This is a genomic window from Bacillus sp. NTK034 (genome assembly GCF_017303275.1).
Lineage (GTDB): Bacteria > Bacillota > Bacilli > Bacillales > Cytobacillaceae > Cytobacillus.
Genome location: NZ_JAFKOJ010000005.1, coordinates 288,357 through 346,027, shown reverse-complemented (window position 1 = coordinate 346,027; position 57,671 = coordinate 288,357). Strand labels below are relative to the sequence as shown.

The window sequence follows — 57,671 nt, the reverse complement described above, 5'->3', positions numbered from 1 at the left end:
GTGCTGATCACCGATACAGGATATGTCAGCGACCGCATGAAAGGCCTGATTTCGAATGCGGAGGCTTATGTATTTGAAAGCAATCATGATGTCCAGATGCTTCGCATGGGCCGCTACCCGTGGAATATAAAAAGAAGGATCTTAAGCGATGTCGGACATGTATCCAATGAGGATGCAGCCCTTGCGATGAGCGAAGTGGCCGGCGACCGGACGAAGAGCTTTTATCTGGCCCATTTAAGCCAGGATAACAATATTAAGGATCTGGCGAGAATGTCCGTATCACAGACACTTGAAAGCCGCGGGATCATTGTCGGTGAACAATTCGACCTTTATGATACCGATCCGAAGGTCCCAACGATTTTAACAGCCGTTTAAATATAACCAGAAGAGGAATACACAGAGAGACAGCCGTTTCCGTGTGTTCCTCTTTTCTTTTTTTGAAAAAATATAAAAAAAGTATGAACAAAGTCGTAAGATTGCTGCAGCAAGTGCGTTTTTATTAGATTTTTAAAAACAGGAGAGTATAATATTGGGTATAAAGGAAGACTAAATTTTAGCATTTATTTTTTAAAAAGAGCTTTTTTAACAGCGGTTTTTTGCAAATGAAAGAAAGGATGGGTGCAGTTTGGGCTATTATGATCAAGATCATCAGAACCGTTATAAAGGGCAAAAAGGCAACAAGGGCGGATATTTTCTGGCCAGCCTTGTTGGAGTCATATTAGGGGCCATCCTGGTCGTGGTTGCGGTGCCAAAGCTATCTGACTACAACGTGCTCCCTTATACGGTTGAACCGGATGAAAAGCTGCAGGATGAAGCAGCAGAAAATAACAATAACGCCAATGTTCAGAATGTCTCACTTGATGTGACAACAGATGTAACTAAAGCGGTCGACAAAGCTGGGGATGCGGTCGTAAGCATTACGAACATCCAGACTGCCGGCTTTTGGTCGAATGAAGGAAACGGCAGTGCCGGCCAGCCCGCCGGAACAGGTTCCGGAGTTATTTATAAGAAGGAAGGAAATACAGCCTTCATCGTGACAAACCACCATGTGGTAGAAGGCGCTCAGGAGCTGGAGGTAAGTCTGCAGGATGGCACCAAGCTCCCCGCGAGACTGGTTGGCAGCGACATTTGGACGGATCTTGCAGTGCTTGAAGTAGAAGGAAAGGAAATTAAAACAGTTGCCGAATTCGGCGATTCAGACAAACTGAAGCCAGGCGAGCCTGTCATTGCCATCGGGAACCCTCTTGGCCAGTTCTCCGGATCTGTCACACAGGGAATTATTTCTGGCCTGGAGCGTGCCATACCGGTTGATATCGATCAAAATGGAACAGTTGACTGGCAGGCTGAGGTGCTGCAGACAGACGCCGCCATCAACCCGGGTAACAGCGGCGGAGCGCTGGTTAATATCAGCGGCCAGCTCATCGGCATCAACTCCATGAAAATTGCGGAGAGTGCAGTAGAAGGAATTGGATTGGCGATTCCGATTAACTATGCACGCCCAGTTATTGATGACCTTGAAAAGTTCGGAGAAGTAAAACGTCCGTATATGGGCGTACAATTGGCATCGGTCAATGAAATTCCTGGCTACTACCAGCAGGAAGCGCTGAAACTGCCTAAGGATGTTAAAGCAGGTGTGGCCATCACTTCCGTTGAACCGAACTCTCCAGCTGCACAGGCAGGACTGAAGGAAATGGATGTGATCGTCGAGATGGATGGACAAGAAATCAAAGACATCATCGAATTGCGTCAGCATCTGTATACGAAGAAATCAGTGGGTGACCAGATGAAAATTAAGTTTTACCGTGACGGCAAAACTCAGGAAGTAACGATGAAGCTGAGCGGCGAGACATTTTAATGGAAAGACTAAATGGGAAAGCGGGAATCGCTTTCCTGTTTTTTGTTGTTTTGTTAAGATGAGATGTGGATAACTTATATACATAGAAGAAATTAAAAATTATCCACAGATCGGATAAAAAAACAGGCTGCCAGCCTAAAAAGGAGCATGCTGAAAATGATTTACTGCTGTGACGAACACGTTGATCTGGCAATAGATATAGTAGTTGATGAGTACGAAACATTCCCGCAATTAACAAAACTTGAAGAGGATAAAAAGTTATCAACAACCTGTGAATATTGTCAAAATAACGCAATATATGTTGTAGCGAACGAATGATCCCATACAAGATGTGGATGAAAAATGTGGACATGTGGATAACTTCTGTGGATATCTTGTTTGTAAAGTGAGGACATGCTGTGAATATCTCTATTATTACGGTCGGAAAGCTAAAAGAAAAATACTTGAAGCAGGGAATAGACGAATACCTGAAAAGACTGTCGGCCTATGCTAAACTGGACATCATTGAGGTTCCAGACGAAAAAGCCCCTGAAGAACTAAGTGAAACGGAAATGATTCAGGTGAAGCAAAAAGAGGGTGAGCGGATCCTGGCGAAGATCCATCCGGATGCCCATGTTATTGCTTTGGCAATAGACGGGAAGATGAAATCTTCGGAAGAGCTTGCTGATAATCTGGATAAACTGGCTACATATGGGAAGAGCAAGATTGCATTTGTCATTGGCGGGTCTCTTGGATTGAGCCAGGAGGTTTTGCAGCGGGCGGATGATAAGCTGTCATTTTCGAAGATGACGTTTCCGCATCAGTTGATGAAGCTGATCTTGTTGGAGCAGGTTTATAGGGCTTTTCGGATTAATCGGGGGGAACCGTATCACAAATAGTGGTAAAACAAAAAGTTAAACTTGTCCTAGATAAAAACTTATATATAGACGTTTATAAAAATAAGGATACCGTTATTACGGTATCCTCAATAAAATTCAATTCATAGAAGAATTTTTAATAAGTTGTGCTAAATAAACCAGCCCTTCTTCTAGTTGATCCATTGAAGCATATGAATAGGAAATACGAAGGTGCTGATCATCATTATTATCATACACACTACCCGGGTTTAATAAAATTCCTTCTCGAAGGGCAGCGTTAAATAGCTTTCGGGTGGAAACACTTGTTAGTAATTTAAGCCAGATATAAAATCCACCTTTTGGGATGCTCCATGTTGCTATCTCAGAAAAATGTTTCTTTAAAATTTGAATAGTGAAATCCCTTCTGAGTTTTAATTCCTCTTTTGTTTCCTTTAAGAAATCCTCATACATACCACTACGAAGCCATTTGTCTACAGCATATTGTGATAAGGAACTTGACCCGTAATCTGTTTGCATCTTTATATCTGCCAAACGTTCAATAACAGATTCGGGTCCCACAATCCAGCCGATTCGTAAACCTGGGCTCAATGTTTTGGACATGCTTCCTATATACAGGACATTTCCTTGTGTGTCATTAGCTTTCAAAGGCTTTGGCGGAGGGGTTTCAAACCATAAATCACCATAAACATCATCCTCGATTATAGGTAATGACTCCCTTTGACAAACCTTTATTAATTCAAGCCTCCTTTTTTCAGACATTAATGTGCCTGTTGGATTATGAAAAGTGGGTATCGTATAGAGTAAAGCCGCATGATGTTGTCGCTTCATACGTCCAATTGAGTCACTTTTAATTCCTTCTTTTTCAAGGGGAATACCCAATAAATTCATTCCAGCCGACTGGAATACGTGTACTGAGTTCAAATAGGATGGTGATTCATGAAGTATTGTTGATCCTCTTTTTAATAATCCAATTGATATCAATTGCAATGCTTGGAGTCCTCCAGAAACAATTAAAATTGATTCTGGTGACGCTTTGATTCCTTTTGTTCTTAAATATGCACTTACCGTTTTACGTAAAGATAGACTTCCTTTAGGCTCCATGTATCCAAGAGATAAAGCCTGATCATTATCCATTTGCAGTATTTGCCCCATTTTTTTATTGGGTAACAAGTCTGGTGAAAGTTCTCCTGTTCCAAGCCTAATCATATTAGGGTCTGCTTCGGATTTATTAATTTCTTGGATGATCGTTATATTTGGTTTATGGATACCGGATTTTACATAACTGATCCAATCTGGAGGAGGAGTGGAAGCAAGCAGGCTCCAAGTATTGTTAATCACCCTAGTACCGCTTCCAACCTTAGACTCAATTAATCCATTGGCAGCCAGTTCTTCAAGTGCAGTTACAATGGTACTGCGATTTACTTGAAATCGTTTTGCTAAATTTCTTTGTGGTGGTATTTTAGTGCCTATTGTCCATTCACCGTTCATTATTTTGTTTTTCACAAAATCATATATTTGCTGATGTAAAGGAACGGATGAATTTTTTTCTGGCTTCCAATCTAATTCAGACATAGGCTATCTCCAATCACTTTTTTAAAATTATACCAAATGGTTGGATAGAATCCCATCCAATTGGTTGGAGACATATGACTCGTCCTTAGCTATTCTAGATAAGAATAGGGGGAATCATAATGGAACCATTATTTCATGGAATGATATTGGCATTTGGACTAATTTTACCTTTAGGAGTTCAAAATGTATTTGTATTTAATCAAGGAGCGACACACAACAAATTCACCAATGCTTTACCTGCAATTATTACAGCAGGGGTTTGTGATACAATACTGATTTATTTAGCTGTGGCCGGGGTATCCATTATTGTTTTTAGTTTTGAATGGTTAAAGATTTTGTTATTTTTAGTAGGATTCTTTTTCTTAGCCTATATGGGTTGGATTATGTGGAAAAATACACCCGAAATAAACGCTAATCAAGAACAAAACCGTTTTTCTGCACGTCGTCAGGTTACTTTTGCTGCTTCTGTCTCATTACTTAATCCGCATGCTATTATGGATACTATTGGAGTTATAGGAACTAGTTCATTGGCTTATACAGGATTTGAGAAATGGGTGTTTACCGTGGCTTGTATTATGATTTCTTGGATCTGGTTCTTTTTCTTAGCGATTTCTGGAAGGAAGATTGGTCAATTTGATAAAAATGGTAAGTTCTTAAAATATATGAATCAAGTTTCCACTCTTATTATATGGGCTATGGCTATTTATATGGGATATCAACTGTATTCATTATTAAGTTAGCATGAACTTTAGGAAGCTTTACCATAAATGCAAAGTGAACCGTATCATAAGCCGCTTTTAAATCCGATTAGTTACATGGTGGTCTTCCTTGATGTTTCATAACAGTTAGAACAAGATTATACTAATTTGTAATATGCTATATAAAAAGGGGGTCATAAAGTGAGGCAACTTTATATAAAGCAGAAGGTGTTTAGTCTTAGTGGCAAATTTACAGTAAAGGACCAGCAGGAGAACGATGTATATTATGTAGAGGGAAGTTTTATGCAAATTCCAAAGACATTCTCCATTATGAATACAGCAAGAGATGAAATAGCCCTCATTACGAAAAAGGTGTTTAGCTTTTTACCGAAATTTTTTGTTGAGGTAAATGGTCGAGAGGTGCTGACGATTAAGAAGGAGTTATCCTTCTTTAAAGCACGCTATACGATTGATTCGGCAGGCATTGAAGTACAAGGTAATTGGTGGGATATGGATTTTCAGGTATTACAGCATGGCGAAGTTGCAGGGAAAGTGAGCAAGGAGTGGTTTACTTGGGGCGACAGCTACAAGGTTCAAATTATAGATGAAGAGATGGAAGCCATCATGATTGCACTCGTTGTTGCAATTGATTGTGTGAAGGCCGACCAGGCAGCTGCTTCCTCCGCAGCGACACCGTAACGTGGGAATAAATAATAAAAGGCAGAAGAATTTAAAAAGAATCCGGTGAACCTTACAGAAGTAATAACAATAAAAAAAGTGCCCAACCCAGATGTTATAAAGGGAAAAGGCACTTTTCCTACTTTTTTATTTCTCTTTCTAATAAACCTCCCAATCCTCAGCCACTTTCAATACTCTTCCAGGAGAAACATCATTATTAGTTCTTGTTCGCTGAAACCGTTCTTCAAAGTAAGCATTCCACTAAGGGTCAGTACAAATTTTTGTCCTCTGGTCATAAGAGTCCGGTAAGTATTGCGTATAATTTGATCAGCTGCTGCTTGTGCTTTCTCAGAGTCCTTTTTGCTAGAGTTTTAATGCCACTTAAAGATTGATCTGTCTTGGCATGCGGATTACCTTGCCACTCAATTTGTTAAGTCGGAATCAATGATGACACAGCATATTTAAACAATTCCTAAGGAACTTTTTACACTATTTCATGCCTAAATTCCTATTCAACTAATTGCCCGAGTCCTTTAAGAAGAAAATGGAATTTTTAATACGGAGCTGATTCTGTTGAAAGTTCTTGAAGTAGATTCCTTGCTTGCAGGAATCCACGAAACCAGCAATCAATTATCGATTCTTAAGGAGCAGGTAAATCAAGTCCAGTTTTCCATCCAGGAACTAATCTCTCTTGATGATGCGTTCAAAGGCCAGGGCGGCCAGGCTATACGCGCTTTTTTTCAGGAATGCCACCAGCCATTTTTGCAATTCCTTGAATCCTGGATTGACGAGTATCGATCCTACTTAAAAAGTTTCATAGGTTCATTGAGTAATCTTGAACCCTACCCTTCAGGCTTTATCCGTCAGGAATTTCTGGAGGCATGAGCTCCAACAGGGGCTAAGAAACACTCTTCAAATCACTGCTGAGCTGACACAGGAAGCAAATGAAATCATGAAGTCCGTAAGCGATATTGTTGCGTTTCCACAGCTGGAGGATGGCCGTTTTATCCAGGCATTAAAGCGAGCCGAGGATTCAAGTCGCAAAACAGTTCAAAAATTGGAGGAGTTTGACCATCGGGAAACGGCTGCACTGGACCATTATAGGGTTCTGCCGCAAGACTAATGAGATGTAAGGAGCAGAAGGTTGTTGGAGTCATCGAGGGTGCATCCAAAGTTGTAGAAGATACATGGAAGGACTGAAGACAACCTACGAGCTGGGACGGACCATCATGGGATGGAAATTTTACATTATAGAATTCTAAATAATGACCAAGTAAGAAGTATATACGGAAATATACTATCTAAAGTAGATATCAAGACAAAAGAAACAATAATAAACTTATTGAATGATATAAAAAAGGAAGATCCAAACATCTTTGGCAATTCTGTAGATGAAGTATTAAAAGAAATATGGTTATAACCACAGCCTCAAGTAATAAAGATTTATCTTCTGTTTTTCGAAGCAGCTGCTATATTGTGGCTGCTTTTTAATTTGCAGTAGTTTTCACCTATATGGTTTCAATAAAATGGTATAATTTACAGTGAGATTATAATTTTAATATAAAGAATCTGCAACAATTTTTAAATAGAGAAACAGGAGTGGTTTAATTGAATTCAATGCTGCAAATGGGGGGAAATACAGTTTTAAGTTCCCCAAATGGTTATGTCACTGTTAGCTACGATATGTCTCATTTGATCGATATTTCCTTAACTGCTTTCCTTTTAACAGATTCAGATAAGGTACAAGGAGACAGCGGGATTATTTTTTATAACCAGCCAGAGAGCCCTTCTGGTGCAGCAGCTCTATTGCCGGCTGAAAATAAAGGGAATAGGAAAGTACATATTATTCAATTTGATATGAGTAAAGTCCCTGCAGGCATTCATAAAATAGCGATTACTCTGACAGAAGATAGCCACATGGGGTTCTCGAATGTAAAGAATTTAAAAGCAGATATATGTACGGGTCATACGACCATCGAGTTATCTCCATCGAGTTTTACAAAGGAAAATGGGATTGTGGTTTTAGAATTATATGTAAGGAATGGTCAGATAAAGGCAAAATCAATCTGGCGCGGATTTGAATCCGGGCTTGAAGGGTTATGTAAAAATTACGGTGTGGAAGTTGATTCCACTGAGGAAAATAAGCCTGCTGAAAATAAGACCGTTCAGTCTCTTCCTGTTGCTGCCGAAAACAAAAATTTCCAAAACACGATCACTCTTGAAAAGGTGAAGGGCACAATCAGTCTCGACAAAGGTCAAAAGCCGGTGATCATTGAAAAAACTCCAACGATTACAGCCACGGTATCTTGGAAAACTGGAACAGATTATGATATCTATGCTCTGGTTTATACAAAGAATGGCAGGCAGATCGATGTCGCAATGTTTGGTGCAAGCGGCACACCTCCACTTAAAAGTTTTGCAAACGGAGCAGTTGAACATATGGGGGATGTTAGAAGAGATTACAGTTCAACGAAGACAGAAGTAATTAAATTGAGGCTGAATAATGATATCCTGGCAGTTGTGCCTGTCGTTTACTCTGCCCAGTCTAATGGAACGGGTTCTTTCTACAGATACAAAGTGTCCATGAGTATAGATAATCATAGCGGCACCTCCGTTACGATATCAGCCAAAAATGCCAACAATGATGACCGCATTTATACCTGCGTGCCCGGAATCCTCCATAATACGCCAGATGGAGTAATCATAAGTCCATTGGAGCTGTACAGTTTACCGGATTCTGAGTATAGACCTAAACTCAGAATGGGGCCTTCCAATATGGTAGAGGTTGTAATGGATGCAGGTCCTAGAAATGATTACAAATAAAAGAAGAAATATGATAAATAAAAATACTTAAACCCGGATTAAAATATATACTAGGGAGGATAACTAATTATGGAAAATATATTAATTATGAATGCTTTTTTATCAGTATAATAATCATTTTTTACTTTATAAGAATAAAAGCAAACATATTAATATATCCATTATGGTTGTATTACTTATCCTCCTTTCCGGTATATTTTCTGGAACAGCATATATTATAAAATCTAACTATTCAATAATGTTATACACTCTGTACTTTACGAAAAAGTAACAGCACCCCTAATATAATGGAGAGGTGCTGTTTTGTAATTGCCTACATGTATTGTCTGTATCATTGTTTCATTGTCCTTAGAGTTGAATAATTTCTAACCCTAATACTCCCCTCTTATAACAAAAAACGATCCCCGAATAACCCCCGCCAATTTAGACTTCCGCCTGGCAAACTTAAATTTCCCGTCTAACTCCTTTGGTACTTCCATCCCCTCAGAAAGCTTGAAGCCAACGGCACGTTTCTTAGGATCATCAACCGAATACATAACGTTGACACTGAGGCCATCCTCATAAAAGACATAGGTCCATTTGATATTTTCGACTTGAAATTGCGACGTTTCTAAAGGTTTGGCTGCAAACTCTATATCCCGTTCTTTTTTCAAGATATTGTTTACATATTCAAGGGTTTCCTGGCTTTCGCTGGCAGGTACAACTGTAAATTCATGCTTATATTTGGTCATGAAGTAACGGGCTTCATTCGAGCGCAAACCAGCAAGGGCTTCTACTGCCGGTGAAGACTCTAAACCAATCTCAGACACGTTTTTAAAATCAACCATATAGGACATTGCCATCCCGCCTTTATTTCTTATTTCCTAACAACAGGAATCCACATTTCACCAAATACTAAGCCGTTTCGCTGGCCCATCTCAACCGCTGTATTTGGCCCGCCAACATAGGCAACATTCGTTGCTTCCGGCAAGACTTGACCAAAGGCCATGCCCGTAAGCATATTACTCAACATTTCAGATGTCTCGGCTTCCCCTTTAACAACGATGTATTCCCCTTTAGGGAATTGGATCAGTCTGGATGCTTCTGGAAGCGACTCATCTGTCATGACGCCTGCATAATGCATCATCTTGTTATTTACGGCTTCGTTTACGGTAAAAATGTAATCATTTGTGGCTACAGCTTTTAATTTATCGAGCCTGCCATCCTGTTTAACCGCCTGCCAAAAGTCCGCCTTTTCCTTATTGATGCCGGCATAGTCAGTGTAATCGCTCTTCAATTCAGTTCCGATGCCTAAAACGGTAAAGCTTTCTTTTTCTTCCAGAGTATAATTTGCCATTTTCAAACCCATCCTTTTTTAATCATTTCAAATGATTTGCCCATTTGATAAGTTTATAATAACGTTAAATCATGTCAAAAAATGATACTGTTTAGGAGAAGCCGATGAAAAAAGTTAAACGGATCAATGTGATGATGCGGTATATCAATAACCGCGCCCATTTTACTATTTCTGAAATCATGCGGGAATTTAACATCTCCCGTTCAACGGCTATTAGAGATATTCGGGAAATTGAAGCCATGGGGATGCCGCTTGTCGCTGAAGTTGGAAGAGATGGTGGTTATTTTGTTATGAATAATTCTGTCCTGCCCACTGTCCGCTTTACCGATAATGAAATCAAAGCACTGTTCATTGCCTTTATGGCTACAAGAAATCAGCAGCTACCCTATCTAAAGAGCCGTCAGTCTTTGGCTGAAAAACTGCTCGGCCTCATCTCAGAAAACCAGCAGGAAGACCTGGTTCTATTAAATCAAATCCTGCTGTTTGAAGGGACTAACCCCAATAATCCCGACCTGCTTGAACTGTCGGATCTCCCTCATCCGATGCTGGAAAAACTCATCCAAACCCTTCTTTTGGATAGCTATTTATTGATCACCATCAATGAAGAGAAGGGAATCAGGTCTTATCCAATTTATCTCTTGCACCTTTATCGTGAAAAAAGCATCTGGCTGATTGAAGGCTTTGACTTAAAGGAAGAAAAGAAACAAATTTTCCCCGCGGACAATCTCACCAATGTCGAACCATATCCTGTGAGCAAAAGAGCAAGCAGAAAAAACATTTTAGAAAAAATAAGCAAGCAGGAGGAAGTAATCAATATTGTCCTAGAACTCGGCCCACAGGCCATTGCCCAGTTCAAAAAATACCATCCTTTAAAAGTATCCATTTCTTATACAAATCCTTACCAAACAACAGCCGTTCTAAAGACATTTATTAATGTCAATAATTCAGAAGAGCTGACCGAAATGACCAATTGGCTGCTTTTCCTCGGAGGGGATATCAAGGTCAGGGAGATGCCGGAAGAAATCTTAGAAGGTTTGCAAGAAAGATTAAGTTTATTCTGTCCATAAGAAGAGTAAGATAAAACCTGCCAATTTACCAGATCTTATAGAATTACAAGGCACAATACGAAAATTAGACATATCATTCAGGTGCCCATTAAGAGTCTCATTGTCTGTTTGGCACTTTGAATGGCATACCTCAACATAGTCATGGCTGGAAGGATTTCTATGTGGAAGCAGCGAATCTATAACATGGTGTCTGACTCGAACTCTTTAAAGTATGGGGAGGCACCAAGGGACCAGAAAATTGCTTTCAGGGGGATCACATGATTGAATTCAGAGAAATAGACAGGCATAATTTCCTCGATGTCATAGATTTGCGTGTAGCAGAAGAACAGAAGTCGTTTGTCGCGCCAAATGTGTTTTCGCTTGCACAGGCAAAAGCCTTTCCGGAATGTATTTGCTTAGCGATTTATTATTTTGATGTGTTAGTGGGCTTTACGATGTACTGCATGGATTACGATGATAAGGAATATTGGATTTACCGCCTGATGATTGATGCAAAGCATCAGTCAAAAGGATACGGGAAAGCGGCCATGGAGAAGCTGATTGAGCGGATTAAGCAGGATCAGGAGCATAAGGTGATCTATTTAAGCTTTGAGCCTGAAAACAATCTGGCGAAGGGGTTGTATGAAAAACTGGGCTTTGAAGCAGATGGCAGGGTAATTGATGGGGAAATCGTTTATAAACTAACGTATTAATCAAAAGAGCTCCTGCTGAGGAGCTCTTATTCATGGAGGTGGACAAATTGTTGAAAAAAAATAAAACATGGATTATATTCTTCATAATTTTTATTTTGCTGATTGCGGGCCTGCTAGATCTTAAGTATCAAGGTCTGTTCTTTCAGCTGCTGCCAGAATCCCTTCAATCGAAAATTACAGGTGCCTAATCCGGGGATCAGGCACTTTTCATTCATAATTCCACTTATTTCGGTAAAGGCCAGTCCCCAGTTCAGATCACCAGCTGTCTGGTTTCCGTCCCTTTATTCTTCCCTTCCAATCTCCGGTAAACGAACGCAAGCAGCGCCGCTGGTATCGTACAAACCACCATCCCGATAAACGCGTATCTTGGTTCCATTTCATATAAATACCCGCCAAAAATCGTGAAGATGGCTGTGCTCCAGCTAAGTGCCAGGGCAGAGTATACCCCTTGTGTAATTGGCACCTGTTCATGCGGAACGTATTTAATTAAATATTTCATAAAGGCGTAATGTGCCATGGCAAATGAAAAGGCATGCAGTGTCTGGGCAACCGCAAACATCATCACATGCGGAAAGGCAAATACGAGTATCCAGCGTGAGGTTGAGCCCAATGCTGCCAATGCCAGTAATGAGCCGATTGAAAATTTGCGGAAAGTCCGGTCGGCAATGAAAAAGAATAGAATTTCTGCAATCACGGCAATGTTAATGATCAGGCCGATTAAATATTTGGGAGCGTGAATTTCCTGCAAATAAATATAGCCATAGTTGTAATAAGAAGCATGTGCTGCCTGCAGTAAAATGACTATGACGAGCACCAGGCCGAATTGTTTGATGCTGAATAATTTCATTATGGCCCCTTTTGCCTGGCCGGCATTTGGCTTTTCAGATAAAACTGCAGGCGTATTCATGAAACCGAGTCTTAAAAATACCAGAACGCCGAGCAGAAGTGCCCAGAATATGGCTTCGTCCCCAAGTGCCCCTGTGAAGAATGTCAGAATCATGCCGGATACGACGAATCCGATCGACCCCCAGGAGCGGCTCCTTCCGTAATCTCTTAATTGCTTACTCTGTACGAGAATGCCCGCAGCACTATCCAATGCAGGCATCAAAGCAGGGTAAAAGAAATGTAAAAACAGCGTTACCAATAGCAGGCTTGAAAAAGAATTGGCCGGGATATAGCAGAGAATGGCGATCAGTGTGCCGATTCCCATCCCGTTAAGCAGGGTTTTACTGCTGAATTTTCCTGATAAATAGGGAAAGGCAAAGAGTGTAGAAAGTCCCCGTATAGCCAAACCTAGACTCATGATCAAACTCGCCTGTGAAACGGTCATTCCTTTTATATGAATCAGCCACCCTGTCCAATAGGGCAGAAAAACGCCCCATGTCATAAAGAAACTGAAAAACTGTCTGCCCATCCAGCTCTGTGTATTCATTAAGTATCCCTCCGATATTTGCATGATATCAGGAAGATTCGTACAATAATATGAGATATCTCATATTCTGAGGTGGAGAATGGAAATTTATAAACAGGAAAAAAGGCAGCAATACCTGGAGAAACACTCCATTTCGCATTTATTTTCTTCTCCGATTGAGGAGTTTATGGAAGTACGCGAATATAAGCGGGATGAGTGGATTATTCGCGAAGGCATGAGGCCGGATTACTTGTATTATGTCATCGAGGGAAAAGCTAAAATTTACGTTACGTATCAAAATGGAAAGGTTTCCTTGATCAATATCATTAATGTCCATGATTATATCGGGGAAATGGAACTATTACATGAAGTGTACTATACAAAGGGGATTCAAGCCTCAACGAAGACGATCTGTTTTGCGATTCCTTTGCATCCCTACCGCTCAAGGCTGCTTGAAGATACGACCTTTCTGCGCGAGCTCACCAAGTTTTTAAGTGTGAAAGCCACAAAAATGGCCGAAAAGTATTCACAGAGTCTTTCCTTTCCGCTTGAAAACCGGCTGGCGGATTTCATTCTGCAAACGGCTGATGGGGATGTTTATAAAGAGAAACATGTAACCGTCTGTGACTATTTAGGGGTATCTTATCGCCACTTATTGCATGTTCTTGTGCAGTTTTGTGATAAAGGGTACCTGCAGAAGGAAGGGCGCCATTACCATATTCAGCAGACAGACGCTCTGCACAGGCTTGCTGATGTGCTGAAGAATGAGTGATTTTTATTCAGAAAATCAATAGAACAGAGAATTACGGGCAGGATAAGGCATTTATACAGAAACTATGATCGGGACAAACTGGATGAATCCCGGGAGAAATTATTAAATAATGATAAGTGCCAGCCCCTGTTTATGCTGCAGCTTATAGGGAACAGTGCTTTTATAAAAAGTTTGAGCAAAGACTTGCACGAAATCAAAAATATTGATATATTTTTATTGTGAAGTATTTCACAAATAATTATATCAATTATTTTTTGTGATTAAATGTGAACTAATTCACAATTAGAAAAAAACGAAATTAGAATGAGTGCAATTTTTTTTACGAAATCATGTGAAGTATTTCACAAATAGATATTGGGGGAAATCAAAATGAATATAACATTGGGAAACAAAATAGTACTAGTAGGTAATGGAGCCGTTGGATCAAGTTATGCGTATGCGTTATTAAATCAAGGCTTATGTGATGAATTAATCATTGTCGATTTAAATGAAGAGAAAGCAAAAGGAGATGTCATGGATCTAAACCACGGCATTACCTATGCCCCATCAGCTATGACGATTAGATATGGTTCTTATGAGGATTGTAAGGATGCCGCTCTCGTAGTAATTTGTGCAGGGGCGGCACAAAAACCCGGAGAAACCCGCCTGGATCTCGTAAATAAAAACGTTAAAATTTTCAAATCCATTATAGAGAGCATTATGGAATCAGGATTTAATGGCATTTTCTTAGTGGCAGCAAATCCAGTCGATATCTTATCTTATGCAACCTGGAAATTCTCCGGCCTGCCTAAAGAAAGAGTTATTGGGTCTGGAACTATCCTGGATTCTGCTAGATTCCGTTATTTATTGGGCAAGGAATTTGATACAGCAGCCGTTAGTGTTCATGCGTATATTATCGGTGAACATGGCGACTCTCAATTTCCGGTATGGAGCTTCGCAAATATTGCCGGAACCCCAGTGGCTGAGAGGTTAACAGAAGAAAGAAAAGAAGAAATCGCTGTCCAGGTCCGGGATGCTGCATATGAAATTATTAACGCAAAGGGTGCAACCTACTATGGGATTGCCATGGGGCTGGTCCGAATAACAAAAGCCATTTTGCGAAATGAAAATGTAGTATTGCCGGTTGGCGCACTGTTAGAAGGAGAATACGGCCATCGTGATGTCTATGTCGGGATTCCATCTGTGATTACCAGAAACGGTGTGAAGAACATTGTGGAGCTGTCACTGACCGAGGATGAAAAAAGGAAGCTTGCCAAATCTGTTCAAACCTTAAAAGACATTCAGAATTCAGCATTATAGCGAGTTGACATCCTAGACCAAAGGGGCAGATCATATGTTAGTGGAAACGTTCAATCCTTTTCATAACCTGGCAGTTTCATCCCTTGTGGCAGCCATCCCGATCCTTTTATTTCTGCTTTGCCTGACGGTATTAAAAATGAAGGGTATCCATGCAGCGCTAGTAAACTTAGCTGTTACTTTTTTTATCGTACTTATTATTTTTAAATTGCCCTTCGGAGAAGCGGCGGGAAGTGTTATTCAAGGTGCTGCGGCAGGAATTTGGCCGATTGGCTGGATTATTGTCATGGCTGTATGGCTATATAAAATTTCGGTGGCATCCGGCAAGTTCGATATTTTGCGCGGAAGCATCGCAGGGATTTCCCAGGACCAGCGCATTCAATTTCTGCTGATCGGATTCTGTTTTAATGCCTTTCTCGAAGGCGCTGCCGGCTTCGGCGTACCGATTGCCATTTGTGCCGTGCTGTTAGTGTCACTGGGCTTCAAGCCTTTACAGGCAGCGATGCTCTGTCTCATCGCAAACGGTGCCTCAGGCGCCTTTGGTGCGATTGGAATACCGGTCGGCATTGTCGATACGTTCGGTATTCCAGGTGTCACATCTATGGATGTGTCGATCATGACAGCTCTGACACTGCCGATTATTAACTTTACCATTCCCTTTTTATTGATATGGCTCATTGACGGAATTAAGGGAATCAAGGAAGTATTCCCAGCTATCCTGATCACAGCTGGGGTTTACACCGTCACACAAGCAATCATTACCGTATTGATGGGACCAGAGCTTGCTGATATTATTCCTTCCTTATTAGCAATGGGTGTATTAGCGTTATTTCTGAAAAAATGGAAACCAAAGAATATCTTTTTGCTCAATGGGAAAGAGTGTCAATTTGAACAGCATTCCTTAGGTGAAATTGTTAAAGCATGGTCACCTTTTTATCTATTGACCCTATTTATTTTAATATGGAGTTTTCCGGCATTTAAAGGTCTTTTCGCTGAAGGGGGCCTGCTGGAGTTCACAGTCATTAACTTCGGTATACCCGGATCTTCTCTTAGTGTCAGCATCAGCTTAATTGGAGCAACAGGCACAGCGATCTTATTGGCAGGCTTGACAACAATCGCAACGACAAAATGTATCAATATGGGTGAAGGCTTCAAGCTTCTCCAAAAGACTGTTTCAGAGTTCTGGATACCTATTATCATGATTTGTGCCATTATCGGTATTTCCAAGCTCATGACGTATGGCGGCATGACCGTCACTCTGGGAGAAGCTGTTGCTACAACCGGAAAAATATTTCCGCTGCTTTCACCGCTCTTAGGCTGGATTGGGGTGTTCATGACAGGATCTGTCGTGAACAACAACACTCTATTTGCTCCCATCCAGGCGACAGCTGGCCATGTGATCGGAACCAGCTCATCTCTATTGCTTTCTGCCAATACAGCAGGTGGCGTGATGGCAAAGCTGATATCCCCTCAGTCCATCGCCATTGCCACAGCTGCTGTTGGCGAGACAGGAAAAGAAGCTGATTTGACTAAAATGACATTGAAGTATAGCTTTGGATTGCTGGTGTTTGTTTGTATTTGGACATTCATATTGTCATTATTATTCTAATTTCCTCATAACAAAAGAGACAGGCTCTGCTGATGCCTGTCTCTTTTATATTTACATGTCTGAAATATTTAAGCCGTAAAATTCCCATCATAGCTCAACATAATCGCCGATTTGACTCCTTCAATGGAAGAGATGTTATTGATGAAGTCCATATCATTTTCTTTAACGCGGATTTCGTAGGTGACTTCAGGATCATTGCCGGGCATAACGGATTTGGATTTGAGAGAATGCTTTTTGGCATGTCCTGATATGACGTGCTCCAAAGAGTTTTCAATCGAATTTTCACTGTATCGGATCACCAGAAGATAAGGGTTTTCAATCTTGATTTTATTAATAAAGAAGAACAGGACGATTCCGATTAGAATAGAACCAATAACTGCGAGAGCGATGAAGCCGGCACCGCATAAAATGCCGACCACGATGGCCCAGAAAAGATACACGATATCCATCGGATCTTTGATAGGGGTCCGAAAGCGCACAATCGATAACGCACCAACCATACCGAGTGACAGCAGGACATTCGACGAAATGCCAATAATAATCAGTGCGGTTGCCAGCGCCATAATGATGTGAGGCCAGCCCCCTCAGGATGGCGGAAACCGCGGGGACATGTTCTCCAATCTGGATGAGGAAACAAGAGCAAAAGCTCAGGAAATTATGGAGAAAGAACGGGCAGGAACCATTACCAGAGAAGAGGCGCAGACTCAGCTGGCTGAGCTGGGGGTAGAATTACCGGGCGGAGGAGAGGGCGGTCAGCCCCCGCAGGAAGGCGAAAATATGTTCTCCAATCTGGATGAGGAAACAAGAACAAAAGCCCAGGAAATTATGGAGAAGGAGCGGAGTGGAACGATCACCAGAGAAGAGGCCCAGGCTCAATTGACAGAACTGGGGATAGAATTCCCAGGCGGAAATAGACCAGAATAACAAGACATTCTGATGGGCAACAGCAAAATATAAAAGGAGAAGGGAGATCATTTTCTCTTCTCTTTTTTTTGTTTGATTTAAATTGTGGAAGTCTCGGGGGGATGCTGTTATAAATCACATATTCAAACATAATTATATATAGGTAAAAAACATATTTAATTATTGTTCAAACAGAGGGGAGGCTTTACGTGTTTTATAATGTTTTACTTGAAGACCAGTTTATGTGGAATACGCCATTGTTATTGGGCCTAATGGGTATTGCCGTCTTGTATGTATTAGCAGCAACTCGTCTTGCGGACAAAAAAATGTATCATAAACAGCCTCTATTCTTTTTCTTTAGTTTAGGCTTGCTATACTTAACCATCGGCAGTCCTTTAACAGTGATAAGTCACCTCTCATTCAGTTTGCACATGATTCAAATGAGCGTTATATATTTTATTGTCCCGCCCCTTTTTTTATTAGGAATTCCCAGTCATTTGTTTCATAGGAAAATTTCGATGGTCAACAAAATAAGCAAATGGTTTTTTACTCCAAAGATTTCCTTAATCGTTTTTGCAGTATTGTTCCTGATGTATCATTTACCGGCTGTTTTAAATGTTTTTTCCCAAAATCCTATTGTTCACAATGGATATATATATTTACTGCTGGTATTGTCTTTTAGTATGTGGTGGCCGATTGTGTCGCCTGATCTAAAGCAGCGGCTTTGTGAGGGACGAAAGCAACGGTATGCATTCCTGAGTGGTGTTCTTTTAATGCCAGCTTGTTTATTATTCGTTTTCAGCGCTTTCATAGATGGAGCAAACAACCCCTTCCTTACCCAAATAACATCTCATCTCTGCATACCCTCTCAATCAATATCCTTAACTATACTTCCCCCTCCCTTTAATACAAATTATGACCAGGCAACGGCAGGATTTATTATGCTGGGAATTCACAAAGCTGCTTTAATGGCGACAACGCGGCTTGGGGCTAAGGCAACGGAAACACAGGGGGAAAAGCAAAATAGTTTTCATTAATAAAGCTGAACTTCACTTTTTGAGGTTTGGCTTTTTCTATGAATCTATCAATTCTATTTTTATTAAATCTATTGAGTGTTCTAAAGAGCACCTGTCTTCAATAAAATATATTAATTTGACGGAAAAGAAAGTGGTGAAATTGTTTTGAAAGAAACAAACCATTTAGAAATTAGAGGTATGCATTGTGCCGCCTGTGCAGCAAGAATAGAAAAGGCAGTCTCAAAAATCGAGGGGGTAGAGGAAGTCCATGTAAATTTAACAACTGAAAAGGGACGCGTCACATTTAGCAGTAATAAGATAGGTATCAATGAAATTATCAATAAAATTAATAAAATTGGATTTGATGCGAAAATAGATAGGCAGAATAACTCACAGTCAGAAATGGAGAAGCTTAGAGAAATTAAGGCTCTAAAGTGGAGGTTCTTTGTTTCGGCATTGCTGACTTTCCCCCTGGCATGGGCTATGTTTACCCACTTTCAGTGGGTATCTTTTGTTAAAGTGCCAGAGCTATTCATCAATCCCCTCTTCCAATTTGCTCTTACTATTCCCATTCAATTTATAATAGGATTCCAATTTTATGAAAGGGCTTGGAAATCATTGAAAAGCGGAAGTGCCAATATGGATGTTTTAGTGGTACTAAGCACATCAGCTGCCTTTTTTTACAGCCATTACTTAACTTTCACTAACTTACACTCCTTAGATCGTCCCCATTCGATTGTATTGTTCTATGAAACAAGTGCCTTTATTATTACATTCATCTTGTTGGGAAAATTACTTGAAGCAAGAACGAAAATAAGAACCACACAGGCGATTAAGAAGCTTTACCAATTACAAATGAAAACAGCCACATTGTATTTGAACGGAAAGGAATGTCAATCCCCTGTCGATAGAATATCACCAGGAGATATGGTTATTGTTAAATCGGGCGAAAAGGTTCCAATTGATGGACAAGTTATTGAAGGAAGCTCAATGATTGACGAGTCTTTGCTGACCGGGGAAAGTTTGCCTATTGATAAAGGCATTGGGAACCATGTATATGCAGGAACCATTAATTATAACGGAACATTAAAAATAAAGGTTACCAAAAAAGAATCTGAGACTGCACTGTCACAAATCATTCGAATTGTGGAGGAAGCACAATCTTCTAAGGCACCCATTCAGCACATAGCAGATAAAATAACAGGTATATTTGTCCCGATCATTATTTTTATTTCAGTGTTTACGTTTATTCTGTGGTATATGATGATCCAGCCGGGGCAATTAAGCGAAGCTCTGGAGAAGATGATTGCTGTATTAATTATCGCGTGTCCATGTGCTCTCGGACTGGCTACTCCTACTTCTGTAATGGTAGGAAGCGGACGTGCAGCACAGTCAGGCATTCTTTTTAAAGAGGGGAAATTTCTAGAAATTTTAGGGAAAAGCAGCGTCATCTTATTGGATAAAACCGGAACGATTACAAAAGGAGAACCCCAGGTAACGGACTCATATGTTGAATATTTTAGTGAAAGGGAGTTTTTTGAAATAATAGGTGCTGTAGAAGGTGCTTCGGCGCACCCTGTTGCAAAAGCAATTGTAAAAGAATCGAAAAAGAGGGTATTCCTTATTTCAAATGCAAGTGAAGTCCTATCGATTCCGGGGTACGGGATCAAGGGGTCTGTAAATGGGAAGAAGGTGCTGATTTCTAATCCAACTTACTTTATTCAGAATAAGCTTTTCATTCCGGCTAGAGCAGCTAGAAAGATTGCAAGACTTGAACAAGAAGGTAAGACAGTGATGATCGTATCAATCAATCATGTGTTTGCTGGGATCATTGCTGCAGCTGATGAAGTAAAGCACTCATCAAAATCTGCGGTTGCTGCTTTAAAAGGGATGGGAATGGAAGTCATAATGGTCACGGGAGACAATATGGAGACCGCCATGACGATTGCCCAAAAGACCGGAATTGACAAGGTGAAGGCCAATATCACACCACAGCAAAAGGCAGAAATCATTCAAACTCTGCAGAAGGAAGGAAAACACGTTGTAATGGTCGGGGACGGGATTAATGATGCACCTGCCCTAACAGTCGCAGATGTCGGAATTGCCATTGGCACCGGTTCCGATATTGCGATTGAATCTGGGGATATTACTTTGATAAAAGGCGATTTGAGTAAGGTAGCGGAAGCCATTAAGATCAGTAAAGCTACGATGTCCAATATTAAACAAAACTTTGTATGGGCATTTCTATATAATATTATCAGCATACCTTTTGCGATATTCGGAATCTTAGCTCCCTGGCTGGCAGGGGCTGTTATGGCTTTTAGTTCGGTTTCGGTCGTTCTTAACTCTCTTCGATTGCAAAAATCGAGAATCTAGTCTTAAATATTAATTTCAATTGAGTCAGATTTTCAGGATGGATTTTTGGCATATCCCACTGAAAGTGCCTGGTATTTCCATAATAAATCACTAACAAGTCTAGTCTGTTCTTCCTGGCACTGTATAACAACTGTAACCTCATGATTATTTCTTTTTTGACTGGGTTGGTTTTTCAGTTTTTTATATAAAAAGTATGACCCAACACCTATGGCAAAACCAATAACTGCACCAATTAGCCCCCAGATAATAGGCCCATAAGTCAGAGCGAATCCCATGCTCGCTCCAATAGCTGCTGCTCCAGTGGCAAATGAAATACCTACCTCAAAAGCATGTGGCCTAAGCGGGCTGTAATGTTGTTTCCTGTGGCTTTTATCCATGAAAACAACAAGGATATGCTCTCTTAAAATGGAGGTGTCCTCTAACTCAGCTAATGCCTGCTCTAATTCAATTGATTGTTCAAATATGCCAAATATTAACATTGTCAAGCACCTGCTTAGGGGAAAATTCTAAGTTTAGCATTCTGATAACGCATGGAAAGAAGCTGGCGTTGCGCCATCTCAAAAAGGTGATTGTGTCCAATGGTTGTGATGTATGAATGATAGATGGAGCCGCCCATAACGGATGGCATAAATAACAGCCAGTGTGGATGCAGCATGGAAATAGACTGGCCAAGGTGCCCGTGCAATAGACTAAATATAGATTCATGCATGCTGGACAACATGAGATATATCCACCACCAAAACATCGCATAAAAAGCAAGTCCAAACCGGTGGTTGTATAATTGCCCCAGTCCAGGAAAGAAAAAAGAGTAAACGGCCCCCATGACAGGGCTTTTCCTTTCAAGATATTGAATTTCAGACGCAGTAATATTGATGCTGGGAATCGGTTTATTCTCCATGCATGTTAGAACATAAAGCTTATTATGGAACAAGGCTGACCGAAAACTATCTCCCATAGCAATTAAATATATTAAAAGATATCCGAATGCCCATTTGGGTTCCAGTACTGCCTTTGCAAGCTCAAATTCTCCGCAAAAGGAATACATCATTGCTTCATTAATATGAGCTAAAGTATTTATGATTACTTCAGAAAGGGTTAATAAAGTAGCCCTTAAATACTGATTAAGCAAATAGTGTCCAAATCCCGGAAAAACTGCAGACCACCAAGCAACCATATAGGGGTTCTGGTATCTCAAATGTGTAATACCAAATGTATTAATTCTGGAAAGAGGTCTTCGCAGATAAGTGTCCATGTTTATTCCTTCTTACCTTTTTTTATTGCAATAATTAGTAGGTTACCCATTAATGGGACGGGCATGTAATTTTTTGCTATAAAACATCCTTTTAGATTTTAGGTGTGAGCATGCCAAGGTAAGCGCCCTTAAGATAAACTAAGACAGCCAAGTACTTTATAATTACTTGGCCGTCTTTTGATTTATTTATTTTTATATACCAATCTCCTCAACAATACTTCCAATGGCCCATTCAGGTTCATTTTTTCCAAAATCATGGCTAAGAGGACTGAAAGCCCCCAAATCCCAACAGCAATCATTGCGGCAGTCCCGTTGCTTACACGCCCTCCTAAATCAAGTGCTACTGGTGAGAAGAAGAGAACGAGAAGCGTCTCATTCCAAACATAGAAGGTTAGCGACCGTTTACCTAGGGCTGTTAAGGAGAGGATATAACCTCCAGGCTCTTTCATCTTTGCTCCAATGATCCCGAAAATTGCAGCATAAGCCAAACCGCCTGCAATTCCGGTTAAAATGTGCAGTCCATTTATAAACCCGGCTGTAAATAAATCCGGGTGCCATATGGTTCCCAAAAGGGATAAAGGCAGTGCTCCCAACAATGAGACGGTCAATCCTATAAAGGTAATGGAATAAATCGTTTTTAACTGCTTCTCCGGTTTGATTAATAACCGGTTTCTGGCAATCCACATGCCGAGCAGAACGGAGGGAAGAACCGGGAACATTAAATGTATGAGAATAGGGATGGAAGGAAAAGTAACTAGACTTATAAAAGCTGTGTGAAGGTAGTTGTCAGCTGCTGAAACTTCCGGCGGGAAACCATAACCTCCGACTTCCAGCATATTGAACCCCCATGCTATCGGAAGAAAAATGATATAGAATAAAGTGATAAAAATAAAGGCTCGTATCAGTGTTTTGGTTCCGCTTGTTAAAAGCCGGCTCACAAGCAGCCCGGCTAAACCGTAGGCCATAAGAATGTCCTGTCCTCCGATGATGACCGCCAAAACAACCCCAAATAGAATCAAATACCAGGAACGCCTTCTTATCGTCATTATGGCTTCTTTTTCTCTTATTCCTTTAGAGGCTCGACTTTCAAATGCCAGAGAAAGCCCGTACCCGAATAATACGGCAAACATCGCTCTTGCTCTGTTATCAATAAAGAAATGGCCAAAAAAGTTAACTATTTGATCAAGGAAGGTGATAGCCTCTACTCTTTGCATAACCCCGGGTTCGGAGGTGTACAAATAGAGCGGGGCATGTGCCAGTGCAATCAGCAGAAGCATTGTGCCTCTGGCTAGATCCAGTGAAACAGCACGTTTTTTTGGTCCAGCTGTTTTAATACTTGATTGATCAGACATGCTGATTTTCTCCTTTGTCTTTAATAAACACGCTAGCTTGATTAAATATTTGAATTGATTGGTTTATCTCTAAGGTTCGGTTTCGGATAAATTAAACAATGAGCTTCTTAATCAATAGAATACGCTCATCTGAATAAAGCTTTCTTAGGGAATAGACAAATTTATTATAAGATCACGAAAGCAGCTATTTCCGGTTTAAAAGGCAATTTAAATATTAGGTCGTATTTAAGGTTATGTCAATTGCATAAGATAGTTGGCAAAGTGCAGTTAAAGGGTGAAATCAGCAATCCAAAAAGGCAATTTATTATTGTTCCATAACCATTGCTTATTCCCTCCATCCGGATTATAGTGGATACGAAGGATTAGTATTACAAAACCTATATATATCTGAAAGGTTTATATAAAGGAGAAGAAGTATATGCTAGCAGCAAAGAACAGCTTCAGAATTGAAAAAGACTTTCTAGGTTCTAAGGAAGTTCCGGCTGGAGCCTATTATGGCGTTCAGACGCTTCGTGCGGTTGAGAACTTTCCGATTACAGGCTACCGGATCCATCCGGAGTTAATCAAGGCAATGGCAATAGTGAAAAAGGCAGCGGCATTGGCAAATATGGAGGTTAAGCGCCTTTATTCAGGTATTGGAGACCCTATCGTACAGGCAGCGGATGAAATGATTGAAGGACTGTGGCATGATCAGGTCATTGTCGACCCAATTCAGGGCGGTGCCGGGACGTCTATTAATATGAATATTAATGAAATCCTTGCAAACCGTGCAATTGAAATTATGGGCTATGAAAAAGGTGATTATTCACATTGCAGCCCTAATACTCATGTCAATATGTCACAATCGACGAATGATGCCTTCCCGACAGCAATGCATATCTCGGTTTTAAATCTGATGGATCAATTAATCGCGACAATGGAACATATGCACTCCGTTTTCCTTGAAAAATCAAAGGAATTCAGCCACGTGATTAAAATGGGACGGACTCATCTGCAAGATGCCGTGCCAATCAGGCTTGGCCAGGAATTTGAAGCTTACAGCCGTGTCATAGCGCGAGACATAAAGCGCATTCAGCAATCCAAACAGCACTTATATGAATTGAACATGGGGGCAACGGCAGTCGGAACCGGACTGAATGCCATCCCTAAATACATTGACTTAGTGGTGAAGCATATTGCCGACATCAGCGGCCTGCCATTTACAGGGGCAGAGCATCTTGTAGATGCCACTCAGAATACGGATTCTTATACAGAAGTCTCAGGAGCATTGAAAATCTGTATGATCAATATGTCCAAAATAGCGAATGATTTGCGCTTAATGGCTTCTGGCCCAAGAGCAGGCCTAGCGGAAATTTCACTTCCAGCAAGACAGCCGGGCTCTTCCATCATGCCTGGGAAAGTAAACCCTGTTCTGCCGGAGCTTATTAATCAGGTGGCATTCCAGGTCATCGGGAACGACCATACGATCTCACTTGCTTCAGAAGCAGGACAGCTTGAACTGAACGTCATGGAGCCAGTTCTGATCTTTAATCTTCTGCAATCGATCAGCATTATGAACAATGCATTCAATACGTTTACAGAGCATTGTGTAAAAGGAATCGAAGCCAACGAAGAAAGATTAAAGGAATACGTTGAGAAAAGTGTGGGCATCATCACCGCGGTTAACCCTCACCTTGGGTATGAAGTTGTATCAAGAATTGCGAGAGAAGCCATTTTAACAGGCTCTCCAATCAGGGAACTATGCCTGAAATATGATGTGCTGACTGAAGAAGAACTGGATTTAATCCTCGATCCATATGAAATGACCGATCCTGGCATCGCAGGCGCTGCGCTGCTGGAGAGGGACTGATGTCTTCCTTCACCCCCAATACTGTTGGGGGTTTTTTTGCTTATTCGGACAGGAAAAGCCGAAATTCGAGAGAAGGAGTCCGAATCCGGTTCCCATTCGGACAGGAACAGCAGAAATCGAAGGGAAGCAGTATGAACCTAGGCCTTATTCGGACAGGAGCAGCAGAAATTCGAGAGAAGCAGTCCGAATCCAGGTCTCATTCGGACAGGAATGGTCGAAAACCGAAGGAAGGAGTCCGAATCCAATTCTTAATCCATAAATAATCAATGAATCATTCAAACATAATAAGTATCCCTTGTAGTTCCCAATGCTTTATAGTTTTTCTTTAAAACTCTGCAAAAAGTCTTCTTGCTTAAATCTGCGCTGCACCACTCATAAATGCTTTGGGTAGTAATCTTCCGTTCGGGAAAAAGCACCATAAATTCACTAACACTACGCAGAATAGCTCGTTCAATTTTTTCATGCCCACCGCACTTTCCACATACAAAGTTATTATTCTTTACGGATAGGAGCATGGATTTACAGGCTTCACAATACATTCCTTTTAGCAGCTTGTCGTATTGATATTCGGGCACCGAAGTAAATGGATTTTTCGTTTGGTGTAGGGAAAGCAGGTTTTGTGCTAGTTTCCTGTGCCCATCATTCAGTTTGGATGGAAATTTATTTAAATCATTCAAATAGCGGTTTACCTGGGTTGGCAGAATAATGGGCTCGTCCAAAGGGGCTTGATATAAGGTGAATTCACGATTAATAAAGATAACGGAGGCTTCAACAGGATAGTTTTGCTTGAGGGTTTGGAGCAGCTGACGGAATAGGGTGGCACTTCTTTTTAATTGGTACACAGGGTTTTTATACTCCCGTCCGGTATTCACGCTAAAAAGTTTGTCCGATTCCAGGTAACATCTCCCTGGTAATTTTTTATATCTAAAAGATGAATCATACCTTGTGAAATGATCAAGGCATCGATTTGAAAAAATGAATTATTTACTTCCAAGAGCAGGTCATTAATAATTAACCTCTCTTCTTCCAGGCTTTCTGCCAGAAGGTCAAATTTCACCTCTCCTTCATAGTCCTTTTCAAGGTTGGAGTAGTGAAACCTTTCCTTTTCAGTAAACTCCATTCGGATGTTTAAAAATCTCATAGACATTAATTCATCCGGTACGGATCTTCTTTTAAGTAACATTATGCACTTCCTTCCTTAACCTCTAAGTTAATTTTATCAAAATACAATTCCTTCTAAAACAACCTAGCCTTAACTCCAGACAATTTCAATTTAAATTCATCCAATACTTTTCTTCTTTCCTCATAGTCCTGTTTATCACCTTCTTTCCAAAGGTGAAGGTCCCCGCCTTTTTCGAGGTATTCTTAGGGCTTTCTTTTTGATTTTGCTTTGCAGTGCCCGGTGCCTTAATTGCAGAGCAGCCAGTGAAATATAAAGAATTGATAGGTCTGCCTGGGCATCCTTTTCATCTTCATAATCCTGAAATTCCTCTAACCATGATTCAAGTATGATTTTTGTCGCTTTCCTTGGACTGCAGCCTTCATCCAGCAGATCATTCCATTCATCCTGAATGTCGCAGGACAAATCATCTTCCCATAGCTCAGGTCCCCATGCACCCATTGAAGCAGCCTCCTAAAAAAATTTATTTATAGACATAATTATACATCCAGCACGTCAGGCAGAACACTAGAAATAGACAAACACGGGGGATTGTGGGATTCCGAGGAAAGGGCAAAAGCAGAAGTTATGGAGACCCTCCCCTTCGCCGATATTGAAAAATTTTCTGAGGAGGAACTCACCTTTTAACGGGATGCAGTGATATCGAAGAAGGAATATCCCGGCTTTCTGAAAATCAGCTGACTATCGTTACATTGGTCAGTGACGGCTGCATCTTCTGTTATAAATGTGAGTTTCCGGGCTCCTTTATCGCATACATGAATCTTCTAAAGCTTTAGAGCATTCGCATGACGAGATGGCCACCATGATTCGCTTCGCAAATGTGTCAGGAGGCCTGGCCGTCACCAGGAAAGGTGCTATGAGCGGTCTTCCCTGCCTGGATGAAGTGCAGGAAATTCTTAAAAAGACATAATTTTACCAAACAGCAGACAAACCTTCCAATACTGGAACCGATTTGTCTGCTGTTTTGGTTTCGAAAATCTCCGCGCCGCTTTCTAATTTGTCTAAAATAGTATATAATTATCAGATAATACTAGCTATCTTACCCTATCAATCATTATAATAGAATAGAATGTGTATTTTGTGTGACGGAAAAGGTGTGTCCTTGGGTGATGCCTTTCTAGTGGTGACACCTGAGCAGAGCGCCTGCAGTTTTTGGCAAATATCTGGGATAAGGAAGGTTTAAAATGAGCAGCGTACAGAACAAAACAGACGTTATCTTAATTGGTGCCGGAATCATGAGCGCGACTTTGGGGTCTTTACTGAAAGAGTTAGCACCTGAATGGGAAATCAAAGTGTTTGAAAAGCTCGAAAGCGCAGGAGAAGAAAGCTCTAACGAATGGAATAATGCAGGGACGGGACATGCTGCATTGTGCGAGCTTAACTATACATCTGAAAAATCCGATGGATCAATAGATATCACTAAAGCGATTAATGTAAATGAACAATTTCAGCTTTCCAGACAGTTTTGGGCTTATCTTGTAGAAAACAACCTGATTCGCAATCCGCAGGACTTTATTATGCCAATCCCTCATATGAGTTTTGTTCAAGGGGAAGAAAATGTATCGTTTTTGAAAAAACGTTTGGAAGCGCTGTCAGCTAATCCGCTATTTCAGGGCATGGAATTTTCCGATGACCCTGAAAAGCTGAAGGAATGGATTCCGGTGATGATGGATGGCCGCACTTCGGACGAACCAATCGCAGCTACTAAAATCGACTCTGGAACGGATGTCAACTTCGGTGCGTTAACTCGCATGCTGTTTGGCCATCTAAAGAGTAAAAATGTCAATGTTCATTATCAGCACAGCGTTGAGGATTTGCAGCGTGCTGGCGATGGCTCATGGAATGTAAAAGTTCGAAATATGGAAAGCGGTAAAACCGAAAACCATCAGGCGAAGTTTGTCTTTATCGGCGGCGGCGGCGGAAGCCTGCATCTGCTGCAGAAGACGGGCATACCTGAATCTAAGCATATTGGCGGATTCCCGGTAAGCGGACTGTTCCTTGTCTGCAACAAACCGGAAATTGTCGAGAAGCATCATGCAAAAGTGTACGGAAAAGCGAAGGTAGGCGCACCTCCAATGTCCGTGCCGCACCTGGATACAAGGTTTATTGATAACAAGAAATCCCTGCTGTTCGGACCATTTGCCGGCTTCTCGCCAAAGTTCTTAAAGACAGGTTCCAATATGGACCTGATCAAGTCCGTTAAACCGAATAATGTCATCACCATGCTGGCAGCTGGTGCAAAAGAAATGGGGCTGACAAAATACCTGATTCAGCAGGTCATGTTATCCCATGAACAGCGTGTTGAAGAATTGCGCGAGTTTATTCCTAACGCACAGAGTGATGACTGGAGTGTCGTGGTCGCAGGCCAGCGTGTGCAGGTAATCAAGGATACGCCTGCCGGAAAAGGAACCCTGCAATTCGGTACTGAGGTAGTCAGTGCCTCAGATGGCTCAGTTGCTGCTTTGCTCGGAGCTTCTCCGGGTGCTTCAACTGCCGTAAACGTCATGCTTGAAGTATTGCAAAAATGCTTCCCGCAGTATATGGAAGAGTGGCATTTTAAAATCAAGAAAATGATTCCGTCCTACGGCATGTCATTGTCGGAAAACCCTGAGCAGTTCCGTGAGATTCATGAATCAACAGCGCAGGTGCTGGGATTGAGCGAAGCGGAAAATCAAAAAGAGCTTGCCTATACCTGATCTTTACCAGATGGAGCCTTTGACCCTAAATGCGGGTTGAAGGTTCTTTTTTATATGCTGAAAAACCAGTGGTAGAGCTCTGCAACCTATGCGTGCGGCCCCTGCAACCAATCCTATCTTTACTTTTGGCCAAAAAATTCACCATAATGGGAGTATCGATTTGCAGAAAGGTGATTGTGAATATGGTTTTTGCCGAGAAGCTTAAAAAGGAGAGGAAAGAGAAAGGATGGTCACAGGAGGAACTGGCTGAAAAGCTGTTTGTGAGCCGCCAGTCTGTTTCCAAATGGGAAAATGGACAGAACTATCCCAGCATAGAAATTATTATTAAACTAAGTGATCTGTTTGAGGTTACGATTGATGAATTATTAAGGAGTGATGAGGAATTGACGGAGAAAGTGATTAAGGACAGCAGACAATTAGCTTATCCAAGATTGAAAGTATTTTTTGATTGTTTATTTCTGATAGGATCCGCTATGCTTATCATTAAACTAAGCATTTTAGGACTTAATCATTTTACTGAACTAGAGATCCCTCTTCGTGGGTCGTTTTTCTGGAATTTCGGTCCTTTATTCTTAATGCTGGGCGGTGCCATTTTCTCTGACACATTAAAAAAGAAATATAAAAGTGAGTAACGTAACCCTGCATTCTTGTGCATGGATTGTCGTGCCGCACCCTGCAGCTCCTGCTATTCTGTAGATAAGAGGAGGTCATCCAAATGGATTTGCTGCAAAATATGAATCGGGCAATGAAGTATATTGAAGAACATCTGACGAGTGAGATAGACTTCAAAGAAGTGGCAAAGATTTCGTATTGCTCGGAATACCATTTCAAACGAATGTTTTCCTTTCTTGCAGGTGTAACTCTTTCGGAGTATATCCGCAGGAGACGGCTGTCATTAGCTGCCTTTGATTTGAAGGATAAGAATGCCAGGGTCATTGATGTAGCGTTCAAATATGGGTATAGCTCACCTGATTCATTTACGAGGGCATTCCAGCAGCTTCATGGCATCACTCCATCAGAAGCAAGGAGCAATGGCCACGCACTAAAGGCTTATCCGCCGATGACCTTCCATTTATCTATTAAGGGAGGAAATGAAATGAATTATCGAATTGAGGAAAAAAAGGCATTTCGAATTGTGGGCTTAAAGAAGCGGGTGCCGATCATTTTTAACGGAGTGAACCCGGAAATTGCAGCCATGTGGAAGAGCTTAGATGAACATATGATTATTAAACTTAAAAGTGTATCGAATACAGTTCCCCTGGGTCTGATTAGTGCATCAGCAAATTTTTCTGAAGGAAGAATGGAAGAAAAGGGGGAGCTTGATCATTATATAGGGGCAGCTACCACGAAGGAATGTCCAGAGGGTATGGCGTCCCTTGAGGTTGAAGCATGTTCATGGGCAGTTTTTGAAGCCGTGGGGCCATTCCCTGAAACGCTTCAGAATATCTGGGGACGCATCTACTCGGAATGGTTTCCTTCCTCTTCCTATCAGCAAATAGAAGGGCCGGAAATACTCTGGAATGAAAGTAAAGATACCACTTCCCCGGTATTTCACAGTGAAATCTGGATTCCGGTTGCAAAAAAATAGGACTCCCCAGCAGCTAGTGGAGTCCCAGATATTCAAATAAGTATTAGCATTTGGAATTAGATAACTGTCTAGCTCTCCAGCGCCTGCCCCTCGAGGTCACAAGCTTGTCTTGCTGCGGCTCCTAGGGACTCGAGACGTAAGCCATTCCCTCCAGAAGGGAAGAACACCTTCTTGCAGGGCTCGACTTATGCTTGTCGGGAATGGGCGAGGCGCCTTCCGCTTTTCTATTCTTTCAGCCGATCCGGCAATCCTTGGATTGAGGACACGACCACATCAAGCTTGGCTTCGATCCGGTTCAGTAAAAAAAGCGTGACCACAATCGGGAAGCCGAGTTCGCTGATCAAGGTGACCATCTGTTCCATCCTGTATGCTCCTTTCTATTTAAACAAGCTATAAAAAAGGCCGGGTTCCAAAGAATCCGGCCTCATTCCTTTCACCTCCCGCTTTGTTATTTTCAACAACTGGTCCACACTGCCTGATTTAAGATTCATATCGCTGCACCGCCCTTTCATCTCTGATAATCGAAATGAAAGGGGGGTAAAAGACAGGGGGGTTGGGGAAAGTTGTGACAGAATGGTGAAAAATCTTATATCCGTCTCCCCGCTGCCTGTGGCGGCTGTTCGAGCCATTTTTCCTTAATGGCAATCAACAGGCCTATTCCATAAAAGAGAGACATGTCTTTGGCAGTGCCCAAATTAATGATATAAAAATACCTTCAAGGTCCCCTTGCTGTCCATGGTAGCTAACAGAACGTTATTTATTTCTGTCTGATAGAAACGTTCTAAATGGGCGATTAACCAGTTTTCATCCTTTTGTATAGTTTGCAGCACTTTTTTATCCACTTTGCCTTCCTTAATGATGGTTCTGGGCATATCGAATGGTTCAGCATTCCTTTGGAGGAAATCAGGTGTAATGGGCTCATATTTGGGGTCTAAGAAGAAAGAAATGCTCCCGTTGGCTTCCCATAGAGCCAGCGCCACCTTTTTTACATCGTCTACTTTTTTCTCGCGTAATTCCTCCAGCAGCACATCAATGGAGATCCTTGCCTTGTTTAGGCCTTTGTATATGATTTCACCATTCTGCACGAGGAGGATGGGCTTGCTGTTCACCAGTCTTCTAACCGCTGGCCATTTCAGAATACTGAATAAACTGATCAGGTAAAGAACCACGAGTACAATGGTTGTAACAATTGAACCTTTTAGTCCTAGCTCCTCATCTGATAAAGGATGAGCAATGATATTGCCTATGACTAAAGCCATTACTAAATCCAGGAGTCTTAATTGTGAAATGGCACGCTGTCCCAGCACTTTGGCGACAATGACTAAGAAGAAATAAGCGATGACAGCCCTGAGTCCCCACTCTATGGCAGAAAGTGAGTGCTGACTCTGTAAAAAATCCATCTATGGCACATCCTTTAATCTGCTTAAAAAGGAATCCTGCATATTTTGCCTTTTTAAAAGTGTTTTCCTATCCAGCTGCAATTATTCAAAAGCAAGGAGTATCTGTATATTATTAACAGCACATAGAAAGTTTGCCTTTTTGAAAAACTAAGCGAAAGGAGGTTATTTAAATGAAAAAATTCATATTGATGCTTTTTCTATCTCTATATTTCGTAACGCTAACGGGCTGTGGAAACGATGAAAAGCCTGAGGAGGACGAACAGGTTGAAGATGTAGAAGAAGAGGATGAAATTGGCGACGGCGAAGTGGATGATGAGTAAAAGTCATTGTATGCAATTCGGATGAACTGAAAATCCTGTAACCACATAAATCATGTCTAGGAGTATTCCAATTGGAGTCTGAGAGATGCTTCGGACAGATAGCGCGAGAAAAGAAAGGATGGAGTCCGAACCCGAGGCAGCTTCTGACAACAAGCCCAGAAATAGAAATTGATCTGCTCTTATCCGAAAAATAATCAGCCCCCAATCACGATAAGATGGGGGCTTTTTCCTTGGTCCCTTCACAAAAATGGCTACCTGTGATCAGATAAACACAAAACAACGATTTTATAAGGTGTAGTCTGGGCAGGGATGCTTTTGGTAGAAGGACCATAGATGACAATTAAGTCTCTGTTTGCGGGGCTGCCGGTAAAAGCCTGCCCGTTTGTCAGCACCATCTGGGTATACGGTGAGACGTTTATTTGCAGCTGGCCATCACTGCTGACTAGCTGGCTATTAAAATAGTCTGTTTTCACATTTTGATGAGAAGTATGTTTTACGACCACAAGCGCACGGTATTGAGGAGGATATATCAGCGGAACAGGAGCATTGCCGTCATAATATCCAGTAATGATGTCCCCCGCAGACAGCATGGTTTGATCTAAAACGTAAGTGGAAGGAGATACGATGAAATTGGCAGTTCCCCCCATTCCATTGTCACCAGAAATGATTTTATGGCAGCCGTCTCCGTTAAAGTCAGAGATCTGCGTAACGGTTCCCGTAAAGTATTGAAAATTGGTCATGTTCTTCCCCCGTTCTTGTAAAATAAAGCCTCGATTTAACCAATATATTAAAGCAGCCTACTTTACGTTCATTTGCAAATTTACAAATCGTTACTTTTCATCCAATCTTTACATACAATTTACATTTGGTCTGTATAATTTCCTTATAGGTCATTAGTATGATACTTTGGGGGTTTTGGAGAAATGCAGAAGCGGCTGGACAACTTTGCGGCAGCCTTCAGCCATAAGCTGAACCTGGGCAAAAGATTATTGGCACTGTTTTTTACCCTGCTGCTGCTATCGATAGCGGCAGTCGGAGTTAGTTCTTATCTTAAAACAAAGGACATGGCAATCAAAACAATTGAAGATAGATTGGCAAGAGAAGCGGAATTGATGGGATACATAGCGGAAAACTTAAAGTTTGTGTATGTCAGTGATGATGCGTACTTTAAGCAGCAGCTCGAGGCCAGTGTCCGTTCTCAGCAGAAAAAGCTGCAGTCGGATGGGATTGACTCTGATTTTTTCTATATTGCAGATAACAAGATTATGCCTTTTAAGGTCAGCAGCAAGACAGATGCCACTTTTTCAAAGGATACGATCAATGAAATCAGCGCAATGAAAAATGGCGTCATACACATTGAGATGAATGGGACAGATTATACGGCGGCCTTTCAGGAGATGGAGGAAATCAGTGGAGTCTATGTAGTTCTCATCCCGGCAAAAGCGTATATGTCTGATGTTCATGAGATCGGGTATTTTATGATTGCAGCGATTGTGGTCAGTTTATCGGCTGCATCGGCAATTATCAGTCTTTTTGTAAGGAAAATAACACAGCCTTTGAACTTATTAAGAAACACCATGCGGGAGGTCCGGGAAGGAAACCTGCAAAACCCGCTTGAGATTCATACAGAAATTCCCGAAATTGTTTCTCTGCAGAAAAGTTATAACAGCATGATTGAACAAATGAGGAGCCTGCTGCGGGAGCTGACCGGGACAACGAAGGAGCTGGAGAGCACGGGAACTGAGCTGAAAGGGTCATCCTGCAGCGCTCTTGAAAGCGGGCAGCAGCTGGTATCAGCCATTCATCTTGTGAAAATGGGGGCAGAGCAAACCGCTGCCAGTTCTGAAAATAGTGCGGCCAGTTTTAAAGAAATGAAAGATAAGTTTGAAGATATGTTTTTACATATGGAAAGTGTAAACCGCAGCTCGGAGGTGATGAATGATTCTGCCAGGCGCGGCGGTAACAGCATCAGTGACCTGATCGCTGCTATTCATTCCTTTGGCTCGGAATTTGGAAAATTGACCCTGACAATAAAAGAGGTCAAAGACCATTCTTTAGCGATTACAAATCTTGTCGGAATGGTAAAAGGGATTGCTGAACAAACAAGGCTGCTATCCTTAAATGCTTCCATCGAGGCTGCCCGTGCAGGAGAGGCAGGGAAAGGCTTTGCCGTGGTCGCAGGAGAAGTCCGTAAACTGGCTGAACAATCTGCAGGTGCTGCAGAAGATATCACTCAGGGAATAAGCAATATGGAGAATATAACACTCAGAGCTTCAGAGGAATTTGACCAGCTCCATACAGAAATAAAAGGAAATCTTGAGATGGCGGGCCAATCCAAAATATCATTGGACGAGCTGATGAATGAGATTTCTAATGTAAGCGGAAAGCTTCAAACCATGCAAAAGGAGCTGAAAGGCCTGGAAAAAACGCTGCCGCAGCTTGAACAGGGAGCTGAACAGTTCTCCTCTGTTTCACAGGAAACATTGGCCAGTGCAGAAGAGATGCTTGCCGCCAGCGTCATTCAAACAGAACAGATGGAGAAAACGGATGAAATTGGGATGAAACTCAATACTCTGGCAAGATCATTGTCTGAAATGACAAGCCATTATAGGGCATAGGAATTAGAAAAGCGCAGGGGAAGGCTCATCGGATCCTTCAAAAGCTGCCCTAGCAGGCTGCGAAGTTAGACGGTTAACTGATCTATTAAAAAAATGAACCAGGCATTGGCTGCCTGGTTCATGCATCCTCTGTAAGCCATCCACTGCTTAACAAGAGGTTCATCCATTCTTCATTACTTTAAACCATAAGCCTTGATAATCTCCTGACTTACACGATTGCCTGCATCATCCCATGCACTGGCACGCAGGGAGACAGAGCTTCCCTTCATCTTTGGATTCTTGATTTCAGCGGTCCAGCCATTGCCCTTGGAAACTAATTTTGCCGCTTCCCATGTCTTTCCTTCATCAAAGGACACGTCAAGGCTGGCTCCTTTTATTTTGCCGTTTTCAGGAGCATCGGCTATTTGAACAGCTGATAAATCAAGCTTAATTTTTTTACCGGCAGTGGAGTTGCCTGACATGTCAGTATCCACTTTATAATCAAGAGAAATCAGCGGAAGAGCAGTCTGGAAATCTTCTTGCTTCTGTGACCAGAATGTCCACTCCGTATGTGTACGGACTGATGTGTTCCAGCGCTCTGCATCACGGGCAGCCTCACTTACGAGTTTGTACTGGGTTTTCTCTGCCGGAAATTCATTAAATAAGTAGAGTGCCTGGCCCTTTCCTTCTTTAACCAGCTTATCCCCTTGATATAGCTTTAATGTCTGATCGCCAGGGTAATTCATGTCTGCTCCTGTATGTCCAGGTCCTGAGTCAGCCCAGGCAGGAACATTTAGTATCAAATTATTGCCTGAACGGTATGGAGCCCAGAAACCATCACCAAAACGAGGACGGACCACAGGTGAAAACCATTCTTCATTCAATGTCTGACCCGGTGTATATTCTACTTTTGGCTGTCTTACTTCCCACTGGGCATCAAGAACACCAGCCTGGTGATACCAAGATGTGCCTTTTTGTGCCGATACCCACTCTGTTCTGACAGACGGAAGTGAAAGGGTCTGCAGGAAGCCTACTCCGGCAAAGCTGTGCGCCAGGATATCGTATCGGAACTCAGCACCAGGTGCAGGACGGTCTGATTTATATTCAGAGGTGATTTTGACCAGGTCCTTCGGTTTCGGTGAATAGTTTACCTTTTTAGGCACTGCCTGATGATGCATATCCACAAGGTCATATAAATAATCCGAGTCAGGAGTACCCTCGACTTTTAAGGTCAATTTTCCGGACTTGGCAGCTGCGATCAGCTCTTTGCCTTCAGTGCCGCTGACACCGGCAACCGGGAGAGGGCTGTTGGAAAGTGAAAAATCTTCATTTTCTATTCCTACCCATTCACTAAGCTCCTGAGGTCCATCATTAACGGTAATCAATAGTTTTGCTCCTGCTGCTAACGCTGCTACAGCACGTTCAGATCCTGTTAAATCATCACTGCGCTCCACTATTGCTGCTTTTCCTTTCACATCCAGCTTTTCATAATCCTCTGGAGATCCATTTCCGGCATAGACAGCCTTCAAATTATACTTGTCATTCAGGAGAGTGCTTCCTGCCTGCGGGATATCATCCAATTCCTTTCCTTTGTAGCCGATTGTCAGCATTGGTTCTGCCAGGCGCCAGCGCGTAGCCTGCGTGAATTCACCAACATTAACTTTCTCTGTAGGTGCAGCGTACATTTTGTCCACCACTACCGGCATAATGTAAATGTCATTCACCTGGTTTCCATTGATGCTGCGGTAATATTCCAGCTTTCTGTAATTGGCTTCTGTTTCTTTCGGAACATCCACAGTAATTTCGTTGGCCATGCGGGCATCCAGCATAACTGTCTGAGGTCCATCCAGATTAATTTCCGGGTCGCCGACAAGCGCTACACCTGCCTGATCTGTATCTGCATCAACAGCCATCATCGACATAACTGAATACGTTCCTTTCGGCAGCCGCAGCTCCTTCGTGCCTTCCACTGACATAAACTGTGGTTCGCCAGTTGGTCCCAAAAGGTAGAAGTATGCAGAGGCAGCTTCTCCGTCACGGTCAATCGCCTTTATGGTAAGCGGGTACCTTTCATCTTCTTTAATCATGCCTAATGACGTATGGACAACCTTTTGGCCTTCTGCCGAAGCACTGATATGGCCCTGATATCGGGCGCCAAAATCCCCCTTATTCGGGTCAAGTGTAACGGTAACCCCGGCACTTCCGTTAGCTGGAACAGTCACTTTTTCTGATGAAAGCTTTACCATTCCGGCAGGAGCGTCGGTTGCATGGCTATCTTTCATCGATACTGACAGATCCAATGTTACATCCTGGCTGCTGTCGTTTGAATACGTAATGGTCTTCTCAGCCGGAACATCATTCTCATGAGGCCAGTCATAGAAGCCGAAATCCAGGGAACCGGTAGCCCTTACATCACCAAGCGCGGCTACAGTGTCAAGACGGCCTGTTCCGCCTTCAAAAGGCTTAATGTCCTCTAGCTTCTTTGTGGTGCTCATCAGAGCTTCCTTAAGCTGTTCTCCGGTCCAATCAGGGTGGCGCTGGGAGAGAAGGGCTGCGGCTCCAGCAACATGAGGCGTTGCCATTGAGGTACCATCCATGCTCATATAAGAGCCGCTTCCCTGGTTCGTATGCTGAGAACGCGCAGCCATAATTCCTACTCCAGGAGCAGTGAGGTCAGGCTTTAATCCTGAGCTTCCAAAGCTAGGCCCTTTAGACGAGAACCAGGCAAGATTGTCGGACTTGTCCACGGCGCCAACAGTAAGAGCTTCATCAGCCGCTCCTGGTGATCCAATTCCTTCACTGCCAGTGTTCCCGGCAGCAATAACAAACAGGGAACCTGTTTCTTTACTAAGATTGTTTACAGCCTGAGCCATCGGGTCTGTTCCATCGCTTGGTTCAGAACTTCCAAGGCTCATATTGACGACTTTGGCATTTTCAGCAGCCCATTCCATTCCATCTATAATCCAGGAATCCTGGCCAAAGCCTTCATCACTAAGTACTTTTCCTACAAGGAGACGGGCGCCGGGAGCCACACCCTTATTCCGTCCTTCAGATGCTTGACCTGTGCCTAGTACTGTGGAAGCCACATGTGTTCCGTGTGCATGTCTGTCGGTAACTTCCTCTCCTGGCACAAAGCTCACTGCCTCATCCAGCTGGCCTGCAATGTCCGGATGCTCTGAATCAATTCCGGTATCAAGAACAGCCACCTTTACGCCTGTTCCATCATAGCCGGATTCCCAAGCAGAAGGCGCTCCGATCTGTGGGACACTTTGTTCAAGAGAAGCTTCGACACGGCCATCCAGCCAGATTTTTTCAATGCCCGGAGCCAGTGCGGCCTTAGCTGTTTTAGAAGTCTTGTTTGCTTTAGTGATTTCTTCCCAGAAATTCTTTGTTTCTTTCTTATTAGCTGAGACTGCTACACTATCTATGCTTTCAAGCACATGGGTTTTCTTTGAGCCCTTTGGGGCTGGATGGACATCAGCTGAACGGCCTTTGGACTCGGAATATTGAATGATGACCGGCAATTCCTCTTGATTCTCATCATCATAGCCATCTTTAATTAAAGCCGTAATATTGAACAGATCCTGGTCCAAAAATCCGGAAGCCAGATAGGGCATAGCCTGATCAGGAATGACATACGTTTCCTTGTTGGCTGTCAAAATGCGTGCTCCATTTGCGGAAGGGTCCACTGGTTCAACATGAATGATATTCTTTCCATCTGCAAATTCTGTTACGGTTACAACATCACCTGTAATAAGGGTGATGACATGCTTGCCTTTACTGGCTTTTGCATTCATCCCTTGCAGATCGGTTATGGCCGCTTTGCCATCTGCACCTTTTAGGATGCCCTTTCCAGAATCATCTGCCGAAGCCTGCAGGGGCGGAACAGCTAACATTGCCGCAGCCATGGCAGCTGTTAAATACTTTTTAAACCTGAAATCTCCCATTCGTGCCCATTCTCCTCTTCAAAAATATAGTCTTCCACCCTTAAAGCAGCTGGGGAATCACCCCTATTGACTGCTTTAAAATAATCAAGATCCAACCTCCCTAAATACTTGATTCATAGTTTAAAAGGACTTTCTATTGAAAAGTATAAAGAAGAAAGAACATTCTGTTAATTGGGGAAATTAAAAGGCGATTTAAGTATTAAATCTGGGCTAAAAGAATTAGGTTTCGATAAATTGATGGATTATTGGGAGTGTTTGTAGGTAATTATGACAATAAAATTTGGGGTTATTTAATAGGGGAAGATAATAATATTCTAATTTACTGCAAATCTATTACCTATAACAATCGAATTCTTATTCATTATGCAATGCTGATTATCTAATACCATCAGCTGAATAGTCAAAAAGGACCGGCGGAAAAGCACCGTCAGTCCTTCCTTTATACATCAAAAACACCCTCATAGATCCTCTTTAAATCATCACGCAGCCTCTCGACCGGTATGAACCGCGCCTCCCTCAAAACCTCTCTTCCATCAAGATATAAGGCAATCACAGGCACTGTAAAAGCCATGAGGTACCCGGCTATTTCAGTGACCTTGCCTGCATTCACAAATCGTGCTTCTATACGGGGATAATCTTTCAACACTTCCTCAACCTGAGGAAGCAGGCCATGACAGACGCTTCAGCTGTCAGTCAGCACATAAATTAGGCCAAGCTCAGCGTTCTGAATAAACTGATGCACCTCTTCCATCGCTGTCAGCTCTTTCATCTCCATCCACCTCTACTGCTGGCATTTTTTCCATTATACAATAGGATTTCCATAACCACTTCTAGAATACCTTAACAGGAAGGAGTGGTTATATTGGCAAATCTATGGGAAGAAAAGTTCTCCGCAGAAGGATATTTATATGGCGAGGAGCCCAATGAATTTATCAGAGAGCAAACATGGAGGCTTAAAGGGCATAAACGAGTTGCTGCTTTGGCCGAGGGTGAGGGCCGAAATGCTGTATTCCTTGCCAGGCAGGGGCATGAGGTAACCGCATGGGATTATACACAAAGCGGGTTAATTAAAACGCAGCAGCTGGCTGAACGCCATCATGTCAGAGTCGAAACAGGACAGAAGGATCTCATTCATGATTCTGTGCCATCTGGGGAGTATGATGCTTCGATTATGGTTTTCGGCCATTTTCGGAAAAAGGATCAAAAGACTGTTTTCGATAAGCTCGTTTCCGTTGTAAAGCCGGGTGGAATCGTCATGCTTGAAGTCTATTCGGAGGATCAGCTCCGCTATGGTACAGGCGGACCGAAAAGTATTGATATGGTTTATGATCCGGCAGATCTTCTCCAATGGATAAAGAGCTATAAAGTCCTTCATTTCTTTTATGGCGAACAGGAAAGAGTAGAAGGAAAAGGCCATACAGGTACGGGACATGTTATTCAGGCTATATTGCAGAAATAGAAAAAGGAGGCATGAGCGGCCTCCTTTTCTGTTTTTAAGATGTAATTGACTGGGTGCTGTTTACCTTGGATGAATAAACACGATACAACACGAATGCCATTCCGGAAAGCAGGATTCCCGAGATGTACGGGGCACCGATGCTCATGGTAAAAAGCCAGCCGCCCAGCGGAGGCCCGATAATGCGTCCCAGGGAGTCAAATGATGAAAGCAGGCCGGTTGTGCTGCCGTGTCCAGTCTGAGATGTCTTTGTCAGCAGGGAAGACACGCTTGGGCGGATAAACCCGTTTCCGATGCCGAAAACTGTTAAGAAAATCGCTGCTGTGGTAAAACTGTCAACCAGGAGAATAAGTCCAAAGCCAATGGCGGAGATGATAATTCTCAGCTGAATCACAGCTCCTTCTCCGTACTTTTTCGTCATTCTTCCTACTAAACCGCCCTGTACAAGGGCGCCTCCAAATCCCATGATCATAAAGATATAGCCAAGCTCCACGGTGCCAAGACCTGCCTTGTCAGCTGCAAAATACGCAAAAGTTGCTTCAAGGCCTGCCAGTGACAGCGAAACAAACAGCTGAAGGATAAATAAAATTCCAGTGTTCCCGCTTAAGGCTGTTAAAAGACCTGGACGCTTAGCAGTTCCCTGGCTGCGCTGCTCTGGTGAAAGGGATTCTTTCAGCACAAGCATGACAAGGAAAAATGTGATAAACGAAGATGTTCCTGCCGCGTAAAAAGGAATGTTCAAACTTTCCCGGGAAAAGATGCCGCCGATTGCAGGCCCAAAAATAAACCCCAAGCCCACTGCAGCTCCAATGATCCCCATTCCTTTTCCGCGGTCTTCTTCAGATGTAATATCCGCTACATAGGCCATGACAGTCGGCATATTGGCAGATGACAGGAAGCCGCCGATGATTCTGGCAGCAAACAGCATCCAAAGCTCAGTGGATAAGGCCATCATGAAAAAAGACAGGCCAAGGCCAAAAATGCCGATCATAATGACCGGTTTGCGTCCGATTTTATCGGAAACACGCCCCCACATAGGAGCAAACAGCAGCTGCATCAGCGAATAAACGGCCATTAACAGGCCCAGTTCAGTAGGTGAGGCCCCTAATTCTTCCGCATAAAAGGGGATGACAGGAATGATGATTCCAAACCCCACCATAACAAGAAACATAACTGCGAATAAAAGAGGCAGTGCTTTTTTTGTATTCAACGTGTTCACTCCAGTTAAGATCAAATTCCATCTAAGTATTATGATTATAACAAAAACATTCCCATACTTTCACCTTAGGGATTGAACAGGTAAATAAGTTCTATTTATCAGTCAATTTTAAAAATATATTGAAATATCAAAATAATATAAACTATGATGAACTTGTACATTTTTACAGTCAAGAGAGGGGGAAATGGTATGGAAAAGAAATTAGAAAAGAAAGTGCTGATTGCAAGCCTGATCGGAAGTTCCATCGAATGGTTTGATTACTTTTTGTATGGGACGGTTGCTGCACTTGTATTTAATCAAATGTTTTTTCATAGCGATGACCCGGCTGTCGGTTTGATGCTGGCGTATGCCTCTTTCGCACTTGCTTTCTTCATCCGTCCGCTTGGTGGCGTTATTTTCAGCCACATCGGCGATAAAATCGGCAGAAAGAAAACCCTTGTGCTCACACTGTCCCTCATGGGCGGTGCAACAGTCCTTATGGGCTTTTTGCCTACCTATGATAATATAGGCGCGGCAGCACCGATCCTGCTGATTCTCTTACGCTTAATACAAGGTATCGGCCTCGGAGGAGAATGGGGCGGCGCGCTTCTGCTTGCTGTTGAGTATGCCCCAAAAAATCGGCGCGGCTTCTTTGGCAGTATTCCACAAATGGGTGTCACAATTGGAATGCTCCTTGGAACGCTTGCCTTATCCATCATGACTTTATTGCCTGAAGAAGCCTTTTTATCATGGGGATGGCGTGTCCCGTTCATTCTAAGTGCCCTGCTTGTCTTTTTTGGCTTATGGATTAGAAAAGGCATTGATGAAACACCATCCTTTAAAAAGGCTCAGGAGAAAGGTGAAATCGCCAAGATTCCGTTTGTGGAAACGATGCGAAGCCATTGGAAGGAAGTATTGATTGCTGTCGGAGCAAAAGTGGTGGAGACAGCTCCATTTTATATCTTCGGAACATTTATTGTTTCCTATGCGACAACACAGCTTGGTTTCTCGCGCACGGTTACTCTGAATGCCGTTACAATTGCAACAATTATTACTACTATTCTAATCCCGATCATGGGGAAATTGTCTGATAAAATTGGCCGGAAAAAGCTGTATGTGGGCGGAACGGTCCTGATGATGCTTTATGCCTTTCCATACTTCTGGCTGCTTCACCAGGGTTCAGCAGTTCTATTGGTTGTGGCTACAATATTGGGTCTCGGCATCATCTGGGCTCCCATCACCGCTGTACTTGGGACGATGTTTTCTGAAATATTTAAGTCGAACGTACGCTATACCGGCATCACGCTGGGCTATCAAATTGGGGCCGCTCTGGCGGGAGGAACTGCCCCTCTCGTTGCAACTGCCCTGCTGAATGCATATGACAATTCCTATGTTCCTGTAGCGTTATACATCATGCTTGCAGCCGCCATCTCTTTGATTGCAATTGCATCAGTCCGTGACCGAAGCAATCAGGACCTTGATTCTGATCTGCCAGGAGATAATTCATTCCATACGGGCCTCGGACAAACCGATCAAAAAGCTTAGAAAGGTAGAGTTCATGCTTTTATTATCTGAAAAAGAAATCAAATCCATCTATACGATGGAATCAGCCATTAAAGATTTGGAAAATGCCCTGGTTCATAATCTGGAGGGGAAAATCCGGAATCCCCATAGAACCGTCCTGGACTTTCCGGAGAGACAGGCCTCTGCCCTTTATATGCCGAGCGCCATGCCGCCAATCGGAAAAACGGCTGTGAAGGTGGTCACCATCTTTCCGGAGAACCCTGAGATCGGCAAAAAGACCACTCAGGGAGTCATTTTATTAAGTGATACGGAAACAGGGGAACATCTGGCATGCATGAATGCCTCTTACCTGACAAGACTCCGGACCGGGGCAGTGAGCGGCATTGCCACCAAGCATCTGGCAAAAAAATCGGCAAGTTCTGTGGCCGTGATTGGCTGCGGGGCAATGGCTGAAGAACAGCTGAATGCCGTATTGGAGGTCCGCGAAATAGAAGAAATCTTCCTATACAACCGGACGGCTGCAAAGGCTAATGAGTTTGCTGAAAAATTTCATGAATTTAAAGGTGAGATGACCATCATGGAAAATGCAGATGAAGCTGTTTCCAGGGCGGATATTGTCATCTGCAGCACCCGCTCGGAAAAGCCGGTATTCTCCGGCAAGGCTCTCCGTCCGGGTACGCATATTAACGGGGTAGGCTCTTATCTTCCGCATATGCAGGAAGTCGACGCAGAAACGCTGCTGAGAAGCTCTAAAATCGTCGCAGACACCCTGGAAGGAATCAAAGATGAAGCAGGTGATTTTATTATTCCTGCCGCCGAAGGCATCTGGAGCTTTTCGGACCTTCATGGCGAAATCGGGCAATTATCAGCCGGAATGATCGCAGGCAGAGAAAACGATGAAGAGATTACCTTTTTCAAATCAGTCGGCATTGCCTACTTTGACCTCGCTGCAGCTGCCGCCGTTTATGAAAAAGCTATACTTGAAGGCATCGGAACAAAGGTGGACCTGTAAAAAGATGAATAGTGCCTGAAGCTTTGGAAAATCTATATCTATACTTCTAAAATAAAGGAGAGATAGTGATGCCAAAGCAGCCGAATAAAGTAACAGAAGAACAGCAGATTGTAACCGCCCAAAACCAGGCGGATCAATTCAAAAAAGGAATGGACACAGAATTTGCTCTTGAAGAAAACGTTCAGGATGCGGCAGCCAAAAGCCAGCAGTATCAGGCTCAAAACCATCAGCCGACCTATGAACCGAATAAGCCGTTTTAATGGAGCTGCATGATGGGTTTTATGCCTGTCATGCAGTTTTTTTGTATGTATTGGGGTGTTGGGCCAGGAAAGGCGGCTGTATCAGACTGCTGCGAGGGGGATATCAGCCGGAAATAGAATATATCGGCCACTTCATGGTAGATATTGGTCAAAAATTCATTTTATCGGTTACTTAATCAAGGATATCGGTCAGATTTTCATTTTATCGGTCACTTTGCGCCATACCGGCTTTCCTGCACCATACCGTGAAAATGAGTCAAACTAGCTGACAAGGAGCAAAATTGTGCCCTGCCCCAAACTCTTGTAAAATAAGTGGCAAACAAGTTCGCGAAAAGGAGTCATTATGAAAAGTCATATCATCATTGGTGCAGGAATACTGGGGGCTTCTGCAGCCTACCATTTGGCTAAGGCAGGTGCAAATGTCACCGTTATTGACCGCAAAGACCCGGGGCAGGCAACAGACGCAGCGGCCGGTATTATCTGCCCATGGCTGACACAGCGGCGGAATAAGGCGTGGTACGCGCTGGCCAGAGGGGGAGCGGCCTATTATCAAACACTCATCCGGGAGCTTGAAAAGGACGGAGAGACAGAGACGGGTTATCAGAAAGTAGGAGCCGTCAGCCTCCATACCGACCCTGTAAAGCTTGAGAAAATGGAAGAACGTGCTGTAAAAAGGCGCGGCGATGCACCAGAAATGGGAGAGATTACACCATTATCCCAAGATCAGACATTGGAGATTTTCCCGCCACTATCGAAGGAATATGCCTCGGTTCATGTAAGCGGTGCGGCGCGCGTCAACGGCCGGGAACTAAGGGACGCCCTGCTGCGGGCGGCTGAAAAGCATGGTGCTGTATTGGTTCATGGCTCTGCTGAACTTTTGTGCCAAGGTGACAGGGTCACGGCTGTAAAGGCCGGCGGAGAGCGATATGAAGCGGATAGTGTGATTGCAGCGGCTGGAGCGTGGGCTGGTGAGCTTTTAAAGCCGCTTGGTATTCAATTGGATGTGAAGCCGCAAAAAGCCCAGATTGTCCATCTTCAGCTTGAAGGGGAGGATACGGGCACCTGGCCGGTTGTAATGCCGCCAAACAATCAATACATTCTGGCTTTTGAAGACGGCCGCATCGTTGTTGGTGCCACCCATGAGGATGATATGGGCTACGATATAAGAGTAACTGCAGGCGGCTTGAATGAAATTTTTGAGAAAGCGTTAACTATAGCACCGGGATTGGCTGATGGTACGTTCGCAGAAGCACGGGTGGGCTTCCGTCCCTATACACCAGGCTTCTTGCCCATTATAGGCAAAATTCCGGGTGTTAAGGGTCTTTACATAGCAAATGGACTTGGAGCCTCAGGGCTGACCGCAGGGCCCTTTCTTGGCGCCCAGCTGGCCAAGATTGCTCTCGGGCAAGAGGTGGATATTGACCTGAGCCTCTATGATCCTGCTGGCGCGATAGAAAAATAATACGAGATAAAGGTGCCTGTTCGCAGCAGGCACCTTTTTTTACTTCTGCTAAGTTAATAAATCCCCTCCATTCGGGTATACACTAATCAAATGAATGATAAAAGGCGTTACATTAGGAGGCTGAAACATGAAGTGGAAAGGCAGAAGAGCGAGTTCTAATGTTGAAGACCGGAGAGGCATGGGCGGAGGGGGGAAAACCCTGATCGGCGGCGGCCTCGGCGGAATTATTATTGTATTGTTATTTACCTTCCTCGGCGGTGATCCGGGCGAGCTTTTAGGCAATATGGCCGGAACAGACTCCGGAACAGTTGTGCCATATGAAGAATCAGAGCAGGAAAAAGAGCTTGCTGACTTTGTCTCTGTTGTGCTGGCTGATACAGAAGAAGTCTGGACGGAAATATTCGAAGAACAGGGGCTGCAATATGAGGAGCCGACCCTTGTTTTATACTCAGGCAGCGTACAGTCTGCATGCGGGGCAGCGTCCTCTTCAGTAGGGCCTTTCTATTGTCCAGGCGACCAAAAATTGTATATTGATTTAAGCTTTTACGAAGAGCTGCAAAGGAAATTCCAGGCTCCCGGCGATTTTGCCATGGCCTATGTCATAGCCCATGAGGTGGGGCACCATGTGCAGACGCTGCTTGGAACCACTGAGGAAATCATGCCTCTCCGCCAGAGTATGAGTGAAGAAAAGTTTAATCAGTATCTTGTCCGCTTTGAATTGCAGGCCGACTATTATTCAGGCGTTTGGGCCCACCATGCCCAGGGAATGGGATATTTAGAGGAAGGCGATCTGGAAGAAGCCCTGAATGCTGCAACGGCAGTAGGGGACGACACCCTTCAAAAACGGGCTCAGGGCTATGTGGTGCCGGAAAGCTTTACTCATGGAACGTCAGAGCAGAGAAAGTCATGGTTCTACAAAGGCTTCCAAAACGGAACCATCAAAGGCGGAGACACGTTTAAACAAAGTAATTGAAGCAATTCGAAAGGAGCGGTTCACATGAAAAGCCAAATTCAAACAATCCAGCTTGCGGATGATGGGCAAATACCCAACAATCCTGACCTCCCTGTTATCATCTACAAGGCCGTTTTTATGGACCAGCCTGATGAAATAGAGGCGGCTTTTAACAGACATCAATGGACCGGCTGCTGGACGGGCGGGGTGTATGATTACCACCATTATCATAGCAATACTCATGAAGTGCTGGGTGTCAAAGCAGGACAAGCCACCGTACTCATTGGCGGTGACCAGGGGGAACGCCTTGTACTTAAGCAGGGCGACGCCATTCTCCTTCCTGCAGGCACAGGACATAGGGATGCTGAAAGCAGTCCGGACTTCGAAGTCGTGGGTGCCTACCCCGGCGGAACAAGCCCGAATATGAAGAAAAAGGATCCATCAGACCGTGTACAGGCGCTGGCTGAAATAAAAAATGTCCCTGTTCCACAGACTGATCCTGTCTATGGAGATGAGGGGCCGATGCTTGAGAAATGGGGGAAATAAAAGCAGTATTTTACCGGTCAAAATAGAGGATTTACCGGCCAATTATAAGAAAATACAGGCCAAATTGACGAACTTACCGGCCAAGCAGATTTTATCCGAATAAGCCGTACAAAAAAAGCCAGAAGAGCACACACTCTTCTGGCTTCCGCTTTTCTAAAATAACAAGGGGAAAATTAAAAAAATCGAAAACTGTCTAGCTCCTGCGCCTACCCCTCGAGGCTTGTCTTGTGCTTGTCGGGGGTGGGCAAGGCGCTTCCGCTTTTCTATTAACGTACACCCTTCATATATCCTTGAATCTTAGGACTCAACATGAATAGGATAATGGATAGCACGATCGCAGCTGCACCAATTACACCAAAGTAAGTCATTTCGGTTTCTGGTGAATAGAACTTAACAATCTGTGCATTGATTGCCTGTGCGGCCGCGTTTGATAGGAACCAAAGGCTCATCGTTTGAGCGGAGAAAGCAGCAGGCGCTAATTTTGTTGTGGCTGAAAGTCCGACTGGAGATAAGCAAAGCTCACCAAGAACAACAATAAAGTAGCTAAGAACCAGCCATAATGGACTTACAAGAGAATCTGTTCCGCCAAGATAGGCTGGAAGCAGAATTACAATGAAAGATAATCCGGCAAATAATAGACCCAGAGAGAACTTCTGAGGTACTGAAGGCTGGCGGTCGCCAAGCTTCACCCACAGCCATGCAAAAACTGGCGCAAAGAAAATGATGAACAAAGGGTTTAGAGACTGGAACCATGCCGGTGAAATATCAAGTCCCATAAAGTCAAGCTGGGTACGCTTGTCCGCATAATTCGCAAGAATCGTTGAACCCTGCTCCTGGATAGCCCAGAACATAACAGATGCAATGAATAATGGAATATAAGCAATGATGCGTGAACGTTCCACTTCTGTTGTTTTAGGGCTTCGGTACATCACAGTAAAGTAAATGATCGGAAGACCAATTCCCAAAATACCAACAAGGGCAATAAAGGAATCAAACGTTAAAAGCCCAGTTGGGATGCCCACTGCCACTAAGATGGCAATAATTACGGCGCCAAGGCCAATTCTTGTATATACCTTTTTCTTTTCGCCTTCAGATAATGGATTAGATACATAAGTTCCTGCTAATCCAAGATTTTTCTTTTTCGTAAAAATAAACACTAATAAACCAAAGAACATACCAACAGCTGCAATTGCGAAACCTAGGTGGAAATTATAATTCATTCCAACTGTTCCGACAATTAATGGAGCAAGGAATCCGCCAAGGTTGATACCCATATAGAAAATACTGAAACCGGCATCGCGGCGATTATCTTCCGGGCTGTAAATATCCCCAACCACGCTTGATACGTTTGGCTTCAATAATCCAGTACCTAATACGATCAGCACCATGGAAACAAAGAACATAGCCAGGCTGCCAGGAATAGAAAGGGCAATATGGCCGAGCATGATTAAAATTCCGCCATAGAATACAGCTCTGGAGGTTCCGAACAATCTGTCGGCCATCCATCCGCCGATGATCCCTGACATATACACCAATGATCCATAAATGGACATGATTGCTAAAGCTGTCGGCTCGTCCAGGCCTAAACCGCCTTTTGAAACCTCATAATACATATAGAATACAAGGATCGCTCTCATTCCATAATAAGAAAAGCGCTCCCAAAACTCAGTGAAGAAAAGTGTGAACAAGCCTTTAGGATGTCCAAAGAAACCTTTTTGAGGCACACTTTCAACAATTTTCTGCCTATTAAAATCTGACATGTTTCATCCTCCTTTTAGCTATTCTATAATATCTTTCATAGTTCCTAATTGTCAAAAAAAATTTTATGTAACGATGGTTATTATTGACTTTTCAGGCAGAATAAATTGATTTTTTCTGAGAATTAAATAAAAGAATATTTTTTCAGAATAATAACAGTATTAAAACTTATTCGAAAAGCAAAGGTATTATTCCCATAAAAAAAAGCCGCTCAAACCCGCGGCTGCTGCAAATATACCTATGCGTTTGTAAGTACTGCTTCTTTAGGGGTATGCTGATGGATTGGCTCTTCCCGGCAGGATAGCCTGTTTTTTCCCATGTCCTTGGACTGCAGAAGGAGCTGGTCTGCGTATACATAAGCTTTTTCAATAGAAAGCATCTCGTTCACTTTATAGTAAAAAAGTCCAAAGGATGCCGTGTAGGAAAGAGAAATGGACTGCTCTTTAAAGTCTGTATGAAACGTGCTGTTTTCAATGCCATTGCGTATGTTCTGGGCTAAATTCAAGCATTCTTCATATGACCTGAATCTCATAATTATGGTAAATTCCTCTCCGCCGCTTCTGAACAAGTAATCATCTTTGGAGAGATAGCTCTTCAATGAGTCGGCAAAATGCCTGATTGCCTGATCGCCCACAGCGTGGTTATAGCTGTCATTAATCCTTTTGAATTTGTCGATATCTGCCACTACAATCCCGATGTATTCCCCCGATTGATTGAGTTCTGTCATTTTTTTATCCATATAAGCACGGTTAAAAACTCCAGTAAGAAAGTCCGTATAGGCCATCTGCTCAAATTTATCGCGTTCGATTTTATTCTGCAGCATCTGCGATTTCGACAGGAAGGAGCGGCTTACAAGATAATTAAGTATAAACAGACTTATGAGCATTTCCCATTTTCCCTCATTCAAGAATAACAGCAAAAGACCATTAGTAAAGGCAATCTTCCCCATATCCAGTACACTTCTGGTTTTGATAAATTCAATCGCTTCCTGCTTCGTTTTAATGTCACCTGTCAATTTAAACACGGTAATCAGGAAAATGTCTGAAAGCATGGATGTTACGGTAATCAGCAGCAGCATGACTATCCAAAAACCGAATGCCGCATCCTGAAAGAGGGGATATAGCCGATTGAATAAATAGAATGCGATAGAGTTGCTCATCACAAAGGAGCCAATGTTATAAAATGTATGGAAAAATTCATCCGGATCGTCTGTTTTTGTGTGTTTTTTATAAAAATAAACGCAAAATCGATAGATGGCTTCAAATATAAATAAACCTAATGGCCCTGTAAAAAGCCCAATGGAGAGGCTGTAATTAATCCCATAATCAATCGAGGTATTTCCGTTTCTGCTGATAATCCGCAAATGGTGATACAAGCAGGAAAACAGCAGGTATATGACCAGGGCTTTTATATATGCAGAGCTCTCGACGATGATTCCGTCCGAGATAACAGCGATGAAAAGTGAAACACTAAAAAGCGTAACCATAAATATTCTGGAGCTTTGCATCTTTCTGTACTCCTTTGCCTATTGTTATACCTTTATTTTAAAGGAACTTTTTTCTCGAAAGTAGACAAATTTAATATATTTTCTAAATTTTTTAATATCAATTAGTTTAAATATTTTTTCTGGAGGCAAGAGGGATATTATTGCCTCTTTTAAACTATCAAATTTCATGAAAAACACCAAATGAATTTGCTTGTAAACAAAATTGAATACAAGTATGCAATTTTGTTTACGTTTGTATTCAAAAATGTAAACAAGTATACAAATATGTGTACGTGTTGGTGTATAAGGATGTGTGCAATATTGTTTACAAGTATACGGAAAGTGTATACAATGGAGGTACAAGTTTACATTTTGTTTACGTCTTTACGCTTTGATTACTTTTTATTTCCTCTCATTGATTAATCTCTCAATCTGAATTACTCTTAAAATAACAGCTCTATATTATGGAGAATGAAAGGATTGAATGATTTGACGAATTCAAGAATTGCAGCAGTTGACGTAGGTAACGATTCTATTAAAGCAATCTTTGGGAAACTGGATTCAGAATTAAACATACCGAATGTTATTGCGAGAGATGTTGAGGACCGTCCGGTTATCGGAATTGAAGAACTTGACAGCAAAAATCCGCTTGAAGGCATACATATTAGAGTTCACTCCCCTGCTTTGAAGGAAAACAATACGATTTACCGTGTGGGACACCTGGCAACAAAAAGCGACAACGCTACTGAATTGGATCCGGGCAGCAGCAAATCCGAAGAAGATCAGACATTAGTTATGCTTTTCACTGCTTTGGCACTGGATGCTGTACAGAACGGCGGTTCCACTGGCTTTAAAAAGTCCGGTAATGTGATCGATGCAAACTACACACTTGGCACAGGACTTCCGCTTCGTGAAGTAAAGGAAGGCAAGGATGCGGGCTACCGTTCCAAGCTGCTGGGCTCTGTCCATCAGGTTGAGTTCCTTGTAACACCGAAATACCAGGGGCAAAAAGTAAATATCAAGTTTGAAGAAATCAAGGTTTATCCTGAAGGATTTGCTGCTTACATCAACCTTGTAATGGATAACAACTTAAACATCATTAATAAGGATTTAATTGATAAGCGTATTTTAATCCAGGATATCGGCGGATTATCAACGGATATTGCTGTCATTAAAAACCGCAATGTAGATGATGATAAAGCGCAGGGATTCAACCTTGGCGTGTCTGAAGCGCTTGAATCCATCCGTGAAGAGATTCGTTCGAAGCATGGCGTTGAGCTAGACAGCCGCACAGATGTCGTGGAAATCATCACGAAGAAAAATGACCGCAATCATATTATGGTTAAAGGAAGCCGTACAAGTGTACATGATATTACAGACCGTATCCTGCTTGACCTGGCGAAGAAGCAGTATCGCCTGCTCCGCAATGTTTGGCAGAAAAACTCCCAGACGGAAATCTGCTATTTCGTCGGCGGCGGCTCAATTGTTCTAAAAGATTATCTGAAAACATTAAATAACAATCTGGATGGTTATAACATTGACTTCTTCGAGGATGAAAAAGAAAGCATCTGGATGATGGCAAATGCTTATTACAAGCTGATCTCAGATTTTTCAAGAAGAACGAATAAAGATAAGGCAGACCAGGATAAGAAACCTGTAAAAGCCAACTAGGGTGATTTTTCATGAGTAAAGCTTCCTCTTCTGAAATTAAGAGAGGACAATCTATATCCTTTCGGGTACCATCTGACACACCTGATCATATTCTGAAGCATCTGCAAAAGCTCAAGGAAACCGAAAAGCGGAATTTTTCGAGCAAAATGGCCGAGTTTGTGATGCAGGGAGTCAGCAGTTCACAATCAAAAGACCGGGAAACCATCACCATTCCCCTTCCTAAGGGGTTAAGTAAGGTTCAACGCGACTGGCTAAAGCATGAGCACTCAGAAGCCTTGCTTGGCAGCATCATTTATCAGCTGATTACGGACCCGGTGCGGGCAACATCCCTGCTGGCGTCCTTGAACAGCCGCTCTTCTGATATAGATGAAGCTCTATATCTGCAGGAGGAGTCGAGACCGGCTGTGAATCAGTATGATTCGGCAGCTGCAGCTTTAGAGGAAGATGGAATGGCGGAGGCAGATTTGGATATAGAAGATGATCTGCTTGACTTTGATTGGGACAAAGCTAAACAGGAACAGCAAGAAGAAACTGAAGAGGAAAGCGAAGAGGACCTGGATACTCTTCTTGGCGGCTTTCTTGCACATATGAATAAATGAGTTTGAGGAGAGTTTCAGTGATGAGACTCTCCTTTTTTGTATTTTGGAAGAAATTGGTTTTTGGAAGAAACTGTATTAAAGTCTGTTTTAGATACCGCTTATTCGATAAAACTAGAAAGGAGCAGCGTCAAAGTTCCGGATAGAAACCACTTATTATATAAAACCAAAAATAAGCTGCATCAAAAGCCCGAATAGATACCACTTCTCCGCCAAAACGCAAAAAAAGCAGCTGCAAACCCCGGATTTACCAACAAACCAAGTTCCCGCACCTCAAACAGCAGCCCCTCTTCCCAGTAACGAAGCAGACCATTTTATTAAAGTAGTGTATTTGGAAGCCGAATTTCTGGGTAATTTACACGTATAGCCTATATTGAAACGAAAAGGAGGAATTTCAATTGAATTATGATTGCCTGATTGTTGGAGGGGGTATTGCTGGACTCCAGGCTGCCATTCAGCTGGGCAGATATAAACATAAGGTTCTGGTGCTTGATTCCAATGATGGGCGTTCCACGATATGCAAAAGCTATCATAATATCTTAGGCTATCCGGATGGTGTGAGCGGCCCGGAACTCCGGGAGATTGGGAAAAAGCACGCGGAACGCCTTGGAGTGGAGTTTGTTAATGAAAAAGTGGAGCAGGCAGAAAAGACTGATAGAGGATTTGAGGTTTCATCCCAAAAGGGCAATAAATATAAGGGTAAACGGATTTTACTTGCAACGGGTATTATGGACAGGATGCCGCCCTTTCCCGAATTAATGCCCTGTCTCGGCATTTCTGTCTATGTCTGTCCTGACTGCGACGGATATGAGGTAAAGGATAAACGCACCATTGTGCTTGGCTCTGGGAATGCAGGAGCTAATATGGCATTAACATTGTCTTATTGGACAAATGATCTAGTTTTTATCAATCATGAGAAAAAGCCGGCAGATCAGAAATTACTGGAGAAAATGAAAAAAAAGAATATTGAATACCTTGAAGAATCTATAAGTAAGGTACTCGCAGACGACGAAAAATTCAATGGTGTACAGCTTGAAAATGGTGAAGAAATTACAGGTGACAGAGGATTTATCGCTTTTGGAGGAAACGAAGTAAAATCTGATCTGGCGAAACAGCTTGGTGCGGAGCGCCTTGAAAATAAGCATATCCTGACAGATCCCCGCTCAAAAATGACAAGCATCAAAAATGTTTGGGCAGCCGGAGATGTGGCTGCCCATTCGGAACAAGTAACGATCGCAATGGGGGAGGGTTCTCAGGCTGCTATTTGGATCCATAAATCGCTGCTTCAGAACAAAAATTAACCAATTGTGGTTTGAACATAGAATTTAAAGGGTATATATTGGTTTATTTCTGTACACTTTTCTCATATAATAGCCTATAAGCTATTAAATAGAGAAAGGTGTATGCATTGAAGAAAGAAAGCTTGGATCAAGTCGTTCGGGAGTTACTGGAGAGATCGGGGAGTCTGGCAGAGATTAAATTAGAGAGTCATTTTCCGGGAAATCGTATAGCTGGCGGAAAATACAGCATGGGAACACATACCGTAACCCTATATATGGAAGAGATTAAGAACCAATGTCATCAGCTGTTTTCTTCTGCTGATCGTTTCTTGGACTATTTCACTGTTGTGTTTGCTCATGAGCTTGGCCATGCAGAAGATGCAGAGCTGGAGGAATTGGCCAATCATCTTGATTCCTGCATAACAGAGCAGGAGCACTTCCTTACAGCATTGAAAATTGAGGAGAATGCATGGGCATTTGCTGAAAAACTGCTGCCGGATATGGATAAAGCCTTCATGCAGAAAATCATCTATCATTCGTTAAAACCATATCGGGAGCAGCTTCAAGTGGAGCCAGCCTGACATATATAAGAAAGCCGCAGTCCAAATTCTGCGGCTTTTAAATTTTTCCAGATTTTATATTCTGGAATCTTGATAATTGTCTAGCTCCATAAGGAACGCTTCGACAGCATCATCATGGCTCGTCAAAAGCTTTTAGGAGGAGCGCCTGCCCCTCGAGGTGTTGGGGGTGGGCAAGGCGCTTCCGCTTTTCTTATTTGTCCTGAAAAAGGGTATTGAAAAATCCAATTGTAAGCGTTACACTTACTGTAGTAGTATGCAAATGCTTAAAAGCAGGCAGCTTTTTTTATGGCTCTTAATGCAAACGTTTGCGCACCAACCGCGATAATAGAAAAGAAATTTATATAAAATTGAGGGTGTTAACATGAAGAAGGTTTGGTGGAAAGAAGCAGTAGGCTATCAAATTTATCCCCGCAGTTTCCAGGACACAAACGGAGATGGAATTGGCGATCTTCAGGGAATCATTCAGCGGCTAGATTATATTAAAGGATTAGGGATCGATGTCATCTGGATTTGCCCAATGTACAAATCCCCTAATGATGATAATGGCTACGATATTTCAGATTATCAGGATATCATGGAGGATTTCGGATCGATGGAGGATTTCAGCCAGCTGATGGATGAAGTTCATAAGCGAGATATGAAGCTGATTCTTGATCTTGTCTTGAACCATACAAGTGACGAACATCAATGGTTTATCGAATCCCGTTCATCCAAGGAGAACCCGAAGAGGGACTGGTATATTTGGAGAGACGGAAAGAATGGCAAGGAACCGAATAATTGGGAAAGCATTTTCGGCGGGTCAGCATGGGAATATGATGAGAAGACGGAACAGTATTTCCTGCATGTTTTTTCAACCAGGCAGCCTGATTTAAACTGGGAGAACAAAGAAGTCCGTGAGGCTTTATATGATACGGTGAACTGGTGGCTGGATAAGGGAATCGACGGTTTCCGGATTGATGCCATCAGCCATATCAAAAAGCGAGCCGGCCTGCCTGATATGCCGAATCCGAAGAAGCAAAAGTATGTTTCTTCCTTCGATATGCATATGAACCAGGAAGGCATTCACGCATTCTTAAAGGAATTTAAAGACCGCACATATGCGAACTATGATGTAATGACAGTGGGGGAAGCAAACGGAGTTACCGTGGATGAAGCTGATCTTTGGGTTGGTGAAGAACAGGGTAAAATGGATATGATTTTTCAATTTGAACACCTTGGCCTTTGGGATGCGGAAACCAATCCGGAGGTTGATATTGTCGAGCTGAAAAAAGTTCTTACCCGCTGGCAGAAAGGCCTGGAATCTGATGGATGGAACGCCCTATTTATTGAAAACCATGACAAGCCTCGAGTTGTTTCAACATGGGGAAATGATGAGGAATACTGGCACCAGAGCGCAACATCCATGGGTGCCATGTACTTCCTGATGCAGGGAACGCCATTCATTTATCAGGGACAGGAAATCGGCATGACCAATGTCCAATTCCCATCCATTGAAGATTATGATGACGTAGCCGTGAAAAACCTTTATCGCCTTAAAAAAGAGGAAGGCATGTCCCATCAGGAAATCATGGATATTATCTGGGCCTCTTCCCGCGATAACAGCCGTACGCCTATGCAGTGGTCTTCCAGGGACAACGCAGGATTCACAACAGGCCAGCCATGGATGAAGGTCAATCCGAACTATAAGGAAATCAATGTGGAAGTCCAGTCGCAGGACCAGGAATCCATCCTTTCGTTCTATAAAAAAATGATTCGATTGAAAAAAGATAATGAAGTCTTCACCTATGGCCAATACGATCTGCTTCTTGAAGAAGATAAGCAAATCTATGCCTATACACGTACATCAGATGATGACAAGGTAGTCGTCATTACAAATCTTTCAACAGAGGAAGCATCCTTTGAAGCTGAATTTAAGCTTTCTAATAATCAGCTTTTATTGAATAACTACCCGGTTGAAACGCATGAAGATATGGATTCATTTACGCTTAAGCCTTATGAAGCCCGTGTTTATCGATTGAAATAAGCTTTGTTCGCAGGATTCCTTTTAGGGATCCTGCTTTTTTAATAAGTCTGATCCTTTTTGAAATCATCCCAAAATGCTAAAATGAGAAAAATAACCAATGGAGGCGCAGGCAATGGCAAAGGGTAAAACAAATGCAATGCGTATGCTGGATGCTCAGAAAGTGGAGTATGGACTGATTACATACGACAATCAGGACGGGAAAATCGATGGGGTTTCGGTGGCATCGAAGATTGGCAAAGATCCTGAATCTGTCTATAAAACCTTAGTTGCTCAAGGCCACAGCAAGCAGATCTACGTGTTCATCATTCCCGTGGAGGACGAGCTGGACTTGAAAAAGGCCGCTAAAGCATCCGGCGAAAAGAAAGTCGAAATGATTCCGGTCAAAGATATCCAAAAGCTGACCGGCTACATCCGCGGCGGCTGCTCCCCGGTTGGAATGAAAAAGCAGTATCCCTCTTTCATCGATGTAAAGGCAGCGGAGCTTGATCTGATCATTGTCAGCGGAGGCAAAATCGGCATGCAGATGGAGCTCAAAGCGGAAGATTTACAGAAAGCAATCGGAGCTAATCTTGCGGATTTAATAAAATAATGAAAGTGAAGAGTGCTGAATCACCATGATTCAGCACTCTTTTTTACGAAAAAAGTATAAAATTTTGAACGTCGATAATTGTCTAGCGCAAGCAGCCTGCCCCCGACAAGCACAAGCCAATCCTCCTAAAAAGGC

55 protein-coding genes and 2 pseudogenes (1 of these 57 only partly in view) are annotated in these 57,671 nt (G+C 42.6%); 37 read left to right on the top strand and 20 right to left on the bottom strand.

The genetic code is table 11. The features are described 5' to 3' along the window. The 4 genes from JI665_RS16670 to rlmH all read left to right on the top strand — a co-directional run. Positions 1-375 carry the final stretch of an MBL fold metallo-hydrolase gene (locus tag JI665_RS16670; RefSeq protein ID WP_206840984.1) on the top strand. It extends 420 nt beyond the left edge of the window, so 375 of the gene's 795 nt are visible here — the last part of the coding sequence; its start codon lies off the left edge, out of view; it ends in the stop codon at positions 373-375. 250 nt (positions 376-625) lie between these two features. After that, the gene (locus JI665_RS16665) at positions 626-1,855 is read left to right on the top strand and encodes a S1C family serine protease (RefSeq protein WP_206840982.1); all 1,230 of its coding nucleotides are present in this window, start codon (positions 626-628) and stop codon (positions 1,853-1,855) included. Positions 1,856-2,002: 147 nt separating this feature from the next. Further along, positions 2,003-2,173 (top strand): CxxH/CxxC protein, encoded by a 171-nt coding sequence (locus tag JI665_RS16660; protein ID WP_374940688.1) that lies wholly within the window; start codon positions 2,003-2,005, stop codon positions 2,171-2,173. 80 nt (positions 2,174-2,253) lie between these two features. Next, complete coding sequence (rlmH, locus tag JI665_RS16655; RefSeq protein ID WP_206840980.1) at positions 2,254-2,733, top strand: 23S rRNA (pseudouridine(1915)-N(3))-methyltransferase RlmH; 480 nt, start codon at positions 2,254-2,256, stop codon at positions 2,731-2,733. Positions 2,734-2,829: 96 nt separating this feature from the next. Here the strand turns inward: rlmH and JI665_RS16650 are convergent, their stop codons facing one another. Next, positions 2,830-4,284 carry a PLP-dependent aminotransferase family protein gene (locus tag JI665_RS16650; protein ID WP_206840978.1) on the bottom strand — a complete coding sequence of 485 codons (1,455 nt, stop codon included), beginning with the start codon at positions 4,282-4,284 and terminating at the stop codon, positions 2,830-2,832. 119 nt (positions 4,285-4,403) lie between these two features. Here JI665_RS16650 and JI665_RS16645 point away from each other — a divergent pair, with 119 nt between their 5' ends. Together JI665_RS16645 and JI665_RS16640 are read left to right on the top strand one after the other, a co-directional pair. Then, the gene (locus JI665_RS16645; RefSeq protein ID WP_206840976.1) at positions 4,404-5,024 is read left to right on the top strand and encodes a LysE/ArgO family amino acid transporter; all 621 of its coding nucleotides are present in this window, start codon (positions 4,404-4,406) and stop codon (positions 5,022-5,024) included. Positions 5,025-5,183: 159 nt separating this feature from the next. Continuing rightward, complete coding sequence (locus JI665_RS16640; protein WP_206840974.1) at positions 5,184-5,681, top strand: LURP-one-related/scramblase family protein; 498 nt, start codon at positions 5,184-5,186, stop codon at positions 5,679-5,681. 257 nt (positions 5,682-5,938) lie between these two features. Here JI665_RS16640 and JI665_RS28655 read toward each other — a convergent pair. After that, positions 5,939-6,063, bottom strand: a pseudogene (locus JI665_RS28655) (DNA/RNA helicase domain-containing protein); the annotation flags it as partial. A 170-nt stretch (positions 6,064-6,233) separates the two neighbouring features. On the opposite strand from JI665_RS28655, the gene JI665_RS28650 reads away from it, so the two are divergent. The 3 genes from JI665_RS28650 to JI665_RS16625 all read left to right on the top strand — a co-directional run bounded on the left by JI665_RS28650 (position 6,234) and on the right by JI665_RS16625 (position 8,483). Beyond that, positions 6,234-6,545 (top strand): T7SS effector LXG polymorphic toxin, encoded by a 312-nt coding sequence (locus tag JI665_RS28650; protein WP_244671223.1) that lies wholly within the window; start codon positions 6,234-6,236, stop codon positions 6,543-6,545. Further along, the gene (locus tag JI665_RS28645; protein ID WP_244671222.1) at positions 6,496-6,783 is read left to right on the top strand and encodes a T7SS effector LXG polymorphic toxin; all 288 of its coding nucleotides are present in this window, start codon (positions 6,496-6,498) and stop codon (positions 6,781-6,783) included. The genes JI665_RS28650 and JI665_RS28645 overlap by 50 nt, the downstream gene beginning before the upstream one ends. 485 nt (positions 6,784-7,268) lie before the next feature. Then, positions 7,269-8,483 (top strand): TerD family protein, encoded by a 1,215-nt coding sequence (locus tag JI665_RS16625; RefSeq protein WP_206840972.1) that lies wholly within the window; start codon positions 7,269-7,271, stop codon positions 8,481-8,483. Positions 8,484-8,854: 371 nt separating this feature from the next. Here the strand turns inward: JI665_RS16625 and JI665_RS16620 are convergent, their stop codons facing one another. Beyond that, a complete protein-coding gene (locus JI665_RS16620; protein ID WP_206840971.1) occupies positions 8,855-9,319 on the bottom strand; it encodes a phage tail protein in 465 nt (154 codons plus the stop codon). A gap of 20 nt (positions 9,320-9,339) precedes the next feature. Then, complete coding sequence (locus JI665_RS16615; protein ID WP_206840969.1) at positions 9,340-9,819, bottom strand: GyrI-like domain-containing protein; 480 nt, start codon at positions 9,817-9,819, stop codon at positions 9,340-9,342. Positions 9,820-9,923: 104 nt separating this feature from the next. Between JI665_RS16615 and JI665_RS16610 the strand changes: the two genes are divergently transcribed. The 3 genes from JI665_RS16610 (at position 9,924) to JI665_RS16600 (ending at position 11,766) form a co-directional block, all read left to right on the top strand. Beyond that, positions 9,924-10,886 (top strand): helix-turn-helix transcriptional regulator, encoded by a 963-nt coding sequence (locus tag JI665_RS16610; protein WP_206840967.1) that lies wholly within the window; start codon positions 9,924-9,926, stop codon positions 10,884-10,886. 257 nt (positions 10,887-11,143) lie between these two features. After that, entirely contained in the window at positions 11,144-11,578 is a 435-nt protein-coding gene (locus JI665_RS16605) for a GNAT family N-acetyltransferase (protein ID WP_206840965.1), read from the top strand. Positions 11,579-11,628: 50 nt separating this feature from the next. Next, positions 11,629-11,766, top strand: a complete 138-nt coding sequence (locus tag JI665_RS16600) for a hypothetical protein (RefSeq protein ID WP_206841082.1) — start codon at positions 11,629-11,631, stop codon at positions 11,764-11,766. A gap of 62 nt (positions 11,767-11,828) precedes the next feature. Here the strand turns inward: JI665_RS16600 and JI665_RS16595 are convergent, their stop codons facing one another. Further along, the gene (locus JI665_RS16595; protein ID WP_206840963.1) at positions 11,829-13,010 is read right to left on the bottom strand and encodes an MFS transporter; all 1,182 of its coding nucleotides are present in this window, start codon (positions 13,008-13,010) and stop codon (positions 11,829-11,831) included. Between the two features lie 79 nt (positions 13,011-13,089). On the opposite strand from JI665_RS16595, the gene yeiL reads away from it, so the two are divergent. From yeiL to JI665_RS16580, 3 genes are all read left to right on the top strand, one after another. Continuing rightward, entirely contained in the window at positions 13,090-13,761 is a 672-nt protein-coding gene (gene yeiL / locus JI665_RS16590) for a transcriptional regulator YeiL (protein ID WP_206840962.1), read from the top strand. A gap of 369 nt (positions 13,762-14,130) precedes the next feature. Continuing rightward, the gene (locus tag JI665_RS16585) at positions 14,131-15,060 is read left to right on the top strand and encodes an L-lactate dehydrogenase (RefSeq protein WP_206840960.1); all 930 of its coding nucleotides are present in this window, start codon (positions 14,131-14,133) and stop codon (positions 15,058-15,060) included. A gap of 34 nt (positions 15,061-15,094) precedes the next feature. Beyond that, positions 15,095-16,666: an L-lactate permease gene (locus tag JI665_RS16580; protein WP_206840958.1), complete on the top strand. Its 1,572-nt coding sequence runs from the start codon at positions 15,095-15,097 to the stop codon at positions 16,664-16,666. A 68-nt stretch (positions 16,667-16,734) separates the two neighbouring features. Here JI665_RS16580 and JI665_RS16575 read toward each other — a convergent pair. After that, positions 16,735-17,235, bottom strand: a pseudogene (locus JI665_RS16575) (DUF4956 domain-containing protein); the annotation flags it as partial. Positions 17,236-17,275: 40 nt separating this feature from the next. Here JI665_RS16575 and JI665_RS16570 point away from each other — a divergent pair. From JI665_RS16570 to JI665_RS16560, 3 genes are all read left to right on the top strand, one after another. Further along, positions 17,276-17,590, top strand: a complete 315-nt coding sequence (locus JI665_RS16570; RefSeq protein ID WP_206840955.1) for a hypothetical protein — start codon at positions 17,276-17,278, stop codon at positions 17,588-17,590. A gap of 188 nt (positions 17,591-17,778) precedes the next feature. Then, positions 17,779-18,606, top strand: coding sequence for a cytochrome c oxidase assembly protein (locus JI665_RS16565; protein WP_312886224.1), 828 nt, complete (start codon positions 17,779-17,781; stop codon positions 18,604-18,606). 144 nt (positions 18,607-18,750) lie between these two features. Further along, the gene (locus JI665_RS16560; protein WP_206840953.1) at positions 18,751-20,961 is read left to right on the top strand and encodes a heavy metal translocating P-type ATPase; all 2,211 of its coding nucleotides are present in this window, start codon (positions 18,751-18,753) and stop codon (positions 20,959-20,961) included. A 32-nt stretch (positions 20,962-20,993) separates the two neighbouring features. Here JI665_RS16560 and JI665_RS16555 read toward each other — a convergent pair whose 3' ends face one another. The 3 genes from JI665_RS16555 to JI665_RS16545 form a co-directional block, all read right to left on the bottom strand. Continuing rightward, complete coding sequence (locus JI665_RS16555; protein WP_206840951.1) at positions 20,994-21,440, bottom strand: hypothetical protein; 447 nt, start codon at positions 21,438-21,440, stop codon at positions 20,994-20,996. A gap of 14 nt (positions 21,441-21,454) precedes the next feature. Continuing rightward, complete coding sequence (locus JI665_RS16550; RefSeq protein WP_206840949.1) at positions 21,455-22,213, bottom strand: hypothetical protein; 759 nt, start codon at positions 22,211-22,213, stop codon at positions 21,455-21,457. Between the two features lie 182 nt (positions 22,214-22,395). Next, the gene (locus JI665_RS16545; protein WP_206840947.1) at positions 22,396-23,565 is read right to left on the bottom strand and encodes a DUF418 domain-containing protein; all 1,170 of its coding nucleotides are present in this window, start codon (positions 23,563-23,565) and stop codon (positions 22,396-22,398) included. Positions 23,566-23,983: 418 nt separating this feature from the next. Here JI665_RS16545 and aspA point away from each other — a divergent pair, with 418 nt between their 5' ends. After that, positions 23,984-25,414 (top strand): aspartate ammonia-lyase, encoded by a 1,431-nt coding sequence (gene aspA / locus JI665_RS16540; protein ID WP_206840945.1) that lies wholly within the window; start codon positions 23,984-23,986, stop codon positions 25,412-25,414. A gap of 275 nt (positions 25,415-25,689) precedes the next feature. On the opposite strand, the gene JI665_RS28640 is transcribed toward aspA, so the two are convergent. The 3 genes from JI665_RS28640 to JI665_RS16530 form a co-directional block, all read right to left on the bottom strand. Beyond that, the gene (locus JI665_RS28640; RefSeq protein ID WP_244671221.1) at positions 25,690-26,256 is read right to left on the bottom strand and encodes a hypothetical protein; all 567 of its coding nucleotides are present in this window, start codon (positions 26,254-26,256) and stop codon (positions 25,690-25,692) included. 26 nt (positions 26,257-26,282) lie between these two features. Beyond that, positions 26,283-26,597, bottom strand: a complete 315-nt coding sequence (locus tag JI665_RS28635; protein WP_244671220.1) for a nuclease-related domain-containing protein — start codon at positions 26,595-26,597, stop codon at positions 26,283-26,285. A 135-nt stretch (positions 26,598-26,732) separates the two neighbouring features. Beyond that, positions 26,733-27,035 (bottom strand): hypothetical protein, encoded by a 303-nt coding sequence (locus JI665_RS16530; protein ID WP_244671219.1) that lies wholly within the window; start codon positions 27,033-27,035, stop codon positions 26,733-26,735. A gap of 743 nt (positions 27,036-27,778) precedes the next feature. On the opposite strand from JI665_RS16530, the gene JI665_RS16520 reads away from it, so the two are divergent. The 3 genes from JI665_RS16520 to JI665_RS16510 all read left to right on the top strand — a co-directional run bounded on the left by JI665_RS16520 (position 27,779) and on the right by JI665_RS16510 (position 30,878). Then, the gene (locus JI665_RS16520; protein ID WP_206840943.1) at positions 27,779-29,290 is read left to right on the top strand and encodes a malate:quinone oxidoreductase; all 1,512 of its coding nucleotides are present in this window, start codon (positions 27,779-27,781) and stop codon (positions 29,288-29,290) included. A gap of 182 nt (positions 29,291-29,472) precedes the next feature. After that, positions 29,473-29,922 carry a helix-turn-helix domain-containing protein gene (locus tag JI665_RS16515; RefSeq protein WP_206840941.1) on the top strand — a complete coding sequence of 150 codons (450 nt, stop codon included), beginning with the start codon at positions 29,473-29,475 and terminating at the stop codon, positions 29,920-29,922. 83 nt (positions 29,923-30,005) lie between these two features. Then, positions 30,006-30,878, top strand: a complete 873-nt coding sequence (locus tag JI665_RS16510; RefSeq protein WP_206840939.1) for an AraC family transcriptional regulator — start codon at positions 30,006-30,008, stop codon at positions 30,876-30,878. Between the two features lie 224 nt (positions 30,879-31,102). On the opposite strand, the gene JI665_RS16505 is transcribed toward JI665_RS16510, so the two are convergent. Next, positions 31,103-31,240 (bottom strand): YvrJ family protein, encoded by a 138-nt coding sequence (locus tag JI665_RS16505; protein ID WP_019380521.1) that lies wholly within the window; start codon positions 31,238-31,240, stop codon positions 31,103-31,105. 333 nt (positions 31,241-31,573) lie between these two features. Then, entirely contained in the window at positions 31,574-32,278 is a 705-nt protein-coding gene (locus JI665_RS16500) for a DUF421 domain-containing protein (RefSeq protein ID WP_206840938.1), read from the bottom strand. 170 nt (positions 32,279-32,448) lie between these two features. Between JI665_RS16500 and JI665_RS16495 the strand changes: the two genes are divergently transcribed. Continuing rightward, positions 32,449-32,598 (top strand): hypothetical protein, encoded by a 150-nt coding sequence (locus tag JI665_RS16495; protein ID WP_206840936.1) that lies wholly within the window; start codon positions 32,449-32,451, stop codon positions 32,596-32,598. Between the two features lie 251 nt (positions 32,599-32,849). On the opposite strand, the gene JI665_RS16490 is transcribed toward JI665_RS16495, so the two are convergent. Beyond that, positions 32,850-33,338 carry a hypothetical protein gene (locus JI665_RS16490; RefSeq protein WP_206840934.1) on the bottom strand — a complete coding sequence of 163 codons (489 nt, stop codon included), beginning with the start codon at positions 33,336-33,338 and terminating at the stop codon, positions 32,850-32,852. A 183-nt stretch (positions 33,339-33,521) separates the two neighbouring features. On the opposite strand from JI665_RS16490, the gene JI665_RS16485 reads away from it, so the two are divergent. Then, positions 33,522-35,216 (top strand): methyl-accepting chemotaxis protein, encoded by a 1,695-nt coding sequence (locus JI665_RS16485; RefSeq protein ID WP_206840932.1) that lies wholly within the window; start codon positions 33,522-33,524, stop codon positions 35,214-35,216. Between the two features lie 173 nt (positions 35,217-35,389). Here the strand turns inward: JI665_RS16485 and JI665_RS16480 are convergent, their stop codons facing one another. Further along, entirely contained in the window at positions 35,390-39,142 is a 3,753-nt protein-coding gene (locus JI665_RS16480) for a S8 family serine peptidase (protein WP_206840930.1), read from the bottom strand. Positions 39,143-39,581: 439 nt separating this feature from the next. Next, positions 39,582-39,788, bottom strand: coding sequence for a thioredoxin (locus JI665_RS16475; RefSeq protein WP_206840928.1), 207 nt, complete (start codon positions 39,786-39,788; stop codon positions 39,582-39,584). A 216-nt stretch (positions 39,789-40,004) separates the two neighbouring features. Here JI665_RS16475 and JI665_RS16470 point away from each other — a divergent pair, with 216 nt between their 5' ends. Beyond that, positions 40,005-40,601, top strand: a complete 597-nt coding sequence (locus tag JI665_RS16470) for a class I SAM-dependent methyltransferase (protein WP_206840927.1) — start codon at positions 40,005-40,007, stop codon at positions 40,599-40,601. A gap of 34 nt (positions 40,602-40,635) precedes the next feature. Here JI665_RS16470 and JI665_RS16465 read toward each other — a convergent pair whose 3' ends face one another. Continuing rightward, entirely contained in the window at positions 40,636-41,808 is a 1,173-nt protein-coding gene (locus JI665_RS16465) for an MFS transporter (RefSeq protein ID WP_206840925.1), read from the bottom strand. A gap of 198 nt (positions 41,809-42,006) precedes the next feature. On the opposite strand from JI665_RS16465, the gene JI665_RS16460 reads away from it, so the two are divergent. From JI665_RS16460 to JI665_RS16435, 6 genes are all read left to right on the top strand, one after another. Next, complete coding sequence (locus tag JI665_RS16460; RefSeq protein WP_206840923.1) at positions 42,007-43,341, top strand: MFS transporter; 1,335 nt, start codon at positions 42,007-42,009, stop codon at positions 43,339-43,341. 13 nt (positions 43,342-43,354) lie between these two features. Beyond that, on the top strand, positions 43,355-44,332 hold the full coding sequence (locus tag JI665_RS16455) for an ornithine cyclodeaminase family protein (protein WP_206840921.1): 978 nt from the start codon (positions 43,355-43,357) through the stop codon (positions 44,330-44,332). 68 nt (positions 44,333-44,400) lie between these two features. Further along, complete coding sequence (locus tag JI665_RS16450) at positions 44,401-44,592, top strand: hypothetical protein (RefSeq protein WP_206840919.1); 192 nt, start codon at positions 44,401-44,403, stop codon at positions 44,590-44,592. 343 nt (positions 44,593-44,935) lie between these two features. After that, the gene (locus JI665_RS16445) at positions 44,936-46,054 is read left to right on the top strand and encodes an NAD(P)/FAD-dependent oxidoreductase (RefSeq protein WP_206840918.1); all 1,119 of its coding nucleotides are present in this window, start codon (positions 44,936-44,938) and stop codon (positions 46,052-46,054) included. Between the two features lie 127 nt (positions 46,055-46,181). Next, positions 46,182-47,027: a KPN_02809 family neutral zinc metallopeptidase gene (gene ypfJ / locus JI665_RS16440; RefSeq protein ID WP_206840916.1), complete on the top strand. Its 846-nt coding sequence runs from the start codon at positions 46,182-46,184 to the stop codon at positions 47,025-47,027. A gap of 24 nt (positions 47,028-47,051) precedes the next feature. After that, entirely contained in the window at positions 47,052-47,552 is a 501-nt protein-coding gene (locus JI665_RS16435) for a cupin domain-containing protein (protein ID WP_206840914.1), read from the top strand. A 266-nt stretch (positions 47,553-47,818) separates the two neighbouring features. On the opposite strand, the gene JI665_RS16430 is transcribed toward JI665_RS16435, so the two are convergent. Both JI665_RS16430 and JI665_RS16425 read right to left on the bottom strand, forming a co-directional pair. Next, positions 47,819-49,312: a peptide MFS transporter gene (locus JI665_RS16430; RefSeq protein WP_206840912.1), complete on the bottom strand. Its 1,494-nt coding sequence runs from the start codon at positions 49,310-49,312 to the stop codon at positions 47,819-47,821. Between the two features lie 236 nt (positions 49,313-49,548). Then, a complete protein-coding gene (locus tag JI665_RS16425) occupies positions 49,549-50,817 on the bottom strand; it encodes a GGDEF domain-containing protein (protein WP_206840910.1) in 1,269 nt (422 codons plus the stop codon). Between the two features lie 468 nt (positions 50,818-51,285). On the opposite strand from JI665_RS16425, the gene JI665_RS16420 reads away from it, so the two are divergent. The 6 genes from JI665_RS16420 (at position 51,286) to ybaK (ending at position 57,536) form a co-directional block, all read left to right on the top strand. Next, a complete protein-coding gene (locus JI665_RS16420) occupies positions 51,286-52,467 on the top strand; it encodes a ParM/StbA family protein (protein WP_152539667.1) in 1,182 nt (393 codons plus the stop codon). 11 nt (positions 52,468-52,478) lie between these two features. Then, positions 52,479-53,066 (top strand): hypothetical protein, encoded by a 588-nt coding sequence (locus JI665_RS16415; protein ID WP_206840908.1) that lies wholly within the window; start codon positions 52,479-52,481, stop codon positions 53,064-53,066. A 395-nt stretch (positions 53,067-53,461) separates the two neighbouring features. Next, positions 53,462-54,364: an NAD(P)/FAD-dependent oxidoreductase gene (locus JI665_RS16410; RefSeq protein WP_206840906.1), complete on the top strand. Its 903-nt coding sequence runs from the start codon at positions 53,462-53,464 to the stop codon at positions 54,362-54,364. A gap of 98 nt (positions 54,365-54,462) precedes the next feature. Further along, positions 54,463-54,924 carry a hypothetical protein gene (locus JI665_RS16405; protein ID WP_312886222.1) on the top strand — a complete coding sequence of 154 codons (462 nt, stop codon included), beginning with the start codon at positions 54,463-54,465 and terminating at the stop codon, positions 54,922-54,924. Between the two features lie 361 nt (positions 54,925-55,285). Beyond that, positions 55,286-56,947 (top strand): glycoside hydrolase family 13 protein, encoded by a 1,662-nt coding sequence (locus JI665_RS16400; RefSeq protein WP_206840902.1) that lies wholly within the window; start codon positions 55,286-55,288, stop codon positions 56,945-56,947. A 112-nt stretch (positions 56,948-57,059) separates the two neighbouring features. Beyond that, positions 57,060-57,536 carry a Cys-tRNA(Pro) deacylase gene (gene ybaK / locus JI665_RS16395; RefSeq protein WP_206840901.1) on the top strand — a complete coding sequence of 159 codons (477 nt, stop codon included), beginning with the start codon at positions 57,060-57,062 and terminating at the stop codon, positions 57,534-57,536. Positions 57,537-57,671 lie beyond the last annotated feature (135 nt).

Excerpts from the sequence above, each read along its gene's own strand:
- JI665_RS16505 (WP_019380521.1), bottom strand. The coding sequence starts at position 31,240 with ATGGAACAGATGGTCACCTTGATCAGCGAACTCGGCTTCCCGATTGTG.
- JI665_RS28635 (WP_244671220.1), bottom strand. The coding sequence starts at position 26,597 with ATGTTACTTAAAAGAAGATCCGTACCGGATGAATTAATGTCTATGAGA.
- JI665_RS16610 (WP_206840967.1), top strand. The coding sequence starts at position 9,924 with ATGAAAAAAGTTAAACGGATCAATGTGATGATGCGGTATATCAATAAC.
- JI665_RS16490 (WP_206840934.1), bottom strand. The coding sequence starts at position 33,338 with ATGACCAATTTTCAATACTTTACGGGAACCGTTACGCAGATCTCTGAC.
- JI665_RS16650 (WP_206840978.1), bottom strand. The coding sequence starts at position 4,284 with ATGTCTGAATTAGATTGGAAGCCAGAAAAAAATTCATCCGTTCCTTTA.
- aspA (WP_206840945.1), top strand. The coding sequence starts at position 23,984 with ATGCTAGCAGCAAAGAACAGCTTCAGAATTGAAAAAGACTTTCTAGGT.
- JI665_RS16515 (WP_206840941.1), top strand. The coding sequence starts at position 29,473 with ATGGTTTTTGCCGAGAAGCTTAAAAAGGAGAGGAAAGAGAAAGGATGG.
- JI665_RS16435 (WP_206840914.1), top strand. The coding sequence starts at position 47,052 with ATGAAAAGCCAAATTCAAACAATCCAGCTTGCGGATGATGGGCAAATA.
- JI665_RS16555 (WP_206840951.1), bottom strand. The coding sequence starts at position 21,440 with ATGTTAATATTTGGCATATTTGAACAATCAATTGAATTAGAGCAGGCA.
- JI665_RS16485 (WP_206840932.1), top strand. The coding sequence starts at position 33,522 with ATGCAGAAGCGGCTGGACAACTTTGCGGCAGCCTTCAGCCATAAGCTG.
- JI665_RS16445 (WP_206840918.1), top strand. The coding sequence starts at position 44,936 with ATGAAAAGTCATATCATCATTGGTGCAGGAATACTGGGGGCTTCTGCA.
- JI665_RS16660 (WP_374940688.1), top strand. The coding sequence starts at position 2,003 with ATGCTGAAAATGATTTACTGCTGTGACGAACACGTTGATCTGGCAATA.
- JI665_RS16400 (WP_206840902.1), top strand. The coding sequence starts at position 55,286 with ATGAAGAAGGTTTGGTGGAAAGAAGCAGTAGGCTATCAAATTTATCCC.
- JI665_RS16510 (WP_206840939.1), top strand. The coding sequence starts at position 30,006 with ATGGATTTGCTGCAAAATATGAATCGGGCAATGAAGTATATTGAAGAA.
- JI665_RS16620 (WP_206840971.1), bottom strand. The coding sequence starts at position 9,319 with ATGTCCTATATGGTTGATTTTAAAAACGTGTCTGAGATTGGTTTAGAG.
- JI665_RS16480 (WP_206840930.1), bottom strand. The coding sequence starts at position 39,142 with ATGGGAGATTTCAGGTTTAAAAAGTATTTAACAGCTGCCATGGCTGCG.
- JI665_RS16425 (WP_206840910.1), bottom strand. The coding sequence starts at position 50,817 with ATGCAAAGCTCCAGAATATTTATGGTTACGCTTTTTAGTGTTTCACTT.
- JI665_RS16455 (WP_206840921.1), top strand. The coding sequence starts at position 43,355 with ATGCTTTTATTATCTGAAAAAGAAATCAAATCCATCTATACGATGGAA.
- JI665_RS16580 (WP_206840958.1), top strand. The coding sequence starts at position 15,095 with ATGTTAGTGGAAACGTTCAATCCTTTTCATAACCTGGCAGTTTCATCC.
- JI665_RS16645 (WP_206840976.1), top strand. The coding sequence starts at position 4,404 with ATGGAACCATTATTTCATGGAATGATATTGGCATTTGGACTAATTTTA.
- JI665_RS16450 (WP_206840919.1), top strand. The coding sequence starts at position 44,401 with ATGCCAAAGCAGCCGAATAAAGTAACAGAAGAACAGCAGATTGTAACC.
- yeiL (WP_206840962.1), top strand. The coding sequence starts at position 13,090 with ATGGAAATTTATAAACAGGAAAAAAGGCAGCAATACCTGGAGAAACAC.
- ypfJ (WP_206840916.1), top strand. The coding sequence starts at position 46,182 with ATGAAGTGGAAAGGCAGAAGAGCGAGTTCTAATGTTGAAGACCGGAGA.
- JI665_RS16415 (WP_206840908.1), top strand. The coding sequence starts at position 52,479 with ATGAGTAAAGCTTCCTCTTCTGAAATTAAGAGAGGACAATCTATATCC.
- JI665_RS16570 (WP_206840955.1), top strand. The coding sequence starts at position 17,276 with ATGTTCTCCAATCTGGATGAGGAAACAAGAGCAAAAGCTCAGGAAATT.
- JI665_RS16605 (WP_206840965.1), top strand. The coding sequence starts at position 11,144 with ATGATTGAATTCAGAGAAATAGACAGGCATAATTTCCTCGATGTCATA.
- JI665_RS16500 (WP_206840938.1), bottom strand. The coding sequence starts at position 32,278 with ATGGATTTTTTACAGAGTCAGCACTCACTTTCTGCCATAGAGTGGGGA.
- JI665_RS16615 (WP_206840969.1), bottom strand. The coding sequence starts at position 9,819 with ATGGCAAATTATACTCTGGAAGAAAAAGAAAGCTTTACCGTTTTAGGC.
- JI665_RS16530 (WP_244671219.1), bottom strand. The coding sequence starts at position 27,035 with ATGGGTGCATGGGGACCTGAGCTATGGGAAGATGATTTGTCCTGCGAC.
- JI665_RS16520 (WP_206840943.1), top strand. The coding sequence starts at position 27,779 with ATGAGCAGCGTACAGAACAAAACAGACGTTATCTTAATTGGTGCCGGA.
- JI665_RS16585 (WP_206840960.1), top strand. The coding sequence starts at position 14,131 with ATGAATATAACATTGGGAAACAAAATAGTACTAGTAGGTAATGGAGCC.
- JI665_RS16430 (WP_206840912.1), bottom strand. The coding sequence starts at position 49,312 with ATGTCAGATTTTAATAGGCAGAAAATTGTTGAAAGTGTGCCTCAAAAA.
- JI665_RS16460 (WP_206840923.1), top strand. The coding sequence starts at position 42,007 with ATGGAAAAGAAATTAGAAAAGAAAGTGCTGATTGCAAGCCTGATCGGA.
- JI665_RS16595 (WP_206840963.1), bottom strand. The coding sequence starts at position 13,010 with ATGAATACACAGAGCTGGATGGGCAGACAGTTTTTCAGTTTCTTTATG.
- JI665_RS16550 (WP_206840949.1), bottom strand. The coding sequence starts at position 22,213 with ATGGACACTTATCTGCGAAGACCTCTTTCCAGAATTAATACATTTGGT.
- JI665_RS16545 (WP_206840947.1), bottom strand. The coding sequence starts at position 23,565 with ATGTCTGATCAATCAAGTATTAAAACAGCTGGACCAAAAAAACGTGCT.
- ybaK (WP_206840901.1), top strand. The coding sequence starts at position 57,060 with ATGGCAAAGGGTAAAACAAATGCAATGCGTATGCTGGATGCTCAGAAA.
- JI665_RS16495 (WP_206840936.1), top strand. The coding sequence starts at position 32,449 with ATGAAAAAATTCATATTGATGCTTTTTCTATCTCTATATTTCGTAACG.